The following is a 57,671-nucleotide window of genomic DNA, read 5'->3' as shown; positions in this document are numbered from 1 at the left end:
GACCTCCGTTCTGTGCCATCAGCAGCGTATCGCCCGCCAACGGTGAAGCGATCGAGAAGGCTAGAAAAGACGGTCCGTTCAAGAACCGTGACGAGTTCATGAGAAGGACAGGCGTCGGACAGTCCGTAACGCAGAAACTCCTGGATTACGGCGGCATACTTGATGATCTGCCCGAAAGTGCTCAGATCGATCTCTTTGACCTGCTCGGCGGCAACGACGGCAATAAAGACGATGGAAATAACGGCGGCAACGGCGGCGGTTTCGGAGGGTAATGCATGTATTGCGGAGTTATCCTCAGAGGTGCCGTAAGGCAGACTGACAGACTCTATACCTATCATGTTCCCGAAGAACTGGAAGGTTCCGTTCTTCCGGGATCGATGGTATCCGTTCCTTTCGGAATGGGGGATACTCAGAAGACCGCAGTTGTAATCGAACTCAAGGATTCATTTGACGGTGATTTAGCGAAGATTAAGGACATCGGTTCGCTGATGTCCTCTCTTCCCGTGCTTAACGGTGATCAGATCGCCATGATCGGCAATATCAGCGAGAGGTTTAACTGCACCAGAGGCGAAGTGGTAGAACTCATGGTGCCTTCATGTGTCGTTAATCATAAAGATCCCATGGAGGTTTTTGTTGAGCTCATTTCAGAGCAGACAGCAAATGACGTTCTCGACAGTGAGAAGCTCAGATCAGCCGCGCATATAAATATTCTCGAGTATCTTCTCGAACGCGGCAAGTGTACGAGAAAGGAACTCATGACTTCATTGTCATGTTCTGCAGCTCAGGTAAAAGCACTTGAGGACAAAGGTCTTGTAAGACTCGTGAAGGAGACGGCGGAAGAAGATGCATCGGCTGTGGCAGAAGATGAGGTCCTGCAGGATAAGTTTACCGAAGAATATGATCTTGCTCCCGAGCAGCAGGAAGCGGTCGATGAGATTTGCAATGGCATTGACAGCAGGACTGCCGGTACTTTTCTGCTCTTCGGCATCACCGGAAGCGGAAAGACCGAAGTTTATCTCAATTGTGCGAAGAAGGTAATAGCTGACGGCGGAAGCGTCATATATCTTGTGCCCGAGATATCACTGACACCACAGACCATCAGCTGGATAAAGGGAAGACTCGGTGACAGTGTTGCGGTGCTCCACAGCAGGCTGACCGACAAACAGCGCTACGAGCAGTGGAACAACATCAGGACGGGCAGAGCAAAGGTTATAGTCGGCCCAAGGAGCGGAGTCTTTGCTCCGGCGGTAGATCTCAGGCTGATAATACTGGACGAGGAACACGACAGTTCATATAAGTCCGAATCGCATCCAAGGTATTCCGCAAAGGATATCGCAAGGCTCAGGTCCCAGAAGACCGGATGTACGGTTGTCCTGGGTTCCGCCACACCTTCCGTTGAGAGTTTCTATGCCGCCCAGAAAAATGCTTATAAATTACTTGAACTTAAGAACAGGGCAAGGCAGGAAGCAGTTCTGCCCGAGATAATACCTGTCGACATGAAAGAACAGATAAAACTCGGAAGTGGGGATATGCTGTCTCTTCCTTTGAGGCAGGCGATGTCTGTCGCATTTTCCGAGAACAAGCAGGCCATACTGCTGCTCAACAGGAGGGGCTTTTCGAGAACTCTCATATGTGAAGACTGCGGTGAGCCGGTCACCTGCAAGAACTGCTCCGTTGCCATGACACTGCACAACAGCAGGCGCAACGGCACGCAGAGCCTTATATGTCATTACTGCGGATATACGCTTCCGTCCTATGAGGCGAGGTGCTCTTACTGTGGCGGCAATCATTTTACGAAGGCGGGATTCGGTACCCAGCAGCTCGAGGAGTTCCTCCATCAGGTGTTCCCGCATGAGAAGGTCTTAAGGATGGACCAGGATTCCACCATGACTCCCGGCGCGCACAAGGAGATAATCGAGAAGTTTGCGAATAAAGAGGCTTCGATACTTATAGGCACCCAGATGATCGCCAAGGGTCTGGATTTCCCTGACTGCACGGTGGTAGGTGTTTTAGGTGCCGATCTGATGCTGGCCTCATCGTCATTTAAGGCTTCGGAAAGAGCGTTCCAGCTGATAACGCAGGCTGCGGGAAGAGCCGGCAGGGGAGATCATCCGGGTATAGTTTTCATTCAGAGCTACAGGCCGGATCAGCCTTTGTTCAGATTCGCATGCTCTCAGGATTACAGGGCTTTCTACGATCAGGAGATAGAGTACAGGAAAAAGCTCAATCTTCCTCCGTTTAAAGCGGTGGGTGAGATAGTGCTCTCGCTTACCGATGAGGACAAGCTCATCCAGCGGGCTAATATACTTGCCAAGTATCTTAACGATTTTCTTTCGTTTCAGGACCCGAAATACCAGTTTGAAGTGTACGGACCGATACCCTGTGTTATTTACGAGCTGAGGGGACGGTACAGAATGTCGTTTGTTATCAAGTCGGTAAACAAATCCGCCATAAACAGCGTGTTCAAAAGACTCATTGCTGACTTTGACCACGTGAAGTATCCGATGTCCTTCGATAACGATCCACAGGAAGGTTAAATTCCTTTGATTGTGCGCTGTGGAAGTACAATTGTGCACCCCAGAAGTATAAATTGACTATTAATAATATTAGGTGTTAAAATCCATTAGTCAAAATAGGTTTTAGGGTTAAAACTCGTATTTTTGTTAATCTTTCACTAGGAGGCATATATATGTCCAAGCCTGTATTTGTAGGTGCCGGTGTTGCCATCGTTACTCCTTTCTTTGAGGATGGCGGGATCAATTTCGATGAACTCGGACGCCTTATCGAATTCCAGATAGCGCAGGGCATCGATTCCATAATCATCTGTGGTTCGACCGGCGAAGCTGCCACCATGACAGAAGAAGAGCACGTTGAAGCTATCAAGTTTGCTGTTGATACAGTTGCCGGAAGAGTTCCCGTTATCGCAGGAACAGGTTCCAACGATACCGCATTCGGCGTTTCTCTTACTAAAAAGGCATATGAGCTCGGCGCTGATGCTGCATTACTCGTAACGCCTTATTACAACAAGTGCACCCAGGAAGGACTTTTCCGTCACTACGCAAAGATCGCAGAGGCGGTTCCCGAGCTTCCCATCATACTTTATAACGTTCCTTCAAGAACAAACGTAAACATCGGACCTGAACTCCTCAAGAGACTTTCCGTTTACGAGAATATCGTAGGCGTCAAGGAGTGCAATTTCGGTCAGGTTCCCGAGATCTACAGCCTGTGCGGAGACAGATATGCGCTCTATTCAGGAGAGGACGGACTTGCTGTTCCGATGCTCTCACTCGGCGCAAAGGGTGTTATCTCAGTTATCGCCAACATCATGCCTAAGGAAACATCCAAGATGATCCACGATTACATCGACGGAAACACCGAAGATGCAAGAAATGCCCAGATCGGTTTCATTCCGCTCGTTAAGGCTATGTTCTGCGAAGTAAACCCGATCCCCGTCAAGGAAGCAATGAATATCCTCGGCTGGAATGCAGGTCCCTGCAGACTTCCTCTCTGTGAGATGAGCAAGGCAAATCACGATAAGGTCGTTGAGGTGCTCAAGCAGTATGACACTTCAGCCATGGCAGATTTTCTCGCAAAGTAAGAACGATAAGGAACAGGAGTGGAAAAATGGTCAATATCTTTCTAAACGGTTGTTGCGGCAGAATGGGCAAAGCCATTGCCGAGCTCTGTTATAACAATCCTGATTACAGGATCGTTGCCGGCGGAGACATTATCTCCAATGACAGCTACGATTTCCCGGTCTATACGAGCCTTAACGAATGTACAGAGGATTTCGATGTTATCATCGACTTTTCTAATGCAAAAGCGGTTCCCACGATCCTTGAGTTTGCTTTAACACGCAATAAGCCTTTTATATGCTGCACAACGGCGCTTTCTGACGAGACTGTCGCAAGCATCCTTGAAGCTTCGGAGAAGATCGCTGTATTCAAGTCCGCAAACATGAGCCTCGGCATCAACCTTATGGTCGAGCTCTGCAAGAAGGCTACGAAGATCCTTTATCCCGAATTTGACATCGAGATCGTTGAAGCTCATCACAACAGAAAGCTCGACGCACCTTCAGGAACTGCAATGATGATAGCATCCGCCATCGATCAGGAGATCCCCGACACTGTCGAATATGTCTATGACAGACACAGTGTCAACAAGGCCAGAGCAAAGAATGAGATCGGCATCTCTTCCATCAGGGGTGGCAATATCGTCGGTGAGCACAGTGCAATGTTCATCAGTGATGAGGAGATCCTCACGATCAGCCACAGCGCACAGACAAGAGAAGTCTTCGCCAAGGGCGCTCTTACTGCCGCAAAGTTCATGGCAGGCAAAGAGAAGGGCTATTTCACGATGTCTGATGTAATAGCTCAATATACAGATATTTAATTTTGGAGGAAATATAAATGTTTTATTTTGATGATGCAGGAACCATGAGTATGTTCGGAGCTCCGGGCGAGATGATGGGATCTGTTGCTTCCTTAGGTCTTCTTTTGATCATGTTCGTGGTCTTTTACTTTGTGCTTATCAGACCTCAGCGTAAAAAGGACAAGGAACTCAAGGAACAGATGAGCAAGCTCTCTGTCGGCGATAAGGTAGTTACTATCGGCGGTCTTGTCGGTTTTGTGGCCAATATCAAGGGAGATGAGGTCACTATCTCGACTTCGGCCGCAAATTCTCTTGTAACTTTCACGAAAAGTGCTATACAAACAGTAATCAAGCGTGACCAGCTCAATCCTGACGGATCCATCAAGAAGGTTGAGCAGCCTGAGAAGACCGGCCTTTTCGGCAAGAAGAAGGATAAGAAAGAAGACTGAGCTTTTTTATCGGCTATCACTAAAGGCCCGGATAATCACCGGGCTTTTATTTTAATCAGAGGCGAACATGGGACTGATACCTGAAAGTGTTATAGATGAAGTGCTTACCAGGGCAGATATCGAATCTGTCGTAGGCCGCTATGTGCAGCTCAAGCGTTCCGGCTCAAATCTCTGGGGACTCTGTCCTTTCCATTCTGAGAAGACGCCGTCTTTCTCAGTCCATCCCGGAAAGAGCATCTATCACTGTTTCGGATGCGGCAAGGGCGGTAATGCCATCAACTTCATCATGGAGATAGAGCATCTGAGCTATCCCGAAGCCATCAGGCATCTGGCAGGCATCTACGGTGTCGATATCCCGGAGACGGGATATTCCGGCGAGAGCATCCAAAAGGAAGAAAAGAACAGGGTAAAGGATATCCTTAAGGAAGCCGCGAAGTTCTACTATAAGTCTTTCAACGATCCTCAGATCGGTGTTCCCGCCAGGGAATATGCCGCAAAGCGGGGCCTTTCCAAACAGACCCTGGATAACTTCGGTATAGGTTATTCGCCCATGGCCAGATCGGCCCTCTACGATCTTCTTAAACAGAAGGGCTATAAGGACGAGGAACTCCTGAAGTCAGGCATCTTTGCCGTATCACCCAAAAACAACAAACCTTATGATCTTTTCCGCGGAAGGCTGATGTTTCCGATATTCGATACTTTCGGTACGATAATAGCTTTCGGTGGAAGAGCTTTGGGTGATGAGAAACCCAAGTACATCAATTCGCCCGATTCACTCGTTTACAATAAACAGAACCATCTCTATGCGATGAACTTCGCCAGGAAGGAGCAGTCCAAGCAACTCATCGTGGTTGAAGGTTATATGGACGCCATCGCGATGCATGCGGCAGGATTCAGGAATACCGTGGCCGCTCTCGGAACGTCATTTACAGACAGCCAGCTCAAGCTCTGCAGCAGATTCGCCGAGGAAGTCGTCTTCTTTTTCGATGCCGACAATGCCGGACAGAAGGCTGCTCTGAGAGCCGTCAAGATGATGATGGAATACTTAAGAAAACTTACGGGGATCAATATCCGCATCAGGATAGCAAAGGTCCCTGACGGTAAAGACCCGGATGAATACATTAGGACAAACGGCGCCGACAAGTTCAAGGAAGTCGTCAAAAATGCCCTTTATGTCGAAGACTATCTTTTGGAGAGAGCCAAAAACGACAATACCGATCCCGAGACGGGCATTCTCGACAGAGGCAGGTATCAGGAGGATATCTGTCTTTACGGTTCATGGATGAACGATGACATCAAACGCTCCAGGATGGCCGGTATTGCGGCTCCGCTGCTCGGCGCATCTCCGGATGCTGTCATCAGCCAGATGCAGAAATACAGCATGATCGAAGACAAGAAGCAGCAGCTTGCAACTTCCAGGGCGCTTGAACGCGAGAGAAGGGAAGACATGAGCAGGAGGAACAGCGCTCAGGATTTCGAGACTGATCCCGATATGCCCGAACCTCCCCCGGAACAAAATGAAGAAACATCTCCCGATGAGCAGCCTGCCTTCAAGAAGGTAAATGATACCGCCACAAAAGAAGAGATAGATCTTTTCGCATATGCGCTTTCTTTGGGTACGGCACTGGCAAAGAGCGAGAAGATCGAGAAGACTGATATCATAAGACCTGACGATTTCTCGGGTGATACCTTAAGGGAACTGGTCAGGATATTCCTCAATATCTACGACGGTAAGAACGAGAAGATATTTGCCAGGATGAACGATTATTTCACGAGGCTCACGATAAACGGTCTGCCTGCCGAGAGCGTTATGCTGAAGGCTGTCGAAAATGCCGACAGGAGTGCCAATGTCCTCATCAAGACCGATATGTATCTTATGCTCCTGTTCAAGGTCAGGTCATCCGTTCTCTCCAGAGAAGAGGAAAGACTCATGGATATGCGTGCTTCTGCCGGACCTGAGGAAAAGAAGAAGATCGATCAGGCCATAAGAAAGCTGATCGAATACAAGGATTCATTAAGAAAGAGGATCGGAGAACTCTGATGCAGGAACTTACCGTCAGACTCGAGATGGTCTATGAGCAGGTAAGATCTGCCGTAAGCGAGCCCGGTTCCACGAGGGTGATAGACGTCGGTTCGGATCACGGTTATCTCGCGCTCAGATGTCTTGATTCATCCCTTGTCAGCTCTGCCGTATGCACGGAGATACATAAAGCCCCTGCCAAACGATCGGAGACAGCACTTATCCTGGCCGGATATAAGGAAAGGTCCGAAGTTTTTGTTACTGACGGCCTTAACGGTGTCCCGTTAAAGGAAGGCGATATAGTCGTCATAGCCGGAATGGGCGGTCTTAACATAATCGATATCGTTACAAGAGCGCTCAAGGATAACGGATCTGAGGTTATGAAGAAGGTAACTTTCGTTCTCCAGCCCCAGAAATCTAATGATACAGTCAGGAAATTCCTTGCGGAGACCGGTTTTACATATCAGGATGAAAGTGTTTGTTGCGACAGGGATATATTCTATAATTGCATGCGGGTAACGTATAAGGGTGAGAGTTATTCCTTAACGGATGAAGAAGCCTGTTACGGGCCCGTGCTCCTGGAAAGATATAATGAAGGGGATAAAGAGGTGATCGCTTATTTCGCGCATCTCGATGATATATTCGAGATCAGGCAGAGAAGCAATCCCGTTGTAAAGTCTGCATTGGAGGCAAGAAAGAAAAATGAACGTAAATGATATCGAGATGTTCCTTAATGAGGTTTTCCCGAAAGAGAATGCAATGAGTTACGACAACACAGGGCTTATCGCAGGCGACAGGGAAAAGATAGTATCGGCAGTGGTCCTGTCATTAGACCTTACGGACAAGGCTATAGAGACCGCCAGGAATGCCGGAGCAAACCTGATAGTCACTCATCACCCGATAATTTTTGGTGGCATAAAGACTCTTACATTGGACGATGCCACCGGCAGGACGCTTGCAAACCTGATCAGATCCGGCATCTCGGTGATCAGCTGCCACACGAACCTCGACATGACAAATGAATTCGGTAATCTCGCCATAGCCGATAAGCTCGAAGCGGAAAATCCCAAGTCCGTTGAAGGCGTTGAGTGCGGTGTTGTATACGATATAGTCACGATAGATCTAATGACACTAAGGAAATACTGCAGGTTTGTTGCAGAAAAGCTCGGCTCGAGCGGCATTATCACGATCAATAATCCCGAAAACATTGTCAGGCGGGTATTTGTTCAGGGAGGTGCCTTTGACGAGGATTCCATCCCGGGCGTGATCAAGTGCGGAGCTGATACTGTCGTATCCGGCGAGATAAAGCATCATGTATGTGTTGCATTGGAACAGATGGGGATCAATACCGTCATAGCCGGACATTCGGCAACGGAGCAGGCATATCTTCCCAAGTTAAGGCAATTGCTCTCGGAAAAGTATCCGGGCATAGAATTTACTGTGAATTATAACAACGAAGTTCCGTCTATACTTTAAACGCTTTTATTATTAAAATAATGATGTTTTTCGGGCAGACCGAGACGATCGCGGGCGCCAGGTGAGCGAAAGCTCGGCGCATGAGGAAAGTCCGGGCTCCACAGGACAGGATGCCGGGCAGTTCCCGGTGAAGGCAACTTTAAGGAAAGTGCAACAGAAAAGAAAACCGCCCCACAAGGGTAAGGATGAAAAGGCGAGGTAAGAGCTCACCGGCGATGTGGAGACATATCGGCCTTGTAAACCCCATCCGGAGCAACGTCGTGGAAAGGTGATAACCGCGGTCCGCGGGCCTTAGGAGACGGCTTGAACGTTTTAGAGATATTACGTCTAGATAGATGATCGTCACATACAGAACCCGGCTTACCGGCCTGCACGAGAAACATAACTGATGAGATCAAATAACCGGAGGATAAAAACATGTCAGCAGAATCTTATTTGAGCAGAGGCGTATCTCCCACAAAGGATGACGTAAAGGCAGCAGTAAAGAACCAGTCCAAGGGAGTTTTCCCGGGAGCTTTCTGCAAGCTTATCGAAGATCTCGCAGGAGATCCCGAATACTGCACTGCGATCCACGCTGACGGCGCCGGCACAAAATCTTCCGTCGCTTACTTAATGTATAAGGAAACAGGCAATTACGACTGGTTCAAGGGCCTGGCTCAGGATTCACTCGTAATGAATACGGACGACCTCGCCTGCTGCGGCGTCACAGAGAACCTCATGCTGTCCAACACTATCGGCCGTAACGCTCACAGAGTTGACGGCAAGGCTATCGCTAAGGTTATCGAAGGTTATGACGAGATCATCGCAAAACTCGCAGGACAGGACATCAACATCACGATGTGCGGCGGTGAGACAGCTGATGTCGGCGACCTCGTAAGAACGCTCATCGTTGACTCGACTCTTGTGGCAAGGGCTAAGAGATCTGACGTCATCAACGCTGCAAACATCAAGCCCGGCAACGTAATAGTTGGTCTTGCTTCCTTCGGTCAGGCAACATACGAGGACAGATACAATTCAGGCATGTCCTCCAACGGACTTACGGCTGCGCGCCACATGCTCCTGAATAAGTATTACTACGAAAACTATAAGGAATCCTTCTCGGATACGCTTGGAGAGGATAAGGCATACTGCGGAAAGTACAGACTCTCCGATAATCTCCCCGGAACTGACATCACGGTAGGTGAGGCGATCCTCGCTCCCACGAGAACATTCCTTCCGGTCATCTCCAAGGTGCTCGCTTCTTACAGAGAGAATGTTTACGGCATCATCCACTGCACGGGCGGCGGACAGGCAAAGTGCCGTGACTTCGGTACCGGCGTCAGATACGTCAAGGACAATATGTTCGAACTCCCGCCGCTCTTCCAGGCTATCTATGAATCCGGTGAGATTCCGATGAAGGAACTCTATCAGGTATTCAACTGCGGACACAGGATCGAATTCTATGTTGACGAGGCTGCTGCTTCCGGCATCATCGATATCGCCAGGACATTCAACATCGATGCCAAGGTCATCGGCCATGTCGAAATGTCTTCAAACGGTAACACAAATGAAGTAATTATCAAATCTAATGGCGAGGAATATGTTTATAATTGAGTAAGAGCAGGCGATACCTGCTCAAATAAATAAAGGCAGGTGTTGTTATGGACTCACTTAAGAAGTATGTCGCCGAGTTTATCGGTACGTTCACCCTTGTTCTTGTAGGTTGCGGTACTGCTATGCTGGTAGGATGTGACGCTGCTAACGGCTGCGGATATATCCTTACTGCTTTTGCATTCGGTCTTGTTATTGTCGGAATGGCATATTGTGTAGGCAATATTTCAGGTTGCCATATCAATCCTGCCGTTTCACTGGCTTGCCTCATCGCAGGCAGAATGAATGCCAAGGATTTCTTCCTTTATTTCCTCAGCCAGACTTTGGGCGCTCTCTTCGGAGCAGCTTGCCTCAAGATCATCTTCGCTTTGGGCAATGTGGAAGATAAGACAGGCGCACTCGGATCAAACGGTCTTGCCGGCGTTAATGAGAGCTGGCTTGCAGGTCTCTTTGTAGAGTTGCTCCTTACTTTCATCTTCGTATTCGTAATCCTCGGTGTTACTGATTCCGAGTTCAAGCACGGTTCCTTCGGCGGCGTCGTTATCGGTTTCTCACTCGTTATGGTCCATATCCTCGGTATCGGCCTTACAGGTACATCCGTTAACCCTGCACGTTCCATCGGACCTGCAATCCTCGCAGGATTTGATTCACTTTCCTGCCTCTGGGTATTTGTCGTAGGACCTTTCCTCGGTGCAGCTCTTGCAGCATTCCTCTACAAGTTCATCGCATCAAACAAGAAGGCTTAATAAGCACATACTGATTCATTATTAACCCGACCGGGTATACGAAAGAGCTGTCTCATACGGGGCAGCTCTTTTGTATGGCGTAAAAAGACTGCCTCACGGGCATTTGCTCAATGAGGCAGTCGGTGGTTTTTCTTTTGAAGATCTGATCAGATCTGGTTATCGCAGTATGTCTTGTATTTGTTCTTGAGCTCGTTCATTGCGTTCTTCATTGCACGCTGATACTCGGAAGTCTTTTCCCAGTCGCCGGACTTGACCGCAGCCTTGATCCTTGTAAAGATCGAAGCCTGAACATCTGTGTCCTTTGCGAGGAGGAGCTTGAGATCCTCGATGTCGTTCCAGAGTCTGTCGTCGTAGCCGACTGAACCGTCATCGGATCTTGTGATGCTCCTGATAAGTGAGAGGTTTGCGGGGATGATCTTCTCCATGAGTTCCATCTCCCAGCGTACGAGCATTGCCTGATAGTAGGATGCGATGAGCTTGTCGTCAAAGACATTGCCTCTGCAGAGGATCTCCGCAACATTGCTGTTCTTGAGTGTCGAAAGGGACTCGAAGACAGTTGCTGCAGGTGTGCCGAAAAGTCTGTCTCTCTCATTGGAATCCATGTCTTCGAAGATGTCGTCCTCGCAGCGGTAGAGCCTGTCCTTTTCAAGGTAGTTGCTCTCCTGACCGTAAGGCTTGGTGAACTCTGCCTCGAGTTCCTTTGTATTCTTTCCGGAATCGAGCGCATAAGCGATACCGTCGAGCATTGCCTGATATACGGAAGCAAGGCAGAGGTATGTGTTTGTATGCGGGTTCGGAGCACGGAGCTCGAATCTTGTCGCATATTTTGTATCTTCGCTCCTTACGAGACCTAAGAGAACGGATCTGTTGCGCGAAGGTGTGTTTACATCCATGCCGATGGAGGCTACCGTATGTGTCGGAGCTTCGAACCCGGGTGTCAGACGCTCGAATGCGTCAGTCGTAGCAGATACGAAGGGATTGATGACATTGCTGTAGTGCTTCATGATGCCCATGAGTGAGCCCCAGCCGAATCTGCTTAGGAAGTCTGCCTTCGTGTCTTCGGGTGCGAAGAGATTGATCTTTTTTCCGTCCTTAAGGTAAGCGACAGCATTAACATGTGTGTGTTCGCCTGAACCTGCAACACCCGGAAGAGGCTTTGCATTGAAGCTGACGTCAAGACCATGGAGTCTGAAGATCTCCTTGATGATGATCCTGGCGATGAGCTCGTAATCTGCCCCCTGAAGTGCATCCGAATATTTCCAGTCGACTTCGAGCTGCTCCATGATGAAGTGGAATTCGCCCGAAGAATTGAGAGATGCCTTAACGCCGCCGACTTCCTTGTGACCCATCTCGGGATTGAAGCCGTAATGGTCGAGGATAAGGATGACCTGCTCAAGAGCCGTTCTTACGACGCCCTTTGTGCGCTTCCAATAGGATTCCTTGAGTTCCTGAGAAATGGAGAGCTGCTCCGTGCTGATGATCTCGTCGGGTGAGTTTACCCAGAACTCGAGTTCCGTAGCCGTGATGAGCGTGATCCTGTCGAGCTCGTCAGGTGAAAATCCGTAATCTGCGCAGAGTGTAGGATCGTTAAGGAAACGCTCCTTAATAGTGGACTCAAAGTATTCTGCGCTCTTGCGGAGGATCGACCTGGAGCAGACCTCTTCGTTGTTGTGCTTGAGGAAAGAAGGGATCCTCAGGGTTCCGACGGGCTTTCCGGTCTCGAAATCAATATGTTCGTAGTTATAATCGATATACCAGATAACGTTGGCATCAGGTATAAGATCGACTTTACCGTCGTTAAGAGTTGCGATGCCCGGAAGAACAACCGAGGAACCGTCGGTCTGAACGGCCTTTCCGTCCAGGTAGTTCTCAATGTTGTCCATGAAGTCCGAGATCGGGATCTTCTCGTCCGTGTCGTTTCCCATAAGGTCAACAGCGGCGAAAGATACGAACTTTATCTCGGGATGTGAACTTAAGATGTTCCTGATATCCTGGGCCGAGTGGTTTTCGGCAGGGATAACATAGAGCAGATCAGGTATAACATGGAATTCGATCATAATAGATTATGTCCTTCTAATAAATTTAACAGAGAGATTGTATCACAAGTATTACTTTATGCGTTAATCACATAAGGTAATAATGCCCCAATTTTCTAATAAGATTTGTTTTCAATTTTGAGCCGATTATCGTAAAATATTCCGTATTGAGAGATTTGAGGTGTACGGATGTTTCTGTCTTTGCTAAAGAGCATTTTTGATATAGACAATGTCGGTAAGAGGTGGGGAGTAAGGATCCTTTATCTGGTAACCGTCGTCCTGAACGCCGCTATATATTTCAATCCGTTTGCAGATACCGATTTCACGCCTCTCCAGAACTGGATAATGACGTTTTATAACATGAACGAGTATGATCCCGAGGTCTACGATGCTCTTTTCATGACATTCCCGTTGTCAAAGGGTAATATGATATATCTCGCGACACTGATCCTGGGTGACCTTATCCTTTTGACGAGCACATATATTTATACGGCTATGTTCATCAGGAATTTCAGGCTCGAAAAGATACAGTCCATCAAGGAAAACGATCCGGAAGCCTACGATTATGCGGTGCAGAGGATGCCCGACAAGCCGATCGAGATCAAAAAACTTATCGGAAGACTTTTTATCCTCGTGCTCGTGTCGGTCATAATCGCCATTCCCGTGGTATCGATCTCGCTGTATTTCATGTTCCTCGCGGTTTTGGGCCTGCCGTTCATCTTTGCGGCTCCTGCTGCTTATCTGTCCGGAGATGCTGGCCTTTTTAAGTCACTCCCTTATTCGGTAAGGCTTGCGAGGAAATATTACTTTATCAACATGAGGAGCATAGCCGTAATCATCCTGACTGCGCTGGTTCTCGATTTCCTGCTGCCGCTCCTCGCGAATGTTTCCATGACGGCGTTTTATATCCTTGATTCCGCGCTTACGGCCTGGATCTGCCTGTCCTTTGGCAGACTTATGGGCCTTGCTTACTGCACGATGAAGGATTTCCCGATAAAGGGCGGAAGAAGGCCTCTCGCCATCTGACGGTCAGGGTTTTCGCCAAGGTCTGTTAAAAATGCCAATAAATAGACAGATTTGATTAAAAAATCTTATATCCCCGCGATTGTTTTTGCATTTAATTATTTATATTATTAGTGCGTTAAGAATAAAATTTGGAGGTTCAACATTATGGACAATAACGAGAAGGCTATTATGATGCATGAGAAGTGGGGCGGTAAGATCGAAGTTATCGCTACCGCTCCCGTAGGTTCCAAGGAAGAACTTGCTATCGCTTACACACCCGGCGTTGCAGCTCCTTGTCTTGAGATACAGAAGGACGTTGACCTCTCATATAAATATACAAGAAGACATAACCTCGTTGCTGTCGTTACAGACGGTACCGCAGTTCTCGGCTTGGGCGACATCGGACCTGAGGCAGGTATGCCCGTTATGGAAGGTAAGTGCGCTCTTTTCAAGGCTTTCGGTGACGTAGACGCTTTCCCTCTCTGCATCCGTTCAAAGGATGTTGACGAGATCGTTAATACAGTAGCTCTCCTCGCAGGCTCTTTCGGCGGCGTTAACCTTGAGGATATCTCCGCTCCCAGATGCTTCGAGATCGAGAAGAAGCTCAAGGAGAGATGTGACATCCCGATCTTCCACGATGACCAGCACGGTACGGCTGTCATCACACTTGCAGGTCTTACAAATGCTCTTAAGATCGTCGGCAAGAAGATGGAAGACATCCACGTAGTAGTAAACGGCGCTGGCGCTGCTGCTACTGCTATCACAAAGCTCCTCATCTCCAGAGGTCTTAAGAACGTTATCCTCTGCGACCGTAAGGGCGCTATCTATGAGGGCAGAGAAGGCCTCAACTCCGCTAAGGAAGAGATGGCTAAGATCACAAATCCCGAAAAGAAGGCCGGTTCACTTGCTGACGTTATCGTAGGCGCTGACGTATTCATCGGCGTTTCCGCTCCCGGCGTTCTCACAGCTGACATGGTTGCCACAATGGCTAAGGATCCTGTCGTATTTGCTTGTGCTAACCCCACACCTGAGATCCTTCCCGACGAGGCTAAGAAGGCAGGCGTTGCAGTCATGGCTACTGGCCGTTCCGACTTCCCGAACCAGGTCAACAATGTTCTCGCATTCCCCGGCATCTTCCGCGGCGCTCTCGATGTAAGAGCTTCCGACATCAACGATGAGATGAAGATCGCTGCAGCTAACGCTATCGCAGGCATCGTTTCCGACGAAGAGCTCAATCCTGAGTACATCCTTCCTGATGCATTTGATGCAAGAGTAGGTAAGGCAGTTGCAGCTGCTGTTGCTCAGGCAGCCCGTGATACAGGTGTAGCAAGAATCTGAATATACTGAATTAAAGCAACAATCTCCCGCAATTTTGTTGCGGGAGATTTTGCAATTTATAGAAAAGGAGTTTCCACATGATAGACGATTTAGAGCTTTTAAGACTTATTGAGAACAACGCCAGACTGTCGGCCGATGAGATTGCCGTAATGCTTGGTGTAAACGCCGATGATGTGGAAGCCGAGATCAAGCGTCTTAAGGATGAGAACATCATCTTAGGCTACAATACCGTGATCAACTGGGAGAAGATGGCACCAGACAACTGCATCGGCATGATCGAAGTAAGGATCACTCCGGTTAAGAATAAGGGTTATGACCATATTGCCCAGATATTGAGCAAGTACGATAAGGTTACCGCATGCTATCTCATGAGCGGCGGTTTTGACCTCATGATTATCTATGAAGACAGGACGCTTCGTGATATCGCCACATTCGTTACCGAGAAGATCGCAACTATGGAAGGCGTTCTTTCCACAACGACACACTTTATCCTTAAGAAATATAAGGCTAATGGTATAATCTACGATAATCCGAATTCCGACGACAGGCAGGCTATCATCTTATGAGTTTCGATTACGAATCAAAGATATCCAAGGCTGTTGCTGCAGTACCGCCTTCAGCCATAAGGAAATTCTTCGACCTTGCAAATGAGATGCAGGGCCATGTTATTTCGCTTTCCATAGGTGAGCCTGACTTCGATACTCCCTGGTCGATCAGGGAAGCAGCGATCAATTCGCTTATCGACGGCTATACGCATTATTCGCCCAACTCCGGATACATCGATTCCAGAAAAGCGATTGTAGATTATCTTGGCAGAAGTTATGGCCTGACATACGATCCCGCGTCGGAGATCCTCATCACGGTAGGCGGCAGTGAAGGTCTTGATCTTGCCGCACGTGCTCTTATTAATCCCGGTGATGAGGTAATAATCGTTGAGCCCTGTTTCGTTGCATATAAGGCTACCGTCGAATTCGCTCACGGTGTACCCGTGATCGTTGAGACCAAGCCTGAGAACGATTACAAACTCATGCCTGAGGAACTCGAGAGTGCCATTACGGATAAGACCAAGTACATAATCGTCGGCTATCCGAACAATCCTACAGGCGCTCTCATGACAAAGGATGACTGGGCTAAGATCAGAGATGTCCTCATAAAATATCCTGAGATCATCGTTCTTTCAGATGAACTTTACTGTGAGCTCAATTATCTTGACGGAAAGCCGGCTTCGCTCGCGCAGTTCCCTGAACTCAGGGAGAGGGTGGTCATGGTTAACGGTTTCTCCAAATCCTATGCCATGACAGGTTTCAGAGTAGGATATCTCGCCGGCCCCAAAGAGCTTATCGCTCCGATGGTAAAGATACATCAGTACTGCATTATGTGCGCTCCTTCAACAGCCCAGTTTGCTGTCGTCGAGGCTGCCATGAATGCCGATAACGAGATCGCCAAGATGCGCGATGAGTATAATCACAGAAGAAGAGTCATAATCCAGGGCCTTAAGGATGCCGGCCTTGACTGCTTTACTCCTTACGGTGCTTTCTATGCATTCCCCTGTATCAAGAGTACAGGAATGACATCCGAGGAATTCTGTGAGAAGCTCCTGCTCGAAAAGCACGTTGCCATCGTTCCCGGAAACGCTTTCGGCAAGTGCGGTGAGGGCTTTGTCCGTATCAGTTATGCTGCTTCTTTGGAAGACATCAAGGAAGCTATGAAGCTTGTAAAAGAATTCGTTGAAGAACACAAGGGGTAATCAATGCTTGAATTTGACAACATAAGACTCGAACTTGAATCCTATGAGGAACCTATAGCCCAGCTTAAGGATGCTCTTCATATCGACCATGTCGCTGATCAGATAAGCGAATATGAGAACCGCATGCAGGAGCCCGATTTCTGGAACAATGTCGATAAGGCAACAGAGATCCAGCAGACACTGGGAAGACTTAAGAAAAGAGTAGACAGCTATAAGTCTCTCGTTTCCGAGCGTGAGGATCTTCTTGCTCTCTGCGAGCTCGCAAATGAGGAAGAGGATCTGGATTCCCTTGAGGAACTTAAGGCTTCAACGGCATCTTTCAAGGAAGATTTCGAGAAGATGCGTCTTGAGACTCTCCTCACAGGTCCTTACGATGCTAACAACGCCACGATCACGCTTCATGCAGGCGCGGGCGGAACGGAAGCCATGGACTGGTGCTCCATGCTCTACAGAATGTACACCAGATGGGCCGAAAGCCATGATTTCACTGTTGAGGAACTCGATTTTGTCGACGGTGATACGGCAGGCATACAGTCTGTATCCTTCATGGTCAAGGGCGAGAACGCATATGGCTTTTTAAGATCTGAATTAGGCGTCCACCGTCTTGTCCGTATCTCTCCGTTTGATTCCGCAGGCAGAAGACACACATCATTTGCTTCATGCGAAGTCATCCCTGAGCTCGACCAGAAGACTGAAGATGACATCAAGATCGACATGGGTGATGTCCGTATCGACCTCTACCGTGCTACCGGTAAGGGCGGTCAGCACATCAATAAGACTGATACTGCTGTCCGTATGACACATAACCCGACAGGTATCGTCGTTTCCTGCCAGGCAGAAAGATCACAGCTCCAGAACAAGGAAACCTGCTTGAGAATGCTCAAGGCAAAGCTCTTTGCACTTGCAAGGGCGTCCGAGATGGAGAAGATCGAAGACCTGAAGGGCAACCAGATGGAGATTGCCTGGGGTTCGCAGATCAGATCCTACGTTTTCTGTCCCTACACACTTGTTAAGGACAACAGAACAGGATATGAGGAAGTCGATGTTGATGCTGTCATGGACGGTAATATCGACGGTTTTATCAATGCGTTCCTGTCTGGAATGAAGAACGAGAAGTAATTCCATATTTGATTTGGTTAACAGGAGTTGTCCTGAAAGTGAGAGCATCACTTCAGGGCAACTTTTTTACTGTCGTAGTAGTCGTTAAAACATCTTCATTTGTTGAATTGCTTCAGACATTGGGCTAATATGACTTTATAAGGGTTCTATGTACGGTGGGTTTTGAGGAGGTCTTATGCATTTAAGAATGAGAACAAAATCCGTAGTTGTTTTATTGGTTATCATCATGACAATGAGCATTTTCTCAGGCAGTGTCTTTGCTGACACAGGCTGGAAATGCGACTCTAACGGCTGGTGGTATTCGACCGGTGATTCATACTACAAGAATCAGTGGGCCGAGATAGACGGAGAGTGGTACTACTTTGACGCTAAAGGCTATATGGAACGCGACTGCTATCGCGGCGGCTACTGGCTCAAGAGCAACGGCGCCTGGGATAAGAATTACAGCCACGGCAAATGGAAGAGTGATGAAAAGGGCTGGTGGTATGAGGATAACGGCTGGTATCCCAGGAATAAATGGCTGCAGATCGACGGTCAGCGTTATTACTTTGATTCCAAGGGCTACATGGAGCACGAGTGTTACCGTAACGGATGCTGGCTTAAGAAAAACGGTGCATGTGACAAGAATCATATCCAGGCAGCCTGGAAGAAGGATGATAAGGGATGGTGGTTCAGCGATAACGGCTGGTATCCTAAGTTTCAGTGGCTTTGGATCGATGGCAAGAAGTATTTCTTTGATAATGACGGGTATATGGAATCCGGATGCTACCGTTTCGGTTATTGGCTTACTGACAGCGGAGCGTGGGATGGACGTACTACTGTTGCAAAGTGGCTTTATGACAGCAACGGACAATGGTATGACGATAACGGATGGATTCCTAAGTCATGTTTGCTGAAAGTTGATGGAGGATTGTATTGGTTCGATGATTCCGGTTACTCACATTATCCCGGCCGTAATCCCAGGATTCCTGACGATGCAACTAAATACTCTTATGAGATCATACCTCTCACAGGAGGGTTGAGGACTGCTGTTTACATTAAGACGGATAATCCTGATCCTGACTCCTTCAGATTTATAGATCCGTCATCGAAATACAGCGATGCTTCATCTGCGTATCCTTTGATAACGGTTGAGAAGGAAAGATATGTTGATGTTGTATATGAGGATTCCTCGAAATACCGTGTTAAGGGCGGTTATATTGCTTTCCCATACGCTAATGTTGACGGCGGTGAAATGATACTGCAGACACTTTATATCGCAGGCTGTGACTATTACGGTATTTACTATAATTTCAAAAATACGGATGTAACTGTTCAAATGCCTGAACTTTATGACGATGTTGATTATCTGATCGAAACGTACGGTGATCCGAAGAAAAGCTTTTTCGATAATATGGATGCGATCCAGGACGGACTTTCTGATATCTGTCTTTATTCCGGAGTCGCTGTCAGAGGGGAATTTATGAAAGCTCAGGCCAGAATTTATGAAGGCTCGGAATATACAGAAGGAGAATGTTTCTGCGGACTTTCCACATCTCCTCATACGGACCAGACCTTCTATCTGCGTTCTCCTTATGCAAGGGTCGAAGGCAAGCGTATGTTATTGAACAGCCTTTATCCTTACCGTTTGGATTCTTGGGGTTTTCCTTCGATGATGGCAGCTGTGGCCCAAAGGCTTGATCCCAGCGCAACATATCAGTGGGATTGGTATTACCATAGTAAAATTCATGTCACATATAACGGTGAGACCAGAGAATATGGCGGTCAGGGACATGGCGGAGGCCAGCTGATCGATAAAGAAAATATCCGTAATTACTTTAAGTTTGACGGTTCTGCTGATGATGCAGTCAATAGAACTTCTTTTAAGACACTTAGTGACGACATCAAGTATTACGGAACTATTGAAATAAAGCCTGATTTAGTAGATGACGGCATTAAATGGCAGGATGTGCGTTCTGCGGTAGGGACCGGAGGGAGCTATGTCAGGTTAAATACTGCCACGAGCAGTACATTTGAGGCAGAGTATGATTCTGAAAGGAATAAGCACTATACCGCTTGCTATATGGATGTAGGCAGAGCGTTTACTTTCCTTTATGATAACGGTTCAACGTTCGAAGAAACCAATATTTTTACCATTGGTTATTTTTCCAATGTCTGGTATGACGGCAGATATTTTAATTATCAGGAAATAATCTATCCCGGAGCCACTTTTGAAGATTCATACGCAAGTCTGCAACCGACGCTTGTTTTTAAAGATTGTGTCATAAGGATTCCCGATAATGATAAATATACATATATCGGAGACAAGCTAAGCGATTGCGGATATGATGCAAAAAGTAAAGTTTGGTCCGGTTTTACGGAATACCGTTATGATGAAGCAACAAACACCTGGAAGAATTTATTGATAGATTGGATCTATTATTATGATTCAAATCTTAATCAGTACGTCTATCTTAAGGATGATCCCACATACGGACCTGCATTTGTCGATGACTGCACGATAACCGTTGAAGAAGCGCTTGCAATGCATCTTGATGCGAATACGAATGTTGATCCTTCCGAGTATTATGTTTTCGACATGACCGAAGAACCCGGAACTTACCATAAGGCAGGATGATATGAGCCCGTTTCAAATGTAAATTTGATAAACGATGTGTTAACTATATTTGAGAAAACGCAAATCAATTTCGATAAAGTGTTAGAATCATAGTGTATTTCCAAAAAGGGGGACACTTCTATGCGTACTTCGAGGCACCTTTTTGTTACAGGATTTGCGACTGCTGCAGTCGTTTCTTTACTCTCAACGGCTGCTGCTGCGGATGTGGCTTTTGATTCACAACCTTTTATCGGTTTGCCCGTGCCAGGTATCACGGGATATGAAGATGTTATTACTGATGATCCCTGCGGTGCTCCGGATCCTTCTCCTGCTTTGCAGGGATGGGTCAATGAGGACGGAGTCTGGCGTTATTATGTCGATCCTGGGGTAATGGCTTCAGGCTTTTATTATATTGACGGCAGGTTATATTATTTTGATCCCGAGACCGGTGCCAGATATGAAGGTCGCCATACCATTGATGGTGAAGAATACTATTTCGATGAAGAAGACGGCTATATCCCGATGGGATGGTATTATGACCTCGGGCGTGTAAGTTACTACAATGACCACGGTTTTCCTGTTACAGGCTGGATCTATGACGGTGAAGACACGTATTATCTCCCACCTGAATCAGATAATGTTGCAACTGGATGGCAGGAAATAAATGGAGATATCTATTATTTCTATAGCGACGGCAGGATGGCGATTGGCTGGGGAACAGGTGATGCATATGGCTCTTACTTTGGCGAGGACGGCTGTCTCCATACAGGATGGGTCTCGGACAACGATCATTTTTATTATATAGATCCCGAGACAAAGGTCTTTGTAACCGGGGTCCAGACAATTGAAAACAGAAATTATTACTTTGATAATTACGGCTGTATGCTCACTGGCTGGCAAAATATTGGCGGAAAGTATTATTTCTTTGCGGAAAACGGCCCGATGGTTACAGGATGGATAAATGACGGTGATGCAACATACTATTTCGATCCTGAGAAGGAAGAATTGGTTTATGGCTGGAAAACGATCGAAGAATGCGATTACTACTTCGATCTTAACAGCGGCCGCATGAAGACCGGCTGGGCTGTGATAGACGGCAAAGATTATTATTTCGATGTATCAGGCGTCAAGTGCACAGGACTTACCGTTATAGGCAATGCCACATATTATCTCGATCCCGAGTCTGGTATCATGCTCACCGGCTGGCAGACTATTGGTGAAGACAGATACTATTTTTACAGTAACGGAAAGATGGCAAAAGGCTGGGGATACAATGAGGCTTCCGACTGGTATTTCGGCGATGACGGTGTCTTCAGGACCGGCTGGTTTGATGCCGAGAACTACAGATATTATTTTGATACCGTTTCCAATGCTCTTTACATGGGTGATTGGTTTGAAATAGGTGAAGACTATTACTATTTTGACTGGAGCGGACACCTGAAGTATGAGTGGATCAATGTCGGCAGCGATTATTTTTATTCCGATCCGCAGACAGGCAAACGGATGACCGGACTTGTGGATTTCGGTACCAAGAAGAGCTATTTTGACACTGAAACGGGTGTTATGTTCCGTGACGGCTGGAAGACTGTTGATGAGAAGCAGTATTACTTCGGAAACGACGGTTATACGAAGACCGGATGGCAGACGGTTAACAAGAGATTTTATTACTTAGGAGATGAGGGATACAAGATCACCGGATGGGTTGAGTATTCAGGATACAAGATCTACATTAATCCGGAAACGGATCTTTGGTGGTCCGGCTGGCTCGATTATGAGGGAGAGACCTATTATTTCTATCCCGGTACAGGTTATATGGTAACGGGAATAAGAGATATAAGAGGGTATCGTTATTACTTTGATGATAACGGCAGTATGCAGACCGGTTTGCAGAAAATAGGCGATTCTTATTACTATTTCAGTGAAGCGGGCATAATGCAGACAGGAATAATCCAGATCGGAGATAAATACTACTTCTTTAATTCCAACGGCGTCCGTACTAACGGATTACAGGAATATGAGGATTACTGGTACTATTTTTCACCGAGCTCTAATGACATGCAGTTCGGGTGGCAGACTGTTAACGGTGAAAAGAATTATTTTGACAAATCAGGTAAAAGAGTCTCAGGCTTCAATTGCATTGACGGAGACTGCTATATCTTTACCGAATATGGAACTATCCAAAAGGGATGGCTGATAGATGATGACGGCTATAGATACTATGCCGATCCGACTACAGGCATCCTTACAACCGGCTGGTTTACCAACGGCCAGTATAAGCATTATTTCGATCCCGGTACCTGCACAATGCATAAGGGCTGGCTGCAGGACAACGGTAAATGGTATTTCTTTGATATTGCCGGAAGCATGAGAAAAGACTGGCAGTATATCAAGAACGGTTGGTATTACTTCAAAGAAAACGGCGAAATGCTTACCGGATGGTTTAAGTATGGTAGAAACTGGTTCTATCTGATCCCGGGATCCGGTGTTACGGCTACAGGCTGGAGATCGATCGGCGGCAAGTGGTATTACTTTGACGATGTCGGAAGAATGCAGACCGGTTGGAAGGGCATAGGCGGAAAATGGTATTATTTCGATCCTTCAAACGGTGATATGGCTTCAGGCTGGAAGAAGATCAGCAACAATTGGTACTATTTCAACCCTAAAAACGGCAATATGAGTACCGGTTGGGTTCAGATCGGAAACAATTGGTATTACATGAAGAGTTCCGGAGAGATGGTAACCGGAAAATATTCCATCGGCGGAAAAACTCACTATTTCGACAATAGTGGCATTTGGCAAGGCTCGGTTTGATCTAGGTTTGATTTGCACGGAGGAAATAATATGCGCGGAAGTAAAATATTAAGCTCGATCTTTGTTTCTGCAATGATCCTGGGTTGTTTTTCTAATGTAGCTCTTGCGGGAAATTATATCGCCGATGAATCTGGTCTTAAGGATGTTAAGATCGATTCGACTGCATTTCCGGACAAGACTTTCAGGGATTTTGTCAGTAAACAGTATGATACAAATAAAGACGGTACATTATCTGTCAGCGAGTATTCCTACGTCAGGGAGATGGATGTATCCAATAAAGGCATTTCGGATCTTAAGGGAATCGAATATTTCCAGGGGCTGTTTACTTTGAAATGCAATAATAATTCTTTGAAGAAGTTGGATATTACATTGAATTTCAATCTTCAGTGTCTTAATTGTTCCAATAACTCGATTTCAACTTTGGAGATAGGAACGATACCGCTTTTGAAAAGAGCTTACCCCAATGGTTCTAAGAGTGAATCAAACGGTGTGATGACATATTCCTCTTATTATGGTCCTAAGGATTCCACTGATGACGGTAATATCTATATCACTTTTGACAAGTCTACCGAGATCACGATCGATACAGACACCGGATGGCTTATGGGCTCAAAGGGCTGGTGGTTTAGAAAGAGCGATGGAAGCTGCTTGAAAAACTGCGGTAAGCAGGTCGGCGGCGAATGGTATTACTTTGATAAAGACGGATTCCTTGTACAGGATCAGTGGGTCAAGTCGGGTGGAAGATGGTTCTATTTTGAAGGCGATTCCATGGTTGCCAGCGGATGGATGAATAAAGACGGCAAATGGTATTACTTCAGCAGTAAGGACTGGAAAGAATCCGGCACACAGACTGACAGTGGAATGCAGACCGGTCTTCAGTACATTTATTCGAATGGCTGGAAGCTCTATTACTTCAATGAAGACGGCTCTATGCATAAGGGCTGGAAATGTATAAATAACAAATGGTATTACTTCGGCAGTAAAGGTGTCATTTTGACCGGTTGGCAGAAGATTTCAGGTCAGTGGTATTATCTGCTTCCTCCTGAAAAAGGTGATGTTGATCCTCAGAAGAACGGCTACATGATGACCGGCTGGAGCAAGATCAATAACAACTGGTACTATTTTAAGAGTAACGGTGCGATGGCTACCGGCTGGGAAAAGGCAGGCGGCAAGTGGTATCTGTTCGATAAGAATAACGGTGTAATGCTTACCGGATGGAGACTCGTAGATGGTGAATGGTACTATTTGAAAGAAAGCGGCGAGATGGCAACAGGATGGTTCCAGTTGAGCGGCAAGTGGTATCACACACGCAGCAACGGTATCATGGATACCGAATGGGTCAAGATAGGAGGAAAGATATACTATTTCAATCCTGAGACCGGTGCTATGTATGCAGGCAGAGATTATTTCATATTGGGCGGCTATTTTTCATTCGATAATGACGGAGTTTGTCTTAATCCCCCGGAATATTTGTTATAATCTAATAGTTTGATTTAAAGATTTGAAAGACAGATAAAGGCGTTTTTTGCTGCCTGATGGCTTGATCGGGATTGGCCGGGTAAAGCTTTACGGCATTTGGTATTATACTAACCTCAGTGGTATAATGCTGTCCGGCCGATTTCATTGCCGTTTTCGGTGCTAACTGAAAATGCTTTTATCTTAAGGGGATCAGTGTGGAGCACTATGATAAGATAATAATAGGTGCCGGTCTGTATGGCTTGTATTCTGCTCTTTATTGTTGCCGTAAAGGTCAGCATGTTATTGTCCTCGAATGTGATGATGCCCCTTTTAAAAGAGCTACCTATATAAATCAGGCCAGGGTTCATCAAGGGTATCACTATCCGCGCTCCATATCGACTGCATTGAAATCTGCCGGCTATTTCGAGAGATTCAATAAAGACTACTCTTTTTGCATAAACAAGGAATTTGAACAGATATATGCCACGTCAAGTCAGTATTCCTGGTCTGACGGTAAGCAGTTTAAAGCTTTCTGCAAGGCTGCAGGCATCTTATGCGAGGAGTTGAGTACTGAGAATTATTTCAAGAAAGGCATGTGCGACGGGGCTTTCAGGACAAGAGAATATACTTATGATGCGATGATCCTTAAGGATTATTTCCTTAACGAGCTTGAAAAGTTCGGCAGTGCGGTTTCAATAGTCTATGGCGCAAAGATCACCGCGATCAATAAGACGGACAGTTCTTTTGTTGTTACAACTGAAGCAGGAACAGATTATGAAGCCGGTTTTGTGCTAAATTCGACTTATGCCGGCACTAATCAGATCCTTGAACTGGCCGGATTTGAAAAGTTTAATATCAAGTATGAGCTTTGTGAGATCATTCTCTGTAATGTTAACGATAAACTGAAGAATATCGGTTTTACGGTCATGGATGGCCCGTTCTTTTCGATCATGCCGTTTGGCAAGACAGGTTATCATTCTCTGACGTCTGTGACATTTACACCTCATACAACAAGTTTTGATCCTGTTCCGACGTTTTCCTGCCAGGAAACGAGCAACGGATTCTGTACAAAGGCCAGACTCGGAAACTGCAATGATTGTCCTTCAAAACCGGAAACAGCTTTCCCTTATATGTCCAGTCTTGCCAGAAAATATATGTTAGACGAATATGAATTCGAATACTGCAGTTCATTATTCTCCATGAAACCGATTCTCATGAGTTCCGAGATAGACGATTCCCGGCCGACCGTGATCAGGATGTATTCCAAGAATCCTACTTTTGTAGGTGTCCTGTCAGGTAAGATTAATACTGTTTATGATTTGGACGAGGTTTTAGACGATGCTGAATAAAGAAAAGACTTTTGTCTCCGCCGTTATCTATGTGCATAATGCCGAGAAAAGGATCGGGAGTTTTCTTGATGCCGTAATAAGCACAATGGAGAATAACTTTGAACACTCTGAGATCATCTGTGTCAATGATTGTTCAGATGACCGCAGCATTGAAATGATCAAAAAGGCATCTTCAAAAGCCGGCAATACGAGCATTTCGGTTATCAACATGAGTTATTTTCACGGCCTGGAACTCGCAATGGATGCAGGCATGGATCTTGCGATAGGCGATTTTGTTTTCGAGTTCGATAATACGGTCCTTGATTTTGATCCTGCAGTGATAATGAATGTGTATTTTCACGCTCTTAAAGGCTACGATATCGTAAGCGCTTCTCCTAACAAAAAGGTCAAGTTTACTTCGAGGGTGTTCTATTCCACATTTGACAGGTTTACACCGCTTACTTACAAGATGACAACGGAGAGCTTCAGGATATTAAGCCGCAGGGTCATCAACCGTATCAGTTCGATGAATAAGACCGTTCCATACAGAAAAGCAATCTATGCAGGAAGCGGACTTAAGACGGACAATCTCAAATACGATGTTTGCAGTAATGATAAGCCTGATATCGATCCCAGGGAGAAAAAGTACAGGGTCAGACTTGCGACCGATACCTTGATACTGTTTACGGAATTCGGATACCGTTTTTCATTCGGTATGACTTCGCTGATGATGCTTGTCTCGGTCTTTATGATCATATACACGCTCATAATCTATTTTATCGGTCATCCTATCGAAGGCTGGACAACGACCGTGCTGTTCCTCTCAGTTGCCTTTTTAGGCTTGTTCGGTATCCTTACCATCATTGTCAAATATCTGAGTATTATCGTGGATCTGGTCTTCAAGCGTAAACACTATAACTTTGAAAGCATTGAGAAACTCACAAAATAGGAGGGCAGGCGAGTGAACGCTGTTGTTGGATATACAGGTTTTGTAGGCAGTAATATATATGCGTCCGGGGCTTTTGATGCTGCATATAATTCCAAAAACATTAATGATGCATTTGGCACAAAACCGGAACTTCTTGTATATGCGGGTCTCCGTGCTGAAAAGTACCTTGCAAACAACGCTCCCGAAAAGGATCTTGAACTGATATCTCAGGCTGAGGAAAACATCAGCAGGATCGATCCGAAAAAACTTGTCCTGATCTCAACCGTTGATGTGTTTAAAAAGCCTGTGGATGTTGACGAAAACTCGGTAATTGATACAGAAGGTCTTCACCCGTACGGCTATAACCGCTTTCTTCTTGAGCAGTGGGTAAGGGAAAGATATCCTGATGCACTGATCATAAGACTCCCGGGTCTTTTCGGCAAAAACATAAAGAAGAATTTCATATTTGATTTTATTAACGTTATCCCTTCGATGCTGAAAGCTTCAAAGTTCGATGAGCTTTCACTTAAGGATGAGACATTAAGAGATTGCTATTCTCTTCAGGATAATGGTTTTTACAAATTGAATGCTGACGGTTTTGACAGGAAAGAACTCAAGGAAAGATTCCTTAAGTTAGGTTTTTCCGCTCTTAACTTTACTGACAGCAGGAGTATTTACCAGTTTTATAACCTCGGCAGATTGTGGGACGATATATCCAAAGCTTTGGATGCGGGAATTACTTTATGGCATCCTGCAACGGCTCCTGTATCTGCAGGCGAAGTATATAAATGGATCACGGGTGAGGAGTTTATCAATGAACTTAATTCCGCACCTGCTCTTTATGATTATAAGACCGTTTATGCTGAGCTTTTTGGCGGTAAGGACGGGTATATCTGCGACCGGACTCAAGTATTAGATGAGATTAAGGAGTTTGTTTTAAAGTGTCAGACAAATTGACGGGAATATTTGGCAACAGGAAACTGATGACCGTTATAAAGGCTGCTATTTGCCTTGCGGTCATTGCCATTCTTTTTGGATTGAGGTTCTCTGAAGTCTTTAATTCATATGTGAGCATTAATTCCGAATGGTTATTTGTTTTTGCCAGAAATGCGTTCTTTACGGTCCTGGCCGGGATAGCTCTTTGCTTTGCCGTTTTAAGATTCGAAGATTTGTTTAAGGAATTCAAAGCAGGGAAGAAGAAAGGCTTTTTTTATGCACTTTATTTTTCTGTTTCCCTGCTCTTGTCATACAACCCGATAGATACTGATAATACTGAAGTTTCCTCCTTTAAGAGGGTAATGGGCGCTGCATTTAACGAGAATATAGATGTCGCCAAAAGAGTCAATAATTTCAATATCTGGTTTATATCTTTTGCTGTGGTCTTTGTCTTGTTCTACATGCTTGCAAATCATTTCATCAGCGAAGAAGCTAATGAAAACCGGAAAAACCTCGTAAAGTTTCTAGACGGATACATGGTCTTTGCCAATTGTTCCTTGCTCCTGAACTGCATATCTTTCTTTACGGATTCAGCTGATGTGGTTCAAGCATTTTCTTTTTCGCAGAACATGGTCCTGCTGGTTGCCGTTGTATCTGTCTGCTATCTTGTTTTGTCTTTTGACAGATTTGTTCCTGTTGAGACTTTTGAGATGCTGTCTGTCATCTCATTTGGAATTGCTTTTACTGCAAGCATATTTGTTGGAAAGAGATTTGGAACAGGAAAACTTGTATTTGCTTTGTGCATTATCCTTTCCGTAATCGTTTTCGCTGCCGGAAGGTTATTCTCGAATAAACTCAAGACCGGTCCTGCCGCAAGTCCCATTGCGCTCTTTGCCATCGTCTTTTCCGCGATCCCGCTGGCGACATCCCTTTATATCGAAGCGGTAAACATCTTAAATCAGCGTAATGTTTTTGTTGCTCATCCTGCAAAATACTATAAGATCCTCGTTTTGGCCGGAATAGTATTAGCTTGCGTAGTTATCTTTGTTCTGGCGAAAAGGAAGTTCGACGTCAGTAAATGGAAAGATTTCTCTTTCCCGCTTATTGTTGCAGGAACGACAGCTCTAAGCATTCAGATCCCGCTCTCCGCAAATTATTATCCGCATATCTATGAAGGTGCGAATTCGAGCATCCTTATGAGCGGGTTCCTGAATTATGGTGAGATACCGCTGGTCGAAAATTACGGCGCCCATATGATGACTGCGGTCTGGGAAGGTCTCCTTTATGCGGTATTGAATAACGACTACCGTGGAATTGTTTCTCCTTATAAGAATCTGCTGCTGGTTCTGCTTGCAGTGCTATTCTATTTGCTTATATCCAAGCTTTGGAACAAGACCATGGCTCTCTTCATTTCCATCTTCATTCCTTATATGGATGTTTTCTCGTTCTACGGACTAGGAATACTTGTCTGTCTGTCCGCAATGGCATATGTAAAGAAGAATTCTTTCCCAAGGGCAGTTGCTGTATGGGGAGCATTTATATGGAGCGCTCTGTACAGGCTCGACCTTGGATTTGCCTTTGGTCTGGCCGTTATGGTCGCCTTGGTTATCTATGTTATAGCGGAAAAGAATAAGAAGGCAGTTAAGGAACTTGGTGTATCCTTACTTGGCTGGTGCGTGGTAGGCGGTGCTGCCTGGTTTGGAATCTGTATTGCCAAGGGTATCAATCCCGTTAAACGCCTTTTGGAATTTGTCGCAGTCTCCATGTCTAACCAGAACTGGGCCTTTGTAGGTATGGGCAAGACAGAGAACTTCAGTTTTGCAATCGGCTATCTGATCGTTCCGTTCGTAATGGTCCTGGCATTGCTCTATACGGTTTTCTCAAAGCAGTTCAGGGAAAAGATAGGAAATGAGAGGTGGGTCCTTTTGTTAATACTCGGAGTCTCATATTTTCAGAATTTCTCCCGCGGTATCGTCAGGCATTCACTCAGATCTGAAGCTACCGACCATGTCTTCTGGTGCGCATTCCTTTTCCTTGCTCTGTTCATTGCATTCTATAAGGACAGCATGAAATGGTTTGTTCCGGCTTTCATGTCTTTTTCCATAGCGGTTCCGCTGCTTTTCTCTCCTGCAAATTATGCTGTTACACCAATAGCAGATAATGCTTTTGGTGCTTCAGGACCGATAATCGAGAGCTGGTATCCTTCTTCCTCGGATAAGAAATTCATATCAGATGACGGCAGGGAGTTTGAGACTGAGTGGGAGCTTATCAAATACTCAAAAAAGAGGGTTCAGCGTGTAATTTTTACGGATGAACTGCAGGACTATTCAGCTGAATTCAAGATCGTGCTGGACAGTCTTCTTGATGACGGTGAGACATATGTTGATTTTATAAACAAATCTTTGCTTTATTCCGTACTGGGGTATAGAAATCCCGTTTATGTTGCTCAGTCGCCGATGCTCTTGTCAGGCGAATTCTCTCAAACTGAATTCATCAAAGAGATGGAGGGAGTCCCAGTAGTCATCATGCCGGTGGATGCTGAGAACAAGCAGTTAACGACCACTCTGGACGGCATCACAAATGCTTACAGATACTATAAGGTCTATGAATACATTTACACTAATTACGTGCCGCTTTGTAAATACGGCAATGATTATGCTGTCTGGTGCCTGCCCGAAAAGTATGAAGTATACAAGGCTGAGATCTCTGATCTTATCCGCAGCAAGGATCTTTCTCACGAGCTTCTTACCACTGAATCGCTCAATCTGAGAAATGCTGTGCTTGAAGAAAATGACGAAGGTTATGTGGTCATGAGATACACGGCAAATGATCCGATGATGATCGACCTTCAAAACCTGATCGATCTGTCGGAATATAACGGAAGATATGCCTTTATATCAGTTGAATATGAGACAGATGTTTCCGATGTGATGCAGATGTATTATACGACTGACAAGGACGAGGACTTCTCGGGTAAAAAAGTCGAGAACGTCAATATCTCCGGCGAGGGCACGGCTTTATTCAAGATACCTGTAACCCAATATACAAGACTCAGACTGGATACGCCTTGGGAGAGCACTGTCGTCATCCGTTCTTTGAACGTAGGCAATCCCATCGAATTTATCGATTATGGTTATGACGGTCCCTTTAAAACAACTGATTCATCCGGCAACGTCAAATATGATTATCTCAGTTCTTTCCATTATTCTTCGATAGGTGATCTTGCAAGGATCTGGGCTGAATATGACAAGCAGAAGGCGGTTGATAATCCTGAGATCTTCAGCCTTGCTTATGAGGACGGATATTATACCTTTGACAAGAACCAGATCCCTGATACGAAGAACGGAAACTATCTGAAGATATCTGCTCTATACGACGGAACAGACGGGCAGGGGTTCGAAAAAGACGATGATGAGAAGGTGAAAGCCGATATCTATTTCGGGCTCTGGGACGGTAATGAATATATCGAGAAGTATTGCTATACGATATATTTTGATGAAGGCAGCCATAACTATCTGATAAGATGCAGCACAGATTATTACTGGGGCCTTAAAGATGTTAATGCTGTCTGGATCGATACTGACAGTGAACTTAAAGACGTTTCTATGTGTGTAATTGATGGTGACTGATATGAATCTTAGTATTTCCAATATCGCGTGGTCTGCTGAAAATGACCGTTTAGTATATTCGATCATGAAAGAGCATGGTTTTGCCGGGCTTGAGATAGCTCCTACAAGGATTTTCCCCGAATCTCCTTATGACAGGCTTGATGAAGCTTCAAAATGGGCTGTGGATCTGAAGCAGGAATACGGATTTGTTATTCCTTCGATGCAGTCTATCTGGTATGGAAAAAGTGAAAAGCTTTTCGGAACAGATGACGAGAGGAAAGAACTGGTCCGGTATACAAAAAAGGCGATAGATTTTGCTGAGACCATAGGGTGCCATAATCTTGTTTTCGGGTGTCCGAGGAACAGGAATATGCCTGAAAATGCTGACTTAAGCACTGCCATATCTTTCTTCAAAGAGATAGGTGATTATGCGGCTTTGCATAATACCGTTGTAGGCATGGAGGCTAATCCGCCGATCTATAACACTAATTTTATAAATGATACAAGATCAGCATTAGCTCTCATCTGTGAGGTCGCATCTGACGGGTTCAAGCTTAATCTTGATGTTGGAACCATGATAGCAAATGATGAAGATGTGTCGGTTCTTTCAGGCCGTGAGTATCTGATCAATCATGTGCATATAAGCGAGCCCATGCTGAAACCTGTTGAGGAAAGAGGACTTCACAAGGAACTTGCTTCGCTTCTTGCTGCAAATGATTACCGGGGGTATGTTTCGATAGAGACAGGGAAGCAGGATGATATCTCATTGCTCGAGCGTATGATGGATTATGTCCGCGGGATATTCTGATCTTTGATGTTTTGAAAAGTGAAGGGAATATATGATATACGAGAAACAACCCGGTGTTCCGAAGTTTGAATGTACGGAGTATTCAGCGAAAACAAAAGATTATGTGTTGCTTATTCCGATCATAAATGAAGGAACAAGGATACATAACGAGCTTCAAAGAGCAAAGGACAACAATATATCGTCATATGTTGATATTGTCATCTGCGACGGCGGATCAAAAGACGGTTGTACAGCTGAAGATAAACTCCGCTCTCTGGATGTCAATACACTTCTTGTTAAACAGGATGCCGGTAAACAGGGTGCCCAGCTCAGGATGGGCATCTGGTGGGCTCTGAAGCGAGGTTACAAGGGCATAATCACCATCGACGGAAACGATAAGGACAGTATTGAGGATGTGCCGAAGTTTATCGAAAAACTCGAAGAAGGATATGACCTGATCCAGGGTTCAAGGTTCGTTAAAGGCGGACATGCCGTAAATACGCCTTTTATAAGGCTAGTTTCAGTAAAGCTCATACATGCGCCGATAATATCGCTTACGGCACATCAGAGGTTTACCGATACGACTAATGCTTACAGGGCGTATTCGAGAAGATATCTTGAAGATGAGAGAGTGCTTCCGTTAAGGGATATCTTCATGACATATGAATTGCTTGCTTATCTGTCTGTGCGCGCTACCCAGCTTGGCATGAAGGCCTGTGAGGTCCCGGTTACAAGGGCATATCCTAAGACCGGAAAGACGCCAACCAAGATCAGCTTTTTCAAAGGCAACAGTGAACTGATGAAGATACTCCTGAAAAATGCTTTCGGTGCGTATAAGCCGGAAAAGGGAAAAGCATGAATCTCGTAAAGTCCATACAGGCGAACAAAAAGGGTATCCTGCTGATGCTGGTGTCATCAGTATGTGTCTGCATAGGCCAGCTCCTGTGGAAATTATCCGCCGAATACGGATTGCTTATGATGCTCTTGGGCTTTGTGTTTTACGGCATCGGCGCTCTAGTAATGCTTGTTGCATATAAGTTCGGCAAACTTTCTGTCCTTCAGCCTCTGCTCAGCATGAATTATGTTGTAAGCATCGTTCTTGCCGCACTTGTCCTGAAAGAACAGATAACGCTCCTGAAATGTATCGGTGTGCTGATCATAATAGCCGGAGTCATCTTTATTGCCGGGGGCGATGAAGAATGATTGTATACGCAGTTCTTTTGGTCATGACATTTATGGGAAGCGTAGCATCCCTGTTCCTAAAAAAAGCATCCGGAACACAGGGCATTCTGGGAATGCTCCGTAATGTGAACCTGTATTTGGGCGGCGGCCTTTATGTATTGTCAGCGCTGCTGAATATCTGGGTATTAAGATACCTGGATTATTCCGTTGTATTGCCGCTCACTTCTTTGACCTACATGTGGACTATGTTCCTGTCCCGTGCATTTTTGAAGGAAAAGATCACGGTCCGGAAGATCATAGGCGTGGTATTGATCATTGCCGGAGCAGTTTTGGTATCGATGAAGATCTGATTATTGCTTACAGGCTCTCGAAATAAGGCTTCCTGTCCTTGAAATAGACCGTCTCTGTAAATCCGAGCGACTTTAAGTATTCTGTAGCCTCGTCAAAACAGACTGCGAATGTGCCGTCGAAATGAGAGTCTGAGCCAAGGCATATCATCTTTCCGCCCATGTCCCTGTATCTGTTGAGGATGGCTGCGTCCGGAAGGTGCCTTGTAAAGCCTCTTTCTTTGTGTTTCTGGATGGATTTGGTGTTAATCTCCAGTGCTTTTTCCTTTGAGATTATCGCTTCGAAGAATCTGTCAAACTCTTTGGGGCATTCATCGTATGTGACGAAATCAGAGAGTTTGTCCGTATATCTGTTGATGTAGTCGTAATGCGCTGCCACGTCGTAGTTTTCGCAGTTCTCGCACATTTCAGCCATCATGGCCATATATTCGGTGTGAAGTTCCTTGGCGGGCATCTTGTAGCACTCACGGTCGGCATAGAAGTCCTTGCCCCTGAAAAGGTGCACGCTTAAAAGGACGACATCGAGTGGGATGAGTCCAGCTATCCTGTCGATCTCTTTGGCAACATGAGGCTGATAGCCGAATTCTATGCCTTTTAAGAGTTCCAGATCAGGTGCTGCTTTGACACGCCATTCTTCGAATGCCTTGTCATATTCTTCGAGATCGAAAGTCCAGTCAAGCCCGTCATCGGGGAAGAAGACCTCATAGTGTTCAGTTATTCCTATCCTGGAAAAACCTTTGGAACGTGCCTGGCTTATAAGCTCATCTATCGTCTGTCCTGCATCAACTGAAAAGTGTTTTGTATGATTATGACCGTCAGTGACCATATTTGTCCTCATATTTAAAAGATTTTATTTAAACTTATGGTATCATAAGTTGATTAGAAAAGAGGTGGTATTATGCCCAAGAAAAAAGAAACAAAAAAGATCAAGACCGGCGAGCTTTTCGCTGAGTTTCCCAACCTTTACGAGACAGCGTCGGAAGACGATATGACAGCGACTTTCGAATTTGCCGAAGAATACAAGGCTTTCCTCGACAATTCAAAGACTGAGCGCGAGTTTGCAGCCAATGCCATACAGGCAGCTGAGGAACTCGGTTTTGTGGATATCGCCACGTTAGATGTCTTAAAGCCCGGTGACAAGGTATATCAGAGCATCAAGGGAAAGGGCTTTGCTGCAGCCGTTATCGGCAAAAAGAGCCCTGCCGAGGGATTTAACATCTTAGGAGCCCATATCGATTCACCCAGACTCGACCTTAAGCCCAATCCCATCTATGAGGATAACGACACCGTATATTTCAAGACGCATTATTACGGCGGCATCAAGAAGTATCAGTGGACTACGATCCCTCTGAGCGTACACGGCGTCGTATTTACCAATGACGGTAAAGCTCATCAGATCGTTGTAGGAGAGAAGGATACCGATCCTGTCTTCTATATCACAGACCTTCTTCCGCACCTTGGTTCTGACCAGATGGCTAAGAAGGCTTCCGAATTTATCCCCGCCGAAGACCTGAATGTCATTATCGGCGGCATTCCATGCACTGAGGATAAGAAGGTCAAGGATATCTTCAAGGCAGGTGTCCTCAAGATCCTTTTCGAACAGTACGGTATCAAGGAGAAGGACTTCGTTTCCGCAGAGATCGAGATCGTTCCCGCAACAAAGGCAAGGGATGTCGGTTTTGACCGCGCGTACATCGCAGCTTACGGACATGACGACAAAGTCTGTGCATATCCTGCATTAAGAGCTCTGCTTGCTCAGGAAAAGCCGAAGAAGACCTGTGTTTGCCTTCTTACGGATAAGGAAGAGATCGGTTCTTATTCCAATTCCGGAGCTACTTCCAACCTTTATGAGAACTTCCTCATGGAAGTCTTCGCCAAGGCTGAGGGCGGTATAGACAAATTCAACACTTTGAAGTTCCGCAAGGCTCTTGCGGCAACCAAGATGCTCTCCACGGACGTTACGACTGCTTACGATCCGAAGTATTCTAATGTATTCGAGAAGAATAACACTGCATTCATGTCTCACGGTCTTAAGATCGAGAAATATACCGGCGCGAGAGGAAAGTCCGGATGCTCTGAAGCTACAGGTGACTTCATCGCTGAGATCACTGATATCTTTGAGAAGAATTCCATCCCGTGGCAGACAGGCGAACTCGGACGCATCGATGCGGGCGGCGGCGGAACGATCGCTGCAGTCATGGCTGAGCTCGGTATGGATGTTGTCGACATGGGCGTACCCGTATGGTCAATGCATGCTCCCGTTGAAGTGATCTCAAAGATCGATCTTTATTATCTCTTCCTCGGATATAAGGCGTTTATCGAGAATATCGGATAATGGCTAAGAGAACGGTAGAACATAAGACAGCGATAAGGAACAGCGTCGGAAGGATCGCCATCTTCGGTCTTTTCGTGCTGGTCCAGATCGCAGCCTTTATCGTTCTCGTCGTTCTTTTGGGTAACAAGTTCCCGCCGCTGGATATTTTGATGAGAGCCATTGCGATAATCATCGCGCTCGGTATCAATTCAAGAGACCATAACGGTGTATTCAAGCTCATCTGGGTCATCGTTATACTGGTACTGCCGATCCCGGGACTCCTTTTCTATGTGCTCAACAACTACAGCAGTTCCAAGCACAAGATAAAGAAACGTCTGGATAAGGTGGATCTGATGGTCTTCAGCCATCTGAATCATAACGATGTTATCTTCGCGGAATTTAAGCAGGAAGATCCCGCCAGAGCTTCCAATGCCAGATATCTGAGAAGCTTTAATTTCCCTATCTATGAAGGTACTTCGATAAAGTATTTCCCTGTGGCTTACGACAGCTACAAGGCACAGATCGAAGACATAAAGAAAGCGAAGAAATTCGTCTATCTTGAATATCATGCGATTGAGAACAAGGACGCATTTGAGCCTCTTCATGAAGCATTGAAGGAAAGAGCCGCGGCAGGTGTAGACTGCAGAGTCCTTTACGATGACGTCGGTTCATTCCTCTTCATCAACAGGAATTTCGTAAAGCTCTTAGAGTCAGAAGGCATCAACTGCAATGCGTTCAATCCTGCTTATCCGTTCCTGTCTCTGTTCATGAATAACAGGGACCACAGGAAGATAACCGTTATCGACGGCAAAGTGGGATATACGGGCGGATATAATATCGCCGACGAATACTTCAATATGGTCAATCCGTACGGACATTGGAAGGACAACGGCATCAGACTTGAAGGTCCCGCAGTTCAGAGCCTTACCGCGATGTTCGTCGAGATGTGGAACTTTGCCGACATCAAGCGTAAGGACGATGACCTGATGACTTTCGAGCCGATGGTGATTGAACCCGTTGCAGGTTCTTCCGGTTACTGCGTGCCTTACTGCGACAGTCCGCTGGATCTTGAGCCGATCGGTGAGAACGTATATCTCAACATGATCAATAATGCACAGGAATTCTGCTGGTTCATGTCTCCGTATCTCGTGCTTTCCGATGAGCTTGCTAGAGCTCTTCAGATCGCAGCAAAAAGAGGAGTCGACGTCAGGATAATGACTCCCGGCATTCCTGACAAGAAACTTACTTATAATGTCACGAGATCCTACTACAACATGCTCGTCACGAGCGGGGTAAGGATCTACGAATACACACCGGGATTCAATCATTCGAAAACATGTCTCTGCGATGATAAATGCGCCGTGGTCGGAACGATCAACCTGGATTTCAGGAGCCTTTACCATCATTTCGAGAATGCAGTATATATGTACAGGGCAGACTGCATTCCCGATATCAAGCAGGACTTTATAGATACGATCGCGGAATGCAGGGATGTTACTGAGAAATACAGTAAGAGACCCAATATCTTTGTGCGGTTCTTCAAGTCCATCTTAAGACTTATCGCGCCGTTGCTTTAATATTTGGAGGTAATTACATGTCTGTTCGTTTTTATAATTGCAGGATCCTGACCATGGAAGACAACAAAGTGACCGAAGGGGAGCTTTGGACCGAAAATGACAGGATAAGCTATATCGGACCTTCCGCTGATAAGGGCGATAAGGTCTTTGACCGTGAGATAGACTGCAAAGGCGGTCTCCTGATGCCGGGTCTCAAGAATGCGCATACCCATTCGGCAATGACATTCTCCAGATCCCTGGCAGATGAATACTGCCTCAACGACTGGCTCTTTAAGGCAATATTCCCGAGAGAAGCAAAGCTTACCGCCGAGAGCGTTTACTGGCTGTCTAAGCTTGCTTACGCTGAATACCTTTCAGGCGGAATAACAGCATGTTTTGATATGTATTTCGAGAAGGACGCGAATGCGAAAGCTGCAGTCGAGACCGGATTCAGACATGTATTCTGCGGTGCGGCCAATGATTTCGGCGGGATGGAAGAACTTGAAGATTTCTATGACAGGCTTAATTCATACGATCCGCTGGTTTCCTTTATCTACGGTTTCCACGCGGAATACACGACCTGTGAGGACAATCTGAAGAAGATATCCGAACTTGCCCATAAATATGAGGCTCCGGTGTTTGCACACATCTCAGAGACTAAAGCTGAAGTAGACGGCTGCATCGAAAGATACGGCTGCACGCCTGCAGTCCTTTTTGACAGACTCGGCATCTATGACTTCGGCGGCGGCGGTTTCCACTGCGTATGGTTTACCGATGAGGACCGCGATATCTTTAAGAAAAGAGGTCTCTGGTCTGTATTTAATGCCTGCTCAAATCTTAAGCTCGCAAGCGGCATTACACCTGTTTACAAGTTTATCGCCAACGACATGAAGATCGCGATAGGTACTGACGGCGCAGGCTCAAACAACAGCCTCTCGATGTTCCGTGAGATGTACCTTGATACCGTCCTTTCCAACGTTGAGACTGGAAATGCCGCTGCGGTCGATCCGTTTACCATCCTTAAGGCAGGAACAACAGGCGGAGCTCTTTGCATGGGCCTTAAAGATTCGGATGTTCTTGCTGTAGGAAAGAAGGCGGACATCATACTGATCGACATGAACAGGCCTTCCATGCAGCCTGAGAACAACATTGCCAGAAATATCGTTTACAGCGCCGATAACTCCGTTGTTAAGATGACCATGATTGACGGAAAGATCCTCTATGAGGACGGTAAGTACAGCACACTCGATCTCGATGAGGTCATCCGCGAATGTAATAAGCTGATGAAGGATCTGGCATAAGAGATCATGAAGTTCCTGATAAAGCATATCGGCAAATATAAGACTGCCTCGATCTTAAGCCCCGTGTTTAAGCTCCTCGAGGCATGCTTTGAACTGACTGTTCCTCTCATAGTTGCAAAAGTCATTGACCTGGGCATCAAGCAGGGCGACATGGCATATGTCAGGTCAAGGGTGCTCATCCTTGTCCTCTTTGCGGTAGTGGGCTTTGCCAGCGCAATAACTGCGCAGTATTTCGCGGCTTATGCTGCTACGGGCATATCCTCGGGCATCAGAAAGAGTCTGCACGACAAGCTCCAGACGCTTTCCGTGAGCGACTATGAAAAGGTCGGCAATTCAGGCATGGTCACGCTCCTGACTTCTGACGTCAATCAGATACAGACCGGCATCAATCTTTTCCTGAGACTTCTTTTGAGGTCTCCTTTTATCGTTATCGGCGCATGCATAATGGCCGCAGTCGTCAAGCCTTCGATGGCTTTGATCTTCGTTTGCTGTACGGCGCTTCTTGCCACTGTAATAGGTCTTAACATGAAGTCTTCGATCTCAAGGCATAAGGAGTCCAGGGAAGGCCTTGACGCTCTCGTTAAGAAGACATCAAACGGAATTGCCGGCCAGAGAGTCATTAGAGGTTTTAACAAGACTTCCGGCGACTATGAGAAATTCGAGTCAAAGAGCAAAGCTCTGAACGCATCTCAGATAAAGGCTGCCGATTTTGCGGCATGGCTCAATCCGCTGACATACGCCGTGGTTAATCTCGCGATATGTCTTTTGATATACAGAGGCGCCGTCCATTTCAACATCGGAGATCTTTCTGACGGACAGGTTGTCGCTCTCTATAACTACATGTCACAGATCCTTGTGGAGCTTGTTAAGCTTGCAAATCTTATAGTATCCGTATCAAGAGCTTATGCATGCCTTAAGAGGGCAGAGGGGCTCTACGGAATAAAGAGTACAGCAACTCAGGGCTCAGGAGCATTAAGCGGCAATTCCGTTTCCGTTTCCGTGAAAAATGCTTCATTCACTTATCCGGGAAACAACGAGGAATCGGTAAAGGATTTCTCCGTTGATATTAAACCGGGCGAGACCATCGGCATCATCGGAAGTACAGGCTGCGGCAAATCAACGGCTGCGGCTCTTATTGCCGGCATCTATCAGCCTCAGAAAGGCGAGGTGCTCCTGGACGGAATAAACATAAATGACATAGCAGCTTCAAGTCTGGCTTCTTCTGTTGGCATGAGTCTTCAGAAAACAAGGCTCTTTAAGGGCTCTTTAAAGGAAAACATCGCGTTGGGACGCAAGGAGCTGTCTGATGAAGATATCAGTAACGCATGCAGATTATCCTGCAGCGACGACGTTGTATCTTCAAAGAAGGAAGGTCTTGATTATGAGATCTCCGACGGCGGCGCGGGCCTCTCGGGCGGACAGAGACAAAGGATCGGCATAGCAAGAGCGCTTGCGGGAAGACCGGGCCTTATAATTCTCGACGATTCGACTTCTGCTCTGGACTGGGGAACCGAGAAAAGGCTCCTAAACAACATCGGCTCCATAGAGACAAAGCCTACGGTTATCCTTATCTCTCAGAAAGTAAGGACATGCATGAACTGCGACAGGATAATCCTGATGGATGACGGCAGGATAGAGGCGATAGCCCCGCATGAGGAACTCCTCAGGATATCCGAAAACTACAGATACATGAACTCGCTTCAGATGAAGGGAGGTGCCTCATGAACACTAAGAATATCAGGCGCCTTCTGTCTTATCTCAAGGGTTCGGGGCCTCTTGCCGTACTCTCCATTGTTATCGGCATCCTTTTCGGATGCGCAGGTGTCGCGATACCGTATTTCGCAGGAAGAGCCGTCGACTCATTGGGCGATATTGATAAGCTCGTAAAGCTGATCGTCAATATTATCGTTCTGCTTGCCGTTGCAGCCGTACTGCAGTTCGTCATGATCAAGATAAATAACCGCATCGCGTATACGATCGGATTAAATCTCAGGAATGCCGCTTATGCCAAGATGCATAAAGTAATCATGGCTTATATCGACAGGTCTTCCGTCGGAGCTCTGCAGAGTCTCATCATCAGTGACGTTGAGACCGTATCTGACGGTATGCTGTTATTCCTGAACCAGTTCGCTTCTGGCATCGCAACGATAATAATTACCCTTGCGGTAATGTTCTACATCAACTGGAAGATATCCCTCATCGTCGTTATATTCACGCCCGTTTCGATCGCAGTTTCCACCCTGATCGCCAAAGGCGCATACAAGTCCTTTGCAAAACAGGCGCAGATAAGAAGCAGACAGACTTCCTACGTCGCCGAATCCGTAAATAACTTCAGGGAGTGCAAACTTTATGACGTTACTTCGGAAAGGAGCTCCGGTTTTGATGGGATAAACGAGGAATACAAGAAGACTTCGACCAAAGCCACATTCCTCTCATCCATCAGCAATCCGTCCTCGAGATTCGTAAACGCCCTTATTTACGCAGGAGTCGTGTTTACTGGATGCATGGCGGGTATTGGCGGTGCGATAACGCTTGGATCGCTTACGACGCTACTGGCATACGCCAACCAGTTCATGAAGCCTTTCAACGACCTTTCCGCGGTATATACGGAGCTTTCCGACAGTTTTGCATGTCTTGCCAGGATCTTCGCGCATTTGGACAGTCCCGAGATACCTGAAGAAAAGATCACGGAAGCACTGCCCGATAAGAACACGAAGTTTGATATCGAGTTTAAGAATGTCAGTTTCTCGTATGTTGAGGGAAGACCCGTGCTTCAGGACATCTCGTTTAAGGTCGGCAAGGGTGAATCCTTTGCGATAGCGGGTCCCACGGGCTGCGGCAAGACGACGCTGATCAATCTTCTGATGCGTTACTATGAGCCTGATTCGGGAGATATCCTCATCAACGGCAGGTCAATAAAAGATATCCCGAGGTCGGAGCTCCGTCACTATATCGGGTTCGTTACCCAGGATACCTGGCTTTCGGATGACACGGTAATGGAAAACATCAGATTTTCGGGTTCTCACATCACCGAGGATCAGGTTTTCGCGGCCGCAAAGAAAGCCGGATGTGATTCTTTTATAAGAAAACTGCCAAAGCGGTATAATGAGATGTTGGACAATTCGAGGGATGATATCTCGGAAGGTCAGAAGCAGCTCCTTACTATAGCAAGAGCCATGGCTTCGGATCCTTCGATAATGATCCTCGATGAGGCCACGTCATCAGTAGACGTTGTTACTGAAGACCGTATTCAGAAGGCCATAAGGGAGCTTCTGAACGGAAGAACGAGCATAATAATCGCGCACAGGCTCTCGCAGATCACGAACTGTGACAAGATCGTCGTAATAGACGGCGGCAAGGTCTCGGAGATCGGATCACACGATGAACTTATCGCAAACGGCGGATTCTACAGCAGGCTTTACGCCTCGTACATATCCGATTAAAGGAGGAACTATGAGCAAATGTAAGCTCGAAGAATTCAAGACTTATATCAAAGGCAGGAAGGCTGCCGTTATCGGCATCGGCATCTCGAACACGCCGCTTATAAAGTGGCTTGTTTCGCTGGGCTGTGATGTTACGGCGTGCGATAAGATGACCGAGGAAGATCCTGTCTTAAGAAAGAATATCGATCTGCTGAAGCAGGTGTCGCCTGACATCAAATGGTCTTTGGGCGATTCTTATCTCACGCATCTGAGGGATGATCATTACGATATCGTTTTCAAGACCCCTAAGATGAGGTTTGAGACTCCCGAACTACAGGCATTAAAGGAGATGGGATCCATACTTACGACTGAGATGGAACTTTTCATGAACCTCTGTCCCGCGGAGATCTTCGCGATTACGGGTTCTGACGGAAAGACCACTACGACTACGCTTACTGCCGAGATCTTAAAGCAGGCTGGATATAAGGTATGGATCGGCGGAAATATCGGAACTCCGCTCCTCGACAGGATCGCCGAGATAGGACCTGATGACAAGGTCGTTCTCGAGTTGTCTTCTTTCCAGCTCCTTGGCATGAGTACGCCTGCCGATGTCGCGATAGTTACGAACATCACGCCTAACCATCTGGATTTCCATAAGGACTACGACGAATACATCCAGGCAAAGGTTAATGTTTTCAGAAACCAGGGGCCGGTAGGAAAGGTGATCCTCAATGCAGGATGCGATCTTACTTATGAGATGAAGGATCTCGCAAGAGGAAGAGTAAAGCTCTTCTCGGCCAACAAGGGCAAGGTAATGAGATCAGATTCGCCGCTTTACCCCAGAGCATATACGGAAGATGGCAGACTGGTCTATGAGGAACAGGGTGAGATCTTCGATATCTGCGGCGTAAACGAGATCTTTATTCCCGGCAGCCATAATGTCGAGAATTTCCTTGCCGCGACATGTGCGGTTATAGATTATGTAAAACCTGAGGATATCGCTTATGTAGCAAAGAATTTCAAGGGAGTTCCGCACAGGATCGAGTTCATCAGAGAGCTTGACGGCGTAAGGTGGTATAACTCATCCATAGATACTTCTCCGAACCGTTCGCTCAACACCATGAATGCGCTGGCATCAAGAAATGAGCACGGCGTTCTTATCTGCGGCGGTGCCGACAAGAAGTGTCTTTATGCCAAACTCGGTGACGCCATCCTGAATGTATGTGACAGGATTATAATCTACGGTTCCAATGCCGATCTTGTCACTGACATCATCGCAAAGGAAGCAAAAGGACGCAAATATGAGATTTACCGCATCCCCGATAAGGAAGGCGATGTCTATGAGTTCCCCAAAACACGCGACAATGTCGTAAATGCTTATAAAGAGGCGATCAGAAAGGCCAGGGAGTGGGCTAAGCCCGGTGAGATAGTCATTATGTCTTCCATCGGCACGTCATACGACCATTTCAGGCACTTTGAACACAGAGGAGACATGTTCAGGGATCTCGTAAACGGACTTGAATAATACTGTTGGCTCTTGGGTGGAGGAAAAAATATGGCTGACATGAATTATCAAAGATACAAGGCTCATCCGACTGTGGATCTTCCGGACCGCAAGTGGCCGGGGAACAGGATAACCAAGGCTCCCATATGGTGCTCTGTCGATCTTAGGGACGGAAACCAGGCGCTTGAAGTCCCCATGACGCTCGAAGAAAAGGTCGAGTTCTTCAAGTATCTCTGCTCCGTTGGTTTTAAGGAGATCGAGATAGGTTTTCCCGCTGCTTCCGAGACAGACTATAATTTCTGCAGATACCTGATCGATAATGACCTCATTCCTTCTGATGTGGCCATTCAGGTCCTCACCCAGTCAAGGAGCCATATCATCGATAAGACAATGAAGGCCGTAAAAGGAGCTCCTGCGGTCATAATCCACCTTTACAATGCGACCAGCACGCTCCACAGAGACGTTGTATTCGATTTCTCGTGCGAAGAATGCATCAAGCTCGCCGTTGACGGCGCAAAGATGATAATTGACAGGATCAGGGAAGATAAGAGCGGAACGAAGTTCATGCTCGAGTATTCGCCAGAGGCTTTTTCTGACACGGAACTCGATTTCGCGGTTCAGATCTGCGATTCGGTGCTTGACGTCTGGCAGCCTACGCCCGAAAACAAGGTCATAATCAATCTTCCCGAGACAGTCGAATACCAGACGGCAAATGTCTATGCCGACCAGATAGAGTATTTCACCAGACATACAAAATGGAGGGAATCCATCATCGTCTCGCTGCATACGCACAACGACAGAGGCACGGCGGTCGCCACTTCCGAATTCGGTCTGATGGCAGGAGCCGACAGGGTGGAAGGAACTCTTTTCGGTAACGGCGAGAGAACGGGAAACGTTGATATCATTACTCTTGCGATAAACATGATGATGTTGGGCATCAATCCCGGGCTCGATTTCTCAGACATGAATAAGACAATAGATATCTATGAGGAACTGACCGGAATGAAGGTCGAGCCGAGGCACCCGTGGGCCGGAAAGCTCGTATTTACGGCTTTCTCGGGCTCCCATCAGGATGCGATAAACAAGGGCAGAAAGAAGATGGAGGAGCGCGGAGAAAGCATCTGGGCAGTTCCGTATCTTCCTATCGACCCAAAAGATGTCGGAAGGGAATACGAGCCCATCATCCGCATCAATTCGCAGTCGGGCAGGGGCGGCATCGCTTATGTCATGGAGACTTATTTCGGAGTTCAGCTCCCGAAGAGATTCCAGCGTGATTTCCTGCCTGTCGTCAAGGCTGCCACTGAAGCCGGCGGTACTGAAAACGAGCTTACTCCGCAGCAGATTTTCGATCTGTTCGACGACAAGTTCATCAACGTTCTTGAGCCTTACGGCTTAAAGAACTTCTCCGAGCAGCAGGACAGCGACCAGGTATCCACCGTGGAAGCCCTTATAACATACGGCGGCGAGGAAGTCACCATAAAAGGACAGGGCAACGGTCTTTTGGATGCTTTTGTCAGTGCTTTCAGCAAATATACGGGGATCGATTTCTCCATCTCGAATTACTCTGAGCATGCAATGAAGTCGGGTTCTGACTCTGCGGCTATCACTTATATCGAGATAACCAACAAGGCAAACAGGAACACTTACATCGGAGCCGGTGTATCGAGTTCTGTCACAAAATCATCCGTCCGTGCCGTAGTTTGTGCATTTAACAGGATGATAAGTGTGTTATGATTGTCTGGTTTGAAAAAAGGAGATAATTAATCTATGGAATGGTTTTTGGATTATGTAGTTGCTTTGCTGTTCGGTATCGTGGAGGGTGTCACTGAGTGGCTCCCGGTAAGTTCGACCGGACACATGATCATATTGAACGAGTTCTTAAAACTCAACGTTTCACCTGAGTTTTATGACCTTTACCTTGTAGTCATCCAGCTCGGCGCCATCATGGCTGTTGTTGTGCTCTTCTGGAAAGACATATGGCCCTTCGGCGTAAAGGACAACGATCATCCGTTTGCAAAGACGGGCATAGGCAGCTGGATCAAGAAGGACAAGATCATTATGTGGCTCAAGATCCTTGTCGCCTGCATTCCCGCCATCATTGTCGGCGTTCCTTTTGACGACTGGCTCGATGAGCATCTTTACAACTATGTTGTAGTTGCAATAGCTCTTATCGTTTTCGGTGTGGCATTCATCGTTGTTGAGCATCTTAAGAAGGATTCGACTCCTTCCGTCAAGACCGTAAACCAGATCAACTGGGGACATGCCGTCGTTATCGGCCTTTTCCAGCTCCTTGCTGCCATTTTCCCCGGCGCTTCAAGATCCGGTTCCATCATTGTAGGTTCCATCGGTATCGGCATCAAGAGAGATGCTGCTGCGAAGTTTGCTTTCTTTCTGGCCATCCCCGTCATGTTCGGTGCAAGCCTTCTCAAGATCCTGAAGTACGACGGAAGCGTTACCGCTCATGAGGTCGGTCTTCTTCTTGTAGGCCTGATCACGGCATTCGGTGTCAGCCTGCTCATCATCAACAGGCTCATGGCTTTTATCAGGAAGCATTCGTTCACCGTATTCGGCTGGTACCGTATTGCATTGGGCGTCCTCGTCCTCATCCTCGGCGCAGTCGGAGTCATCGGCGGCAACGGCGCTTCCATGGCCTGATATTTCCGGAAAAGTTTTGCCTCAAAACATATAATATTTTTAATAAGTATATTAGCCTGTTTATGCTATAATCCATACTGATTTATTATGCAGACAGGAGAGCACTTTTGCGAAAGTACATATACAACAGCCGTGATGTGGCGGCTTACTTCAAATATTTCTCGGTCCCGAGCTATCTTGAAGTGTCATATATGCAGTATATCTTCAATCTCGGGAACAAGGTCTTAGCTGAACCTTTGACGCGCGATTTCGAGTATTTCAAGAAGGAAGTCTACAGGGAACTCTATTTCCTGTGGGCCAACGGCTTTGAGAACGAGAAGGCCGATATATCCAAGATGACTTCTGAAGGCGACCTGTCGCTTATCTGCGACCAGGAATGCATCTGTCTTGAGTCTTATATGAAGCTTATATGCCTTCATCTTATTTTTTCGGGCAATCTGCCGTATATCACTTTGAACTTTACGGGTCTCATGACCCAGCTCGGCATAAAGTGCGGAGTCGAGCTCTACGAAGCCAACTGCAAGATCATCTGCGATTCACTGCAGCTTGAGGTCAGAGATACATTCGGAAAGCCTTTCGATCTTGCATTGGGCGTTCCGGACGAGCTCCTGCGCGTTTCTTTGAGCGCTGAGTTTAAGGAAGGCCTTGATTCAAGGAACTTCAAAGAAACATTGAGGAGCGAGCAGATGAACTGGCTTAAGGATCTAAAGGACAAGTCCTTTAAGCTCTTCGGTTCCATCCCCGCACGCAAGAAATCTACAAACAAACCGCGCCAGAACGGCGCTTCACGCAAGAGCTACAGGGAAACGGGTTATCCTGCGGCTCAAAAATCGGTACAGCCCAAGGGCATGCCGAAGCAAGAAAGATAAGATAACTGGAGGTTATTGATGGACAAGGTATACAAGCTCGGTCTTGATATCGGATCTACAACGATCAAGGTGGTCCTGCTGGACGGAGAGGAGATCATCCACAGCGACTATCAGAGGCATCACTCGGACGTATCGGGTCTTTTGAATGACCTGTTCGAGGATCTTAACAAAAAGTTCCCCGGCATCAACGTCGATGTCGTAATAACAGGTTCCGGCGGACTATCCGTTGCAAACTGGCTCGGATTCAAGTTTACGCAGGAAGTTATGGCCGAGACACAGGCCATTAAGACATTTCACCCTGAGACCGATGTCATAATAGAGCTCGGCGGTGAGGATGCCAAGATCACTTACATGCACCCGGTACTTGAGCAGAGAATGAACGGTACATGCGCAGGCGGTACGGGTTCTTTCATCGACCAGATGGCTTCGCTCCTTCAGACCGATGCTGACGGTCTCAACAACTTTGCAAAAGATTACAGATCGCTCTATACGATCGCAAGCCGCTGCGGCGTTTTCGCTAAATCCGACCTGCAGCCGCTGATCAACGAAGGTGCGGCAAAAGAAGACCTCGCTGCTTCAATCTACCAGTCAGTAGTAAACCAGACTATATCTGGTCTCGCTTGCGGAAGACCTATCAAGGGCAATGTTACTTTCTTAGGAGGACCGCTGTTCTTCAATTCAGAGCTCAGGAACGCTTTCGAGCGTACTCTTGAAGGCAAGGTGGATTCATTCTGGATGCCTGAGGAAGCGCAGATATATGTTGCGCTCGGCGCGGCTCTCTCGGCAGACGGCAAGAATCCGGTTAATCTTTCAGACCTCCTTGTAAAATTAAAGAACAGGGAAGGTTTTGTACCCGACATCATCAGGATCGATCCGATCTTCAAGAGCGAGGAAGAGAAGAAAGCTTTTGATGAAAGACATAAGAAAGATCAGATCCCGGTTCTTGATTTCAAGAATCAGCACGGAGGTCTTTTCTTAGGTATAGATGCAGGTTCGACAACTACTAAAGCCGTTGTCATGAACAAAAAGGGCGAGCTTTGCTACACATACTATGCAAGCAATAAGGGCAACCCCGTCATGAGCGCGGTCAATATCATGAAGGATATCTATTCGAAGATGCCCGAAGACTGCTATCTCGTCAATTCCTGCGTTACCGGTTACGGTGAGAACATCATCAAGGCAGCTCTTAACATCGATCTTGGTGAGATCGAGACTATGGCTCACTTCCAGTCTGCCAAGTTCTTCTGCCCGAACGTCGACTTCATCATCGACATCGGCGGCCAGGACATGAAGTGCATGAAGATCAGGAATGGTGTAATCGATTCCATCATGCTCAACGAGGCTTGTTCTTCGGGATGCGGATCCTTCATCCAGACATTCGCGCAGACGTTGGGACTTACAACGCCCGAGTTTGCCGAAGCGGCATTAAGTTCGACCAAGCCTGTCGATCTCGGAACGCGCTGCACGGTATTCATGAATTCCAAGGTTAAGCAGGCTCAGAAGGAAGGCGCCTCCGTAGGCGATATCTCCGCAGGACTTTCGTATTCAGTCGTAAGAAACGCTCTCTACAAGGTTATCAAGATCCGCGATACGGAGCAGCTCGGTAAAAATATCGTTGTTCAGGGCGGTACATTCCTTAATGATGCCATCCTGAGATGTTTCGAGCTCGTATCGGGACGTGACGTAATAAGACCTAACGTAGCAGGACTGATGGGTGCTTTCGGCGCCGCTCTCATAGCACAGAAGAGGGCAAAGGATGGAGCAAGGTCAAATGTGCTCGGAAAGGATGAACTCGATTCATTCTCCATGGATACCGAGAATACACAGTGCCAGGGCTGCACGAACCACTGCCGTCTTACGATCGCAACTTTCTCCAACGGCACGAAGTTCGTATCCGGCAACCGCTGCGAGAGAGGCGAGGACCTGGCATTGGACAGGGAACCTGCAAACAACAAGAAAAAGCTCCCTAATCTTTTCGATTACAAGTATTCGAGAACATTCAGCTACTATAAGCCTCTGAAGCTTGAAGATGCTCCCAGGGGCGAGATCGGTATCCCCAGAGTACTCAACCAGTATGAGAATTATCCTTTCTGGTTTACTGTTCTCACAAAGCTCGGATTCAGGGTGCTCATCTCCGCAAGGTCTTCACATAAGATCTATGAAGGCGGCATGGAGACCATCCCTTCAGAGTCCGTATGTTATCCCGCAAAGCTCGCTCACGGTCACATCGAGAATCTCATTGAGCGCGGGATCACTACTATCTTCTATCCCGATATTCCTTACGAAAATATCGAGAACTCAAATTCGAACAACCATTATAACTGCCCGATCGTATGCTCGTATCCGGAAGTTATCAGGAACAACGTCGAGAACCTTATCGAGAAGAACATCAGATATTTAAATCCGTTCATGCCTCTTGATAATCTCGATAATGTCGCTGAGCACCTTACGGAATGTTTCGCTTATCTCGGTGTGTCCGCAGTTGAGGCGAAGAAGGCTGTCGAGGCCGGTGCTGAAGAATACTTCAAGTACAAGGAAGACATCAGGAACAAGGGTGTCGAGATATTGAAGGAGATGGAGGAAAAGGGGCTCAAGGGTATCGTCCTTGCAGGAAGACCTTACCACTGCGATCCCGAGATCAATCACGGCATCCCGCAGATGATCAATTCGCTGGGTCTTGCTGTCCTTACCGAAGACGCGGTTGCAAAGCCGGGCGTACTCAAGCGACCCATCAGAGTCATCGACCAGTGGATGTATCACACGAGACTTTATGAGGCAGCTGCTTTCGTCATCACGAGGCCTGACCTTGAACTCGTACAGCTTACGAGCTTTGGCTGCGGCCTAGACGCGGTTACTTCCGACCAGGTCCAGGAGATCCTCGAATCTTCAGGCAAACTCTATACGCTCCTTAAGATCGACGAGGTATCCAACCTCGGCGCCGCAAGGATCAGAATGAGATCACTTGTCGTTGCGATGAATGAGAGATCGGAACTCGAACAGACAGCACAGTCCAATGCTGATTCTGATGACGCTCCGTATACGGTACACAGAGTGGAGTTTACGAAGGAACACAAGAAGAATCATACGATCCTTGCGCCTCAGATGGCTCCCATTCAGTTCGAGTTTGTAGAGTCCGTATTCCATAAGCACGGATATAAGCTCAAGCTCTTAAAGCAGGCCACGAGAGAGGATATCGAATGCGGCCTTAAATACGTAAATAACGATGCATGCTTCCCGACGCTCATCGTCGTAGGTCAGATGATCAACGCGATATTGAAGGGCGACATCGATCCTGACAACACCACGCTCGCGATCACACAGACGGGCGGCGGATGCCGTGCGACAAACTACGTCGCATTCCTCCGCAAAGCGCTGAAGGAGGCAGGATACCCTCAGATTCCCGTAATCACCATCTCTGCGCAGAGGTTCGAAAAGAACGAGGGCTTTGAATACACTGTATCCTTCATTCTTGATGCAATTAAGGCTCTGTGTGCCGGAGACATGCTCTCGACACTGCTTTTGAGAGTCCGTCCTTATGAGAAGGTGCCGGGTTCTGCAAATGCCCTGTATTCTTACGTCAACAGAGTCGGAAGGAGACTATTCAACCCGAAAAATCTCAATGACCTCACCGAGAGATACGATGTCATGATGCCCAACAGTTATTTCATGAAGAGCATCGAAGAGAAGAAGGCGATCCGTGAGTGTCTGAGTTCCATCGGCGTCGATATGGATAATCCTCCGGTTATCACGAAGTATAAGGAATTCGTCAAGTTCGCAGTGGCTAAGTTTGACGCTCTGCCTCTTGCCGACATCCCGAGAAAACCGCGTGTAGGACTTGTAGGAGAGATCCTCGTTAAGTTCCAGCCTGACGCAAACAACAATGCCATTGACGTTATCGAGGCTGAAGGATGCGAAGCCGTATTGCCCGGCGTTCTGGACTTCTTCCTGTACTGTGCCTATAACCCGCTCTGGCAGGCTCAGAACCTCGGAAAAAGCAAGACGACAGGTTATCTTATGAAGACAGCCATCAGGTTCCTGGAGTCACTCAGAAAGCCGATCAACAAGGAATTTGCAAAGACAAACGGCAAGTTCATGCTGAGCGAGAGGATTCAGGAACTCGCGGAGAAGTCATCGACTGTCTTAAGCTGCGGCAACTCCTGCGGCGAAGGCTGGTTCCTGACCGCCGAGATGATCGAACTTATCCAGGACGGCGTTCCGAACATCATATGCGCACAGCCTTTTGCATGCCTTCCTAACCACGTAACCGGTAAGGGCATGATCAAGGAGCTCAGGAGACAGTATCCGAAGTCCAACATCGTTCCGATCGATTACGACCCGGGTGCATCTGAAGCCAATCAGCTCAACAGGATCAAGCTCATGATCAGCACGGCTCGTGCAGTAAGAGAGCAGGAGATCGAAGAAGAGCAGAAGCGTTCATAAGCATAAGAGGTATTGATATGAGCACACTCCTTCTGGTTGACGGAAATTCCATAATGAACAGAGCCTACTATGCCGTGATCGGCAGGGCTCCCATGACCGCACCCGACGGTACTCCGACAGGAGCCGTAAACGGTTTCTTCAATTCAGTCCTGGGCGTAATGAAGGAATATAATCCCGATCATATGTGCGTTCTCTTCGACAGGAGAGAGCCCACGTTCAGACATAAGATGAGCACGGATTACAAGGCTAACCGGAAAGGTATGCCTGACGATCTTGCAGCTCAGATGCCGGTCGTTAAAGAACTCCTTGACGCTTACGGTATAAGACGTATGGAACTTGCAGGATATGAGGCGGACGACCTTATCGGAACCCTTTCAAAGCAGGGTGAGGAACTCGGGATGGACGTCTATATCTTCAGCGGCGACCACGACGATTTCCAACTCATTTCCGACAAGGTATCGGTAATCATGCCTCAGTCGGGAAAGGGTAAGGAGCCGAGAGTCTTATTCGACCGGAGGATGTTCGAAGAAACATACGGTGTAAGACCTGAGGTCTTCGTCCAGGTTAAAGCTCTCATGGGCGATAATTCAGACAACATCAAAGGTGTCGAGAAAGTAGGAGAGAAGACCGCTTTCAAGCTCATCGCCGATTACGGTTCATGCGACGGCGTTTACGAGAATGCAGATAAATTGTCTCCGGCTCTTAAAGAGAGGATCACGGCTTCAAGAGAGCTGTTGGATCTCAACATAAAGCTCTGCACGATCGACAGGGAAAGTCCCGTCGAATTCACGGCAGGAGATTCCGTTTATCCTTCTGACACTAGAGATCTTTCTGCTATGTCCGGATTATTGAACCGTCTGGCCTTAAGGTCGCTTCTGAAAAAACTCTCTTTGGAAGACGTCAAGCCTGCAGGATTTGAACCTGCTGTTCAGGCCGATGATTTTGTAAGCGGAATTGCATCTGAGACTGAAAGTATCTTAAAGAACGGAATTACCGTAAAGAATGAGGCACCGTCTTCTTTTGATTTCGACAACCTTAACTGCGGCATCGATTTTGCTGATACGCCTTCGGGTGTAAAGGTTATCCTTCTGGACTGGAACAGCAAGACTGCTTATTCGGCGGAACCTCAGGATGTTGAAAGGCTCGCCGGCGGAAAACGGATATTCCCGGTCGCATATGAATATAAGGACAGATCGAAATATCTGAAAGAACCTTTGAAGTGTATTGATTCCGTTTTCGACTGCGAGATAGCGGGATATGTCCTTAACATCCTTTCAGGAAAGCCCGATCTTCAGAGGCTTTACGAGAGTGTCGTAATGGCCTCATTCCCCGTTGAGGAAAAGAAGGGACCCGTAAAGCAGCTCTCGCTCTTTGACGAGATCGCCCCCGATGACGGTTCTTCGAAGATAACCGAATGCGCAGAAAGACTCCTTACCGTAATGGCGATCGCCAAAGTAATGTCAAGGGACATCGAGAAGGATAAGGATCTGAAGACTCTTCTTTATGAGATAGAATATCCTCTCGTAATAACACTCGATAAGATCGAGAGGAACGGAATGCATGTATCGGGTGAAAAACTCGCCGAACTGCATGCCGAATACACAAAGCGCCTTGAAGACATCGGCGCCAGGGTCTATGACATCTGCGGCAAAGAATTCAATATCCTTTCGCCCAAGCAGTTAGGCGAGATCCTTTACGGTGAGAAGTATCTGAATCTGCCTTCAGGAAAGAAGGGCAAGAGCGGTGATTTCTCCACGGGCATAGAAGAATTAAACAGGTTAAGAAGCTATTCTCCCGCGATCGATTACATCATCAAATACAGGGAGCTCTCTAAGCTCGATTCCACCTATGCTCTGGGTCTTGCCCGCGCGATAAAGAGCGATTCGAGGATCCACACGACATTTACTCAGGCGATGACCAACACGGGAAGGCTTTCTTCGACGGAGCCCAACCTCCAGAACATCCCCGTAAGGACCGATGAGGGATCGAGGCTCCGTGAGGCGTTTACCGCTGAGGAAGGAAAGATCCTGGTAGATGCGGACTATTCGCAGATCGAGCTCAGGATCCTTGCCGCACTCAGCGGAGATGAGGTAATGTGTTCCGCATTCCTTGAGGGCGAGGATATTCATAAGAGGACTGCGGCAAAGGTTTTCGGCGTATCGGAAGACATGGTCACGCATAAGATGAGGGCTACTGCAAAAACAGTAAACTTCAGCATCATATACGGCATCTCCGATTACGGTCTTGCTCAGGATCTCGGTATCGGATATAAGGATGCGGCCGAACTGATCAAGGAGTACGGCGTTCAGTTCCCGGGTGTTACCGGATATCTCGAAAAGCTCAAGAAGCTTGGAGAGGAAAAAGGATTTGCGGTTACCGAGTATGGCAGGAAGAGGATATTGAACGAACTTAAGAGCCAGAACAGGAACATAAAGAATTTCGGCTACAGGGTGGCGATGAATACGCCGATCCAGGGAACTGCTGCGGACATAATAAAGATCGCAATGAACCGCGTAAGCAAGGCGCTCGAAGAGCGTCTGCCCGGCGCAAAACTCGTAATGCAGGTTCACGACGAACTCATTTGCGAATGCGATATCGAAGATAAGGATCTCTGTGCGGAGATATTAAAGACTGAGATGGAAGCTGCCGCTTCACTCAGCGTTCCGCTCCTTGCAGAGGTGGGATTCGGAAAGGACTGGCTGGAAGCTAAATAATGTTTGTATTGGGAATCACAGGCGGAATAGGAAGCGGAAAGAGTACTGTATCAGCTCTTCTTGCAGAAAGAGGACTTCCGGTGCTCGATGCCGATGAGATATCGAGAAGCGTAACAGGACCGATGGGCAGAGCCATGCCCGAGATCGCTTCTGTGTTCGGGAATAAGGTCGTTACATCCAATGGCGCACTGAACCGCCGTGTTATGTCTGACATAGCGTTCGGCGACAAGAAGAAACTCGATGAACTGAGCACGATAATACACAGACATGTTTTCGAACAGATAGACGAGACTCTTGCAAAAGAGAAGGAGAAGGGTACCAAGTGCGTTGTGTTGGACGTGCCGATCCCGGTCAACAAGTTCCGTGATCTGTGCGACCAGATCTGGGTCGTCACATGTGATAAGGATGTAAGGCTTGCAAGGCTCAGAAAACGCGGAATGGATAAGGAAGAGGCTGAAAGAAGGATCGCGGTCCAGATGACGGATGACGAATACTGTGAACTTGGCGATCACTCTATCGACAATTCCTGGGATCTCGACGATCTTAAGGATAAGGTCGATGTGCTGATAAGAGAACAGCTTCATGAGAGAGGTATCAGGATATGAATCTGGCGGCAGTCATTACGGCGTCGGTGTTTGTGCTTATATCTGTCGTTGCACTGATAATGCTTTTTGTAGGCAATATTCCTTTTGCATCAGGCATCTATAAGAACTTCTACCGTGCATGCTGCGGCGTATATGTGTCGGGAACCTTACTCGTTCTCGTGTTTACCCTGTTAATGAAAAACCTTCCCGTGGCTTTCGTCGTAATATCGAATGTTACGGTGCTCCTGGTGTTTGTCTTTACTGTAGGTCTCATCTATTTCATGACAAGATCTCTCACTGAGGCTGCAAAGAAGGCGGAAGAAAAGAAGAATGAAGAGTCCGAAAAATCAGAATAATAAAACCGTAAAGAAGACTACCGGAAGAAAGATCTTCGAACTTTTCGTTGTCTTTGCTCTGATCTGTCTTGCAGTTTTTCTCGTCATGCTGTGCATGAATGCTCATGTGAAAAACAGCACAAAGTCTGATCTGTACACCTGGGAAGAATTTGAGGATCCTTCTGTTTCCGGTACAACTCATTATGAAGCCGTAATCGTGCTCGGGTGCGCAGTTTGGGGCGATTATCCGAGTCCGATGCTCGCTGACAGATTAAGAACGGCGGCTCTTGTCTATAAGACCGGTTGTGCTGATTATGTGCTGGTCAGCGGTGACGGGAAAGATCCCGAGAAGTATGATGAGATAGTTCCCATGAGGGACTTTCTGATATCAGAGGGCGTTCCTGCAGATGCCATAAAGTGCGATCCCCTCGGTCTGTCGACTTATGATACTATGTTAAGGGCGGAGCGTGAGTTTGACATCAGTTCTGCCGTCGTGGTTACTACAGGATTTCATGTTGCGCGTTCTGTTTACGACAGCCGTGCGTTCGGTATCGAGTCGGTCGGTGTTGAGGCCATCAACACGGGTTATGTGATAAAACCGTACAATTACTGCAGGGAGTTTGTGGCGCGCTGCAAGGATATCTTCTACGCGCTGATCAAGCCGGGTTACTGATCGTTTATTGCTTTGAGGTGAGGTCTTCTATGAACTCCAGGAATACCAAGAGGCTCCCGACATATATCGGCGGTATATTTGCCATATTTGCCGGAGTATACTTTATCCTTTATCCTGAATTTGCTTCGGGCGTAATAGGCATCCTGTTCGGCATCGTTCTCTTCGTTGCGGGTATAACCGAAGTCATCGGCTACATCATTTCCATCAGGCAGTTCAGGGAGGAGAATTACGGTAAAGCCGCAGGTGCCGAGATAGTCCTCGTTTATTCGATCATCCTTATGGCCCTTGGCGTTATCTTCCTGCTAAAGACTGAACTTGTGCTGCAGGTTCTATCAACCATAGTCGGCATATTTTTCCTTATCGACGGTATCGTCAAGCTCAGACAGGAGATCTTTTTGTTCCGCAGGAAGGACATATACAGCTGGGTGCTTTTACTCCTTGCTGTTGCTCTGATAGTTGCAGGCATAGCTCTTCTGGTTAATCCTTTTGAGGGAACGAGGAACATAATCGTGTTTACGGGCGCCGCGTTCATAGTAAGCGGACTTGAGACATGTTTTCTGGGACTCTTCGGAAAGAATGATAAAAAATCCGCAAAGCACGGGAAGTGAACTTTGCGGATCTGAATTGTTTCTGATCTGGGTTGTTTGGTTTTATCAGACGTTGAACCTGAATACTACGACGTCGCCGTCTTTCATTACGTATTCCTTACCCTCTGACCTTACAAGACCTTTTTCCTTTGCTGCGTTATATGTTCCGCAGTTGATGAGGTCATCGTAAGCAACAACTTCCGCTCTGATGAAGCCTCTCTCGAAATCCGAGTGGATCTTTCCTGCTGCCTGGGGTGCCTTTGTGCCTTTCTTTATTGTCCAGGCACGGACTTCCTTGGGACCTGCGGTAAGGAAAGAGATGAGACCCAAAAGTGTATAGGAAGCGTTGATCATCTTGTCGAGACCTGCGCTCTCGATGCCAAGGTCTTCAAGGAACATCTCACGCTCGTCGGGGGCGAGTTCGCCCAACTCCTCTTCGATCTTTGCGGAGATAACTACAACGCCGGAACCTTCCTTGGCTGCGATTTCTTTTACTGCGTTGACGTAAGGGATGTCTTCTTCCTTTTTGATGTCGTCTTCAGCGATGTTTGCGCAGTAGAGGACAGGCTTCATTGAGATGAGCTGAAGATCTCTGGTGTATTCCTGCTCGTCATCTTCAAAATCGAGCGTTCTTGCGGATTTGCCTTCAGCGAGGCAGTTATAGATCTTTTCGTAGACAGCGAGTTCTTTTGCGAAAGCCTTGTCTCCGCCTTTCATCATCTTCTTTGTACGGTCGATCCTCTTTTCCATGATCTCCAAGTCGGAGAGGATGAGCTCGACGTCGATCGTTGCGATGTCGCCTGCGGGATCCGCATGTCCGTTTACATGGATGACGTCGG

At 46.9% G+C, this 57,671-nt stretch carries 44 protein-coding genes and 1 other RNA gene (2 of these 45 running past the window's edge); 42 read left to right on the top strand and 3 right to left on the bottom strand.

Going from position 1 to position 57,671, the window contains the following annotated elements:
• The 11 genes from BO18_RS32275 to BO18_RS01635 form a co-directional block, all read left to right on the top strand.
• Window positions 1-272, top strand: the final stretch of a protein-coding gene (locus tag BO18_RS32275; RefSeq protein ID WP_051688424.1) for a PolC-type DNA polymerase III. It extends 4,732 nt beyond the left edge of the window; 272 of the gene's 5,004 nt are visible here — the last part of the coding sequence; the start codon falls outside the window, past its left edge; it ends in the stop codon at window positions 270-272.
• A gap of 3 nt (window positions 273-275) precedes the next feature.
• Entirely contained in the window at window positions 276-2,537 is a 2,262-nt protein-coding gene (gene priA / locus BO18_RS01675; protein ID WP_034442773.1) for a replication restart helicase PriA, read from the top strand.
• A gap of 152 nt (window positions 2,538-2,689) precedes the next feature.
• Window positions 2,690-3,598, top strand: a complete 909-nt coding sequence (gene dapA / locus BO18_RS01670) for a 4-hydroxy-tetrahydrodipicolinate synthase (RefSeq protein ID WP_051688423.1) — start codon at window positions 2,690-2,692, stop codon at window positions 3,596-3,598.
• A 26-nt stretch (window positions 3,599-3,624) separates the two neighbouring features.
• Window positions 3,625-4,392: a 4-hydroxy-tetrahydrodipicolinate reductase gene (dapB, locus tag BO18_RS01665; protein ID WP_034442770.1), complete on the top strand. Its 768-nt coding sequence runs from the start codon at window positions 3,625-3,627 to the stop codon at window positions 4,390-4,392.
• Between the two features lie 17 nt (window positions 4,393-4,409).
• Complete coding sequence (yajC, locus tag BO18_RS32270; protein WP_051688422.1) at window positions 4,410-4,820, top strand: preprotein translocase subunit YajC; 411 nt, start codon at window positions 4,410-4,412, stop codon at window positions 4,818-4,820.
• A 67-nt stretch (window positions 4,821-4,887) separates the two neighbouring features.
• Window positions 4,888-6,861, top strand: a complete 1,974-nt coding sequence (dnaG, locus tag BO18_RS32265) for a DNA primase (protein WP_051688421.1) — start codon at window positions 4,888-4,890, stop codon at window positions 6,859-6,861.
• Entirely contained in the window at window positions 6,861-7,556 is a 696-nt protein-coding gene (locus BO18_RS01650; RefSeq protein ID WP_034442767.1) for a tRNA (adenine(22)-N(1))-methyltransferase, read from the top strand. Before dnaG ends, BO18_RS01650 begins: the two co-directional genes overlap by 1 nt.
• On the top strand, window positions 7,543-8,316 hold the full coding sequence (locus BO18_RS01645) for a Nif3-like dinuclear metal center hexameric protein (RefSeq protein WP_034442765.1): 774 nt from the start codon (window positions 7,543-7,545) through the stop codon (window positions 8,314-8,316). Before BO18_RS01650 ends, BO18_RS01645 begins: the two co-directional genes overlap by 14 nt.
• Window positions 8,317-8,347: 31 nt before the next feature.
• Window positions 8,348-8,695: RNase P RNA component class A (rnpB, locus tag BO18_RS32285), an RNA gene on the top strand.
• Window positions 8,696-8,733: 38 nt separating this feature from the next.
• On the top strand, window positions 8,734-9,909 hold the full coding sequence (locus tag BO18_RS01640; RefSeq protein ID WP_034442762.1) for an AIR synthase related protein: 1,176 nt from the start codon (window positions 8,734-8,736) through the stop codon (window positions 9,907-9,909).
• A 47-nt stretch (window positions 9,910-9,956) separates the two neighbouring features.
• A complete protein-coding gene (locus BO18_RS01635; RefSeq protein ID WP_034442759.1) occupies window positions 9,957-10,652 on the top strand; it encodes an MIP/aquaporin family protein in 696 nt (231 codons plus the stop codon).
• Window positions 10,653-10,798: 146 nt separating this feature from the next.
• Here the strand turns inward: BO18_RS01635 and BO18_RS01630 are convergent, their stop codons facing one another.
• Window positions 10,799-12,709, bottom strand: coding sequence for a glutamine synthetase (locus BO18_RS01630; RefSeq protein WP_081860868.1), 1,911 nt, complete (start codon window positions 12,707-12,709; stop codon window positions 10,799-10,801).
• Window positions 12,710-12,877: 168 nt separating this feature from the next.
• Here BO18_RS01630 and BO18_RS01625 point away from each other — a divergent pair, with 168 nt between their 5' ends.
• From BO18_RS01625 to BO18_RS01550, 16 genes are all read left to right on the top strand, one after another.
• Window positions 12,878-13,714: a hypothetical protein gene (locus BO18_RS01625; RefSeq protein WP_034442756.1), complete on the top strand. Its 837-nt coding sequence runs from the start codon at window positions 12,878-12,880 to the stop codon at window positions 13,712-13,714.
• A 144-nt stretch (window positions 13,715-13,858) separates the two neighbouring features.
• A complete protein-coding gene (locus BO18_RS01620) occupies window positions 13,859-15,031 on the top strand; it encodes an NAD(P)-dependent malic enzyme (RefSeq protein ID WP_034442753.1) in 1,173 nt (390 codons plus the stop codon).
• Window positions 15,032-15,108: 77 nt separating this feature from the next.
• Window positions 15,109-15,597 (top strand): Lrp/AsnC family transcriptional regulator, encoded by a 489-nt coding sequence (locus BO18_RS01615; RefSeq protein WP_034442750.1) that lies wholly within the window; start codon window positions 15,109-15,111, stop codon window positions 15,595-15,597.
• Window positions 15,594-16,778: a pyridoxal phosphate-dependent aminotransferase gene (locus tag BO18_RS01610; protein ID WP_034442747.1), complete on the top strand. Its 1,185-nt coding sequence runs from the start codon at window positions 15,594-15,596 to the stop codon at window positions 16,776-16,778. The genes BO18_RS01615 and BO18_RS01610 overlap by 4 nt, the downstream gene beginning before the upstream one ends.
• 3 nt (window positions 16,779-16,781) lie before the next feature.
• Window positions 16,782-17,897 carry a peptide chain release factor 2 gene (gene prfB, locus BO18_RS01605; protein WP_081860867.1) on the top strand — a complete coding sequence of 372 codons (1,116 nt, stop codon included), beginning with the start codon at window positions 16,782-16,784 and terminating at the stop codon, window positions 17,895-17,897.
• A gap of 175 nt (window positions 17,898-18,072) precedes the next feature.
• On the top strand, window positions 18,073-20,514 hold the full coding sequence (locus BO18_RS01600; protein WP_034442745.1) for a hypothetical protein: 2,442 nt from the start codon (window positions 18,073-18,075) through the stop codon (window positions 20,512-20,514).
• A 120-nt stretch (window positions 20,515-20,634) separates the two neighbouring features.
• Window positions 20,635-23,304: an N-acetylmuramoyl-L-alanine amidase family protein gene (locus tag BO18_RS01595; protein WP_034442742.1), complete on the top strand. Its 2,670-nt coding sequence runs from the start codon at window positions 20,635-20,637 to the stop codon at window positions 23,302-23,304.
• Window positions 23,305-23,334: 30 nt separating this feature from the next.
• The gene (locus BO18_RS01590) at window positions 23,335-24,783 is read left to right on the top strand and encodes an N-acetylmuramoyl-L-alanine amidase family protein (RefSeq protein ID WP_034442740.1); all 1,449 of its coding nucleotides are present in this window, start codon (window positions 23,335-23,337) and stop codon (window positions 24,781-24,783) included.
• 194 nt (window positions 24,784-24,977) lie between these two features.
• On the top strand, window positions 24,978-26,111 hold the full coding sequence (locus BO18_RS01585; RefSeq protein ID WP_034442737.1) for an FAD-dependent oxidoreductase: 1,134 nt from the start codon (window positions 24,978-24,980) through the stop codon (window positions 26,109-26,111).
• Window positions 26,101-27,039 carry a glycosyltransferase gene (locus BO18_RS01580; protein WP_034442735.1) on the top strand — a complete coding sequence of 313 codons (939 nt, stop codon included), beginning with the start codon at window positions 26,101-26,103 and terminating at the stop codon, window positions 27,037-27,039. Before BO18_RS01585 ends, BO18_RS01580 begins: the two co-directional genes overlap by 11 nt.
• A 12-nt stretch (window positions 27,040-27,051) precedes the next feature.
• Window positions 27,052-27,975, top strand: coding sequence for a sugar nucleotide-binding protein (locus BO18_RS01575; protein ID WP_034442730.1), 924 nt, complete (start codon window positions 27,052-27,054; stop codon window positions 27,973-27,975).
• Window positions 27,960-31,583, top strand: coding sequence for a hypothetical protein (locus BO18_RS01570; RefSeq protein WP_034442727.1), 3,624 nt, complete (start codon window positions 27,960-27,962; stop codon window positions 31,581-31,583). The genes BO18_RS01575 and BO18_RS01570 overlap by 16 nt, the downstream gene beginning before the upstream one ends.
• Before the next feature lies 1 nt (window position 31,584).
• Window positions 31,585-32,370 (top strand): sugar phosphate isomerase/epimerase family protein, encoded by a 786-nt coding sequence (locus BO18_RS01565; protein ID WP_034442724.1) that lies wholly within the window; start codon window positions 31,585-31,587, stop codon window positions 32,368-32,370.
• Window positions 32,371-32,401: 31 nt separating this feature from the next.
• A complete protein-coding gene (locus BO18_RS01560; protein ID WP_034442721.1) occupies window positions 32,402-33,208 on the top strand; it encodes a glycosyltransferase family 2 protein in 807 nt (268 codons plus the stop codon).
• The gene (locus tag BO18_RS01555; protein ID WP_034442718.1) at window positions 33,205-33,552 is read left to right on the top strand and encodes an EamA family transporter; all 348 of its coding nucleotides are present in this window, start codon (window positions 33,205-33,207) and stop codon (window positions 33,550-33,552) included. Before BO18_RS01560 ends, BO18_RS01555 begins: the two co-directional genes overlap by 4 nt.
• Entirely contained in the window at window positions 33,549-33,881 is a 333-nt protein-coding gene (locus tag BO18_RS01550) for an EamA family transporter (protein WP_034442717.1), read from the top strand. The genes BO18_RS01555 and BO18_RS01550 overlap by 4 nt, the downstream gene beginning before the upstream one ends.
• Window positions 33,882-33,888: 7 nt before the next feature.
• Here the strand turns inward: BO18_RS01550 and BO18_RS01545 are convergent, their stop codons facing one another.
• On the bottom strand, window positions 33,889-34,704 hold the full coding sequence (locus BO18_RS01545; protein ID WP_034442714.1) for a histidinol-phosphatase HisJ family protein: 816 nt from the start codon (window positions 34,702-34,704) through the stop codon (window positions 33,889-33,891).
• Window positions 34,705-34,776: 72 nt separating this feature from the next.
• Between BO18_RS01545 and BO18_RS01540 the strand changes: the two genes are divergently transcribed.
• The 15 genes from BO18_RS01540 (at window position 34,777) to BO18_RS32260 (ending at window position 56,853) form a co-directional block, all read left to right on the top strand.
• Window positions 34,777-36,213, top strand: coding sequence for an aminopeptidase (locus BO18_RS01540; RefSeq protein ID WP_051688420.1), 1,437 nt, complete (start codon window positions 34,777-34,779; stop codon window positions 36,211-36,213).
• Window positions 36,213-37,769, top strand: coding sequence for a cardiolipin synthase (gene cls, locus BO18_RS01535; RefSeq protein WP_034442712.1), 1,557 nt, complete (start codon window positions 36,213-36,215; stop codon window positions 37,767-37,769). Before BO18_RS01540 ends, cls begins: the two co-directional genes overlap by 1 nt.
• 17 nt (window positions 37,770-37,786) lie before the next feature.
• A complete protein-coding gene (locus tag BO18_RS01530; RefSeq protein ID WP_034442709.1) occupies window positions 37,787-39,049 on the top strand; it encodes an amidohydrolase in 1,263 nt (420 codons plus the stop codon).
• 6 nt (window positions 39,050-39,055) lie between these two features.
• Entirely contained in the window at window positions 39,056-40,774 is a 1,719-nt protein-coding gene (locus BO18_RS01525) for an ABC transporter ATP-binding protein (RefSeq protein WP_034442705.1), read from the top strand.
• On the top strand, window positions 40,771-42,492 hold the full coding sequence (locus BO18_RS01520; protein ID WP_034442702.1) for an ABC transporter ATP-binding protein: 1,722 nt from the start codon (window positions 40,771-40,773) through the stop codon (window positions 42,490-42,492). The genes BO18_RS01525 and BO18_RS01520 overlap by 4 nt, the downstream gene beginning before the upstream one ends.
• Before the next feature lie 10 nt (window positions 42,493-42,502).
• On the top strand, window positions 42,503-43,996 hold the full coding sequence (murD, locus tag BO18_RS01515) for a UDP-N-acetylmuramoyl-L-alanine--D-glutamate ligase (RefSeq protein ID WP_034442699.1): 1,494 nt from the start codon (window positions 42,503-42,505) through the stop codon (window positions 43,994-43,996).
• A gap of 30 nt (window positions 43,997-44,026) precedes the next feature.
• Window positions 44,027-45,709 carry a 2-isopropylmalate synthase gene (gene leuA, locus BO18_RS01510; protein ID WP_330379369.1) on the top strand — a complete coding sequence of 561 codons (1,683 nt, stop codon included), beginning with the start codon at window positions 44,027-44,029 and terminating at the stop codon, window positions 45,707-45,709.
• Between the two features lie 33 nt (window positions 45,710-45,742).
• Window positions 45,743-46,630 (top strand): undecaprenyl-diphosphate phosphatase, encoded by an 888-nt coding sequence (locus BO18_RS01505; protein WP_034442695.1) that lies wholly within the window; start codon window positions 45,743-45,745, stop codon window positions 46,628-46,630.
• 107 nt (window positions 46,631-46,737) lie between these two features.
• On the top strand, window positions 46,738-47,499 hold the full coding sequence (locus BO18_RS01500; protein WP_034442692.1) for a hypothetical protein: 762 nt from the start codon (window positions 46,738-46,740) through the stop codon (window positions 47,497-47,499).
• Window positions 47,500-47,517: 18 nt separating this feature from the next.
• Window positions 47,518-51,939 carry an acyl-CoA dehydratase activase-related protein gene (locus BO18_RS01495; RefSeq protein WP_034442689.1) on the top strand — a complete coding sequence of 1,474 codons (4,422 nt, stop codon included), beginning with the start codon at window positions 47,518-47,520 and terminating at the stop codon, window positions 51,937-51,939.
• A 17-nt stretch (window positions 51,940-51,956) separates the two neighbouring features.
• Window positions 51,957-54,653: a DNA polymerase I gene (gene polA, locus BO18_RS01490; RefSeq protein WP_034442687.1), complete on the top strand. Its 2,697-nt coding sequence runs from the start codon at window positions 51,957-51,959 to the stop codon at window positions 54,651-54,653.
• Window positions 54,653-55,258 (top strand): dephospho-CoA kinase, encoded by a 606-nt coding sequence (gene coaE, locus BO18_RS01485; RefSeq protein WP_034442684.1) that lies wholly within the window; start codon window positions 54,653-54,655, stop codon window positions 55,256-55,258. Before polA ends, coaE begins: the two co-directional genes overlap by 1 nt.
• Window positions 55,255-55,593 carry a hypothetical protein gene (locus tag BO18_RS01480; RefSeq protein WP_034442683.1) on the top strand — a complete coding sequence of 113 codons (339 nt, stop codon included), beginning with the start codon at window positions 55,255-55,257 and terminating at the stop codon, window positions 55,591-55,593. The genes coaE and BO18_RS01480 overlap by 4 nt, the downstream gene beginning before the upstream one ends.
• Window positions 55,568-56,245: a SanA/YdcF family protein gene (locus BO18_RS01475; protein ID WP_051688419.1), complete on the top strand. Its 678-nt coding sequence runs from the start codon at window positions 55,568-55,570 to the stop codon at window positions 56,243-56,245. The genes BO18_RS01480 and BO18_RS01475 overlap by 26 nt, the downstream gene beginning before the upstream one ends.
• Before the next feature lie 29 nt (window positions 56,246-56,274).
• Window positions 56,275-56,853: an HdeD family acid-resistance protein gene (locus BO18_RS32260; protein WP_051688418.1), complete on the top strand. Its 579-nt coding sequence runs from the start codon at window positions 56,275-56,277 to the stop codon at window positions 56,851-56,853.
• Window positions 56,854-56,898: 45 nt separating this feature from the next.
• Here BO18_RS32260 and ychF read toward each other — a convergent pair whose 3' ends face one another.
• Window positions 56,899-57,671 carry the 3' portion of a redox-regulated ATPase YchF gene (gene ychF / locus BO18_RS01465; RefSeq protein ID WP_034442680.1) on the bottom strand. It continues 322 nt past the right edge of the window, so 773 of the gene's 1,095 nt are visible here — the last part of the coding sequence; its start codon lies off the right edge, out of view; it ends in the stop codon at window positions 56,899-56,901.

The organism is Butyrivibrio sp. AE2032, from assembly GCF_000702965.1.
The sequence above is the reverse complement of the archived record's forward strand: the minus strand, read 5'-3'. Positions and strand labels throughout refer to the sequence as shown.

What these genes read in the sequence shown, in the direction of transcription:
- BO18_RS01530 (WP_034442709.1), top strand. Translation starts at nt 37,787, where the DNA reads ATGTCTGTTCGTTTTTATAATTGCAGGATCCTGACCATGGAAGACAAC.
- BO18_RS01630 (WP_081860868.1), bottom strand. Translation starts at nt 12,709, where the DNA reads ATGATCGAATTCCATGTTATACCTGATCTGCTCTATGTTATCCCTGCC.
- coaE (WP_034442684.1), top strand. Translation starts at nt 54,653, where the DNA reads ATGTTTGTATTGGGAATCACAGGCGGAATAGGAAGCGGAAAGAGTACT.
- BO18_RS01620 (WP_034442753.1), top strand. Translation starts at nt 13,859, where the DNA reads ATGGACAATAACGAGAAGGCTATTATGATGCATGAGAAGTGGGGCGGT.
- BO18_RS01615 (WP_034442750.1), top strand. Translation starts at nt 15,109, where the DNA reads ATGATAGACGATTTAGAGCTTTTAAGACTTATTGAGAACAACGCCAGA.
- priA (WP_034442773.1), top strand. Translation starts at nt 276, where the DNA reads ATGTATTGCGGAGTTATCCTCAGAGGTGCCGTAAGGCAGACTGACAGA.
- polA (WP_034442687.1), top strand. Translation starts at nt 51,957, where the DNA reads ATGAGCACACTCCTTCTGGTTGACGGAAATTCCATAATGAACAGAGCC.
- BO18_RS01635 (WP_034442759.1), top strand. Translation starts at nt 9,957, where the DNA reads ATGGACTCACTTAAGAAGTATGTCGCCGAGTTTATCGGTACGTTCACC.
- BO18_RS01525 (WP_034442705.1), top strand. Translation starts at nt 39,056, where the DNA reads ATGAAGTTCCTGATAAAGCATATCGGCAAATATAAGACTGCCTCGATC.
- BO18_RS01475 (WP_051688419.1), top strand. Translation starts at nt 55,568, where the DNA reads ATGAAGAGTCCGAAAAATCAGAATAATAAAACCGTAAAGAAGACTACC.
- BO18_RS01520 (WP_034442702.1), top strand. Translation starts at nt 40,771, where the DNA reads ATGAACACTAAGAATATCAGGCGCCTTCTGTCTTATCTCAAGGGTTCG.
- prfB (WP_081860867.1), top strand. Translation starts at nt 16,782, where the DNA reads ATGCTTGAATTTGACAACATAAGACTCGAACTTGAATCCTATGAGGAA.
- BO18_RS01545 (WP_034442714.1), bottom strand. Translation starts at nt 34,704, where the DNA reads ATGGTCACTGACGGTCATAATCATACAAAACACTTTTCAGTTGATGCA.
- BO18_RS01495 (WP_034442689.1), top strand. Translation starts at nt 47,518, where the DNA reads ATGGACAAGGTATACAAGCTCGGTCTTGATATCGGATCTACAACGATC.
- BO18_RS01550 (WP_034442717.1), top strand. Translation starts at nt 33,549, where the DNA reads ATGATTGTATACGCAGTTCTTTTGGTCATGACATTTATGGGAAGCGTA.
- BO18_RS01565 (WP_034442724.1), top strand. Translation starts at nt 31,585, where the DNA reads ATGAATCTTAGTATTTCCAATATCGCGTGGTCTGCTGAAAATGACCGT.
- dnaG (WP_051688421.1), top strand. Translation starts at nt 4,888, where the DNA reads ATGGGACTGATACCTGAAAGTGTTATAGATGAAGTGCTTACCAGGGCA.
- BO18_RS01625 (WP_034442756.1), top strand. Translation starts at nt 12,878, where the DNA reads ATGTTTCTGTCTTTGCTAAAGAGCATTTTTGATATAGACAATGTCGGT.
- BO18_RS01640 (WP_034442762.1), top strand. Translation starts at nt 8,734, where the DNA reads ATGTCAGCAGAATCTTATTTGAGCAGAGGCGTATCTCCCACAAAGGAT.
- BO18_RS01555 (WP_034442718.1), top strand. Translation starts at nt 33,205, where the DNA reads ATGAATCTCGTAAAGTCCATACAGGCGAACAAAAAGGGTATCCTGCTG.
- BO18_RS01560 (WP_034442721.1), top strand. Translation starts at nt 32,402, where the DNA reads ATGATATACGAGAAACAACCCGGTGTTCCGAAGTTTGAATGTACGGAG.
- BO18_RS01595 (WP_034442742.1), top strand. Translation starts at nt 20,635, where the DNA reads ATGCGTACTTCGAGGCACCTTTTTGTTACAGGATTTGCGACTGCTGCA.
- cls (WP_034442712.1), top strand. Translation starts at nt 36,213, where the DNA reads ATGGCTAAGAGAACGGTAGAACATAAGACAGCGATAAGGAACAGCGTC.
- BO18_RS32260 (WP_051688418.1), top strand. Translation starts at nt 56,275, where the DNA reads ATGAACTCCAGGAATACCAAGAGGCTCCCGACATATATCGGCGGTATA.
- BO18_RS01600 (WP_034442745.1), top strand. Translation starts at nt 18,073, where the DNA reads ATGCATTTAAGAATGAGAACAAAATCCGTAGTTGTTTTATTGGTTATC.
- BO18_RS01540 (WP_051688420.1), top strand. Translation starts at nt 34,777, where the DNA reads ATGCCCAAGAAAAAAGAAACAAAAAAGATCAAGACCGGCGAGCTTTTC.
- BO18_RS01610 (WP_034442747.1), top strand. Translation starts at nt 15,594, where the DNA reads ATGAGTTTCGATTACGAATCAAAGATATCCAAGGCTGTTGCTGCAGTA.
- dapB (WP_034442770.1), top strand. Translation starts at nt 3,625, where the DNA reads ATGGTCAATATCTTTCTAAACGGTTGTTGCGGCAGAATGGGCAAAGCC.
- BO18_RS01590 (WP_034442740.1), top strand. Translation starts at nt 23,335, where the DNA reads ATGCGCGGAAGTAAAATATTAAGCTCGATCTTTGTTTCTGCAATGATC.
- BO18_RS01480 (WP_034442683.1), top strand. Translation starts at nt 55,255, where the DNA reads ATGAATCTGGCGGCAGTCATTACGGCGTCGGTGTTTGTGCTTATATCT.
- BO18_RS01645 (WP_034442765.1), top strand. Translation starts at nt 7,543, where the DNA reads ATGAACGTAAATGATATCGAGATGTTCCTTAATGAGGTTTTCCCGAAA.
- leuA (WP_330379369.1), top strand. Translation starts at nt 44,027, where the DNA reads ATGGCTGACATGAATTATCAAAGATACAAGGCTCATCCGACTGTGGAT.
- yajC (WP_051688422.1), top strand. Translation starts at nt 4,410, where the DNA reads ATGTTTTATTTTGATGATGCAGGAACCATGAGTATGTTCGGAGCTCCG.
- murD (WP_034442699.1), top strand. Translation starts at nt 42,503, where the DNA reads ATGAGCAAATGTAAGCTCGAAGAATTCAAGACTTATATCAAAGGCAGG.
- BO18_RS01650 (WP_034442767.1), top strand. Translation starts at nt 6,861, where the DNA reads ATGCAGGAACTTACCGTCAGACTCGAGATGGTCTATGAGCAGGTAAGA.
- BO18_RS01580 (WP_034442735.1), top strand. Translation starts at nt 26,101, where the DNA reads ATGCTGAATAAAGAAAAGACTTTTGTCTCCGCCGTTATCTATGTGCAT.
- dapA (WP_051688423.1), top strand. Translation starts at nt 2,690, where the DNA reads ATGTCCAAGCCTGTATTTGTAGGTGCCGGTGTTGCCATCGTTACTCCT.
- BO18_RS01505 (WP_034442695.1), top strand. Translation starts at nt 45,743, where the DNA reads ATGGAATGGTTTTTGGATTATGTAGTTGCTTTGCTGTTCGGTATCGTG.